At 73.9% G+C, this 57,671-nt stretch carries 48 protein-coding genes and 1 tRNA gene (1 of these 49 running past the window's edge); 17 read left to right on the forward strand and 32 right to left on the reverse strand.

Features of this window, described 5'->3' with window-relative positions:
• Positions 1-163: 163 nt before the first annotated feature.
• From LPA27_RS12125 to LPA27_RS12135, 3 genes are read right to left on the reverse strand one after another with little or no spacing between them, the layout of a single operon-like run.
• On the reverse strand, positions 164-1,072 hold the full coding sequence (locus tag LPA27_RS12125) for an aminoglycoside phosphotransferase family protein (protein ID WP_228942588.1): 909 nt from the start codon (positions 1,070-1,072) through the stop codon (positions 164-166).
• 11 nt (positions 1,073-1,083) lie between these two features.
• Positions 1,084-2,964, reverse strand: coding sequence for a translation elongation factor 4 (gene lepA / locus LPA27_RS12130; protein ID WP_056864187.1), 1,881 nt, complete (start codon positions 2,962-2,964; stop codon positions 1,084-1,086).
• 53 nt (positions 2,965-3,017) lie between these two features.
• Complete coding sequence (locus LPA27_RS12135) at positions 3,018-4,742, reverse strand: thiamine pyrophosphate-dependent enzyme (RefSeq protein ID WP_228942589.1); 1,725 nt, start codon at positions 4,740-4,742, stop codon at positions 3,018-3,020.
• An 87-nt stretch (positions 4,743-4,829) separates the two neighbouring features.
• On the opposite strand from LPA27_RS12135, the gene LPA27_RS12140 reads away from it, so the two are divergent.
• From LPA27_RS12140 to rpsT, 4 genes are all read left to right on the forward strand, one after another.
• A complete protein-coding gene (locus tag LPA27_RS12140; RefSeq protein WP_228942590.1) occupies positions 4,830-5,201 on the forward strand; it encodes a hypothetical protein in 372 nt (123 codons plus the stop codon).
• A 213-nt stretch (positions 5,202-5,414) separates the two neighbouring features.
• On the forward strand, positions 5,415-5,783 hold the full coding sequence (locus LPA27_RS12145; RefSeq protein ID WP_228942591.1) for a hypothetical protein: 369 nt from the start codon (positions 5,415-5,417) through the stop codon (positions 5,781-5,783).
• A 66-nt stretch (positions 5,784-5,849) separates the two neighbouring features.
• Entirely contained in the window at positions 5,850-6,857 is a 1,008-nt protein-coding gene (locus tag LPA27_RS12150) for a phosphotransferase (RefSeq protein WP_228942592.1), read from the forward strand.
• Between the two features lie 146 nt (positions 6,858-7,003).
• The gene (gene rpsT / locus LPA27_RS12155; RefSeq protein WP_056864184.1) at positions 7,004-7,264 is read left to right on the forward strand and encodes a 30S ribosomal protein S20; all 261 of its coding nucleotides are present in this window, start codon (positions 7,004-7,006) and stop codon (positions 7,262-7,264) included.
• A gap of 89 nt (positions 7,265-7,353) precedes the next feature.
• On the opposite strand, the gene holA is transcribed toward rpsT, so the two are convergent.
• The 6 genes from holA to LPA27_RS12185 form a co-directional block, all read right to left on the reverse strand.
• Positions 7,354-8,382: a DNA polymerase III subunit delta gene (holA, locus tag LPA27_RS12160; protein WP_056864183.1), complete on the reverse strand. Its 1,029-nt coding sequence runs from the start codon at positions 8,380-8,382 to the stop codon at positions 7,354-7,356.
• Between the two features lie 71 nt (positions 8,383-8,453).
• Positions 8,454-10,796, reverse strand: coding sequence for a ComEC/Rec2 family competence protein (locus LPA27_RS12165; RefSeq protein ID WP_228942593.1), 2,343 nt, complete (start codon positions 10,794-10,796; stop codon positions 8,454-8,456).
• A 1-nt stretch (position 10,797) separates the two neighbouring features.
• The gene (locus LPA27_RS12170; RefSeq protein ID WP_228942594.1) at positions 10,798-11,874 is read right to left on the reverse strand and encodes a ComEA family DNA-binding protein; all 1,077 of its coding nucleotides are present in this window, start codon (positions 11,872-11,874) and stop codon (positions 10,798-10,800) included.
• Between the two features lie 129 nt (positions 11,875-12,003).
• A complete protein-coding gene (locus tag LPA27_RS12175) occupies positions 12,004-12,876 on the reverse strand; it encodes a DegV family protein (protein ID WP_228942595.1) in 873 nt (290 codons plus the stop codon).
• Positions 12,877-12,880: 4 nt separating this feature from the next.
• Entirely contained in the window at positions 12,881-15,367 is a 2,487-nt protein-coding gene (gene leuS / locus LPA27_RS12180; protein WP_228942621.1) for a leucine--tRNA ligase, read from the reverse strand.
• Between the two features lie 175 nt (positions 15,368-15,542).
• Positions 15,543-16,448, reverse strand: a complete 906-nt coding sequence (locus LPA27_RS12185) for an alpha/beta hydrolase (protein WP_228942596.1) — start codon at positions 16,446-16,448, stop codon at positions 15,543-15,545.
• A gap of 48 nt (positions 16,449-16,496) precedes the next feature.
• On the opposite strand from LPA27_RS12185, the gene LPA27_RS12190 reads away from it, so the two are divergent.
• Positions 16,497-17,288 carry an SDR family NAD(P)-dependent oxidoreductase gene (locus LPA27_RS12190; RefSeq protein ID WP_228942597.1) on the forward strand — a complete coding sequence of 264 codons (792 nt, stop codon included), beginning with the start codon at positions 16,497-16,499 and terminating at the stop codon, positions 17,286-17,288.
• A 49-nt stretch (positions 17,289-17,337) separates the two neighbouring features.
• Here the strand turns inward: LPA27_RS12190 and LPA27_RS12195 are convergent, their stop codons facing one another.
• Both LPA27_RS12195 and LPA27_RS12200 read right to left on the reverse strand, forming a co-directional pair.
• Positions 17,338-19,533: a PhoX family protein gene (locus tag LPA27_RS12195; protein ID WP_228942598.1), complete on the reverse strand. Its 2,196-nt coding sequence runs from the start codon at positions 19,531-19,533 to the stop codon at positions 17,338-17,340.
• 74 nt (positions 19,534-19,607) lie between these two features.
• Positions 19,608-20,639, reverse strand: coding sequence for an AraC family transcriptional regulator (locus LPA27_RS12200; RefSeq protein ID WP_228942599.1), 1,032 nt, complete (start codon positions 20,637-20,639; stop codon positions 19,608-19,610).
• 57 nt (positions 20,640-20,696) lie between these two features.
• On the opposite strand from LPA27_RS12200, the gene LPA27_RS12205 reads away from it, so the two are divergent.
• Together LPA27_RS12205 and LPA27_RS12210 are read left to right on the forward strand one after the other, a co-directional pair.
• Entirely contained in the window at positions 20,697-22,202 is a 1,506-nt protein-coding gene (locus LPA27_RS12205) for a flavin-containing monooxygenase (RefSeq protein WP_228942600.1), read from the forward strand.
• Positions 22,199-22,846 carry an acetoacetate decarboxylase family protein gene (locus LPA27_RS12210; protein WP_228942601.1) on the forward strand — a complete coding sequence of 216 codons (648 nt, stop codon included), beginning with the start codon at positions 22,199-22,201 and terminating at the stop codon, positions 22,844-22,846. Before LPA27_RS12205 ends, LPA27_RS12210 begins: the two co-directional genes overlap by 4 nt.
• A gap of 16 nt (positions 22,847-22,862) precedes the next feature.
• On the opposite strand, the gene LPA27_RS12215 is transcribed toward LPA27_RS12210, so the two are convergent.
• The 13 genes from LPA27_RS12215 to LPA27_RS12275 all read right to left on the reverse strand — a co-directional run bounded on the left by LPA27_RS12215 (position 22,863) and on the right by LPA27_RS12275 (position 31,519).
• Positions 22,863-23,390: a Dps family protein gene (locus LPA27_RS12215; protein ID WP_056864174.1), complete on the reverse strand. Its 528-nt coding sequence runs from the start codon at positions 23,388-23,390 to the stop codon at positions 22,863-22,865.
• A 74-nt stretch (positions 23,391-23,464) separates the two neighbouring features.
• The gene (locus LPA27_RS12220) at positions 23,465-24,322 is read right to left on the reverse strand and encodes an FHA domain-containing protein (RefSeq protein WP_228942602.1); all 858 of its coding nucleotides are present in this window, start codon (positions 24,320-24,322) and stop codon (positions 23,465-23,467) included.
• Positions 24,323-24,325: 3 nt separating this feature from the next.
• Positions 24,326-24,601 carry a hypothetical protein gene (locus LPA27_RS12225; RefSeq protein ID WP_056864172.1) on the reverse strand — a complete coding sequence of 92 codons (276 nt, stop codon included), beginning with the start codon at positions 24,599-24,601 and terminating at the stop codon, positions 24,326-24,328.
• Positions 24,602-24,763: 162 nt separating this feature from the next.
• Positions 24,764-24,836, reverse strand: a tRNA-Ala gene (locus LPA27_RS12230).
• A gap of 116 nt (positions 24,837-24,952) precedes the next feature.
• Positions 24,953-25,585, reverse strand: coding sequence for a histidine phosphatase family protein (locus LPA27_RS12235; protein ID WP_228942603.1), 633 nt, complete (start codon positions 25,583-25,585; stop codon positions 24,953-24,955).
• Entirely contained in the window at positions 25,582-25,959 is a 378-nt protein-coding gene (gene rsfS / locus LPA27_RS12240) for a ribosome silencing factor (protein ID WP_056864171.1), read from the reverse strand. Before rsfS ends, LPA27_RS12235 begins: the two co-directional genes overlap by 4 nt.
• Entirely contained in the window at positions 25,956-26,636 is a 681-nt protein-coding gene (gene nadD, locus LPA27_RS12245; protein WP_056864170.1) for a nicotinate-nucleotide adenylyltransferase, read from the reverse strand. Before nadD ends, rsfS begins: the two co-directional genes overlap by 4 nt.
• A 19-nt stretch (positions 26,637-26,655) precedes the next feature.
• Complete coding sequence (locus tag LPA27_RS12250; RefSeq protein ID WP_156697867.1) at positions 26,656-26,820, reverse strand: hypothetical protein; 165 nt, start codon at positions 26,818-26,820, stop codon at positions 26,656-26,658.
• A 30-nt stretch (positions 26,821-26,850) separates the two neighbouring features.
• Entirely contained in the window at positions 26,851-28,179 is a 1,329-nt protein-coding gene (locus tag LPA27_RS12255; RefSeq protein WP_228942604.1) for a glutamate-5-semialdehyde dehydrogenase, read from the reverse strand.
• A 138-nt stretch (positions 28,180-28,317) separates the two neighbouring features.
• Complete coding sequence (locus tag LPA27_RS12260; protein WP_228942605.1) at positions 28,318-29,271, reverse strand: electron transfer flavoprotein subunit alpha/FixB family protein; 954 nt, start codon at positions 29,269-29,271, stop codon at positions 28,318-28,320.
• Positions 29,272-29,290: 19 nt separating this feature from the next.
• A complete protein-coding gene (locus tag LPA27_RS12265) occupies positions 29,291-30,088 on the reverse strand; it encodes an electron transfer flavoprotein subunit beta/FixA family protein (RefSeq protein ID WP_056864167.1) in 798 nt (265 codons plus the stop codon).
• Between the two features lie 150 nt (positions 30,089-30,238).
• The gene (locus LPA27_RS12270; RefSeq protein WP_228942606.1) at positions 30,239-30,661 is read right to left on the reverse strand and encodes a hypothetical protein; all 423 of its coding nucleotides are present in this window, start codon (positions 30,659-30,661) and stop codon (positions 30,239-30,241) included.
• Positions 30,662-30,739: 78 nt separating this feature from the next.
• A complete protein-coding gene (locus LPA27_RS12275; protein ID WP_228942607.1) occupies positions 30,740-31,519 on the reverse strand; it encodes an enoyl-CoA hydratase/isomerase family protein in 780 nt (259 codons plus the stop codon).
• A gap of 124 nt (positions 31,520-31,643) precedes the next feature.
• Between LPA27_RS12275 and glgX the strand changes: the two genes are divergently transcribed.
• A complete protein-coding gene (glgX, locus tag LPA27_RS12280; protein WP_056864165.1) occupies positions 31,644-33,839 on the forward strand; it encodes a glycogen debranching protein GlgX in 2,196 nt (731 codons plus the stop codon).
• Positions 33,840-33,866: 27 nt separating this feature from the next.
• On the opposite strand, the gene glgP is transcribed toward glgX, so the two are convergent.
• Complete coding sequence (gene glgP / locus LPA27_RS12285) at positions 33,867-36,455, reverse strand: alpha-glucan family phosphorylase (protein WP_228942608.1); 2,589 nt, start codon at positions 36,453-36,455, stop codon at positions 33,867-33,869.
• Positions 36,456-36,593: 138 nt separating this feature from the next.
• Here glgP and LPA27_RS12290 point away from each other — a divergent pair, with 138 nt between their 5' ends.
• The 7 genes from LPA27_RS12290 to LPA27_RS12320 all read left to right on the forward strand — a co-directional run bounded on the left by LPA27_RS12290 (position 36,594) and on the right by LPA27_RS12320 (position 49,851).
• Positions 36,594-40,019 carry a M36 family metallopeptidase gene (locus LPA27_RS12290; RefSeq protein WP_228942609.1) on the forward strand — a complete coding sequence of 1,142 codons (3,426 nt, stop codon included), beginning with the start codon at positions 36,594-36,596 and terminating at the stop codon, positions 40,017-40,019.
• 112 nt (positions 40,020-40,131) lie between these two features.
• A complete protein-coding gene (locus tag LPA27_RS12295; protein ID WP_267477210.1) occupies positions 40,132-42,132 on the forward strand; it encodes an alpha-1,4-glucan--maltose-1-phosphate maltosyltransferase in 2,001 nt (666 codons plus the stop codon).
• Entirely contained in the window at positions 42,129-43,970 is a 1,842-nt protein-coding gene (gene treS, locus LPA27_RS12300) for a maltose alpha-D-glucosyltransferase (protein WP_228942611.1), read from the forward strand. The genes LPA27_RS12295 and treS overlap by 4 nt, the downstream gene beginning before the upstream one ends.
• Positions 43,967-45,457, forward strand: coding sequence for a maltokinase N-terminal cap-like domain-containing protein (locus LPA27_RS12305; protein WP_228942612.1), 1,491 nt, complete (start codon positions 43,967-43,969; stop codon positions 45,455-45,457). The genes treS and LPA27_RS12305 overlap by 4 nt, the downstream gene beginning before the upstream one ends.
• A complete protein-coding gene (gene glgB / locus LPA27_RS12310) occupies positions 45,454-47,646 on the forward strand; it encodes a 1,4-alpha-glucan branching protein GlgB (RefSeq protein WP_228942613.1) in 2,193 nt (730 codons plus the stop codon). The genes LPA27_RS12305 and glgB overlap by 4 nt, the downstream gene beginning before the upstream one ends.
• A gap of 74 nt (positions 47,647-47,720) precedes the next feature.
• Positions 47,721-49,007, forward strand: coding sequence for an acetamidase/formamidase family protein (locus LPA27_RS12315; RefSeq protein WP_228942614.1), 1,287 nt, complete (start codon positions 47,721-47,723; stop codon positions 49,005-49,007).
• A 70-nt stretch (positions 49,008-49,077) separates the two neighbouring features.
• Positions 49,078-49,851 (forward strand): NUDIX hydrolase, encoded by a 774-nt coding sequence (locus LPA27_RS12320; RefSeq protein ID WP_228942615.1) that lies wholly within the window; start codon positions 49,078-49,080, stop codon positions 49,849-49,851.
• A gap of 68 nt (positions 49,852-49,919) precedes the next feature.
• On the opposite strand, the gene LPA27_RS12325 is transcribed toward LPA27_RS12320, so the two are convergent.
• From LPA27_RS12325 to LPA27_RS12355, 7 genes are all read right to left on the reverse strand, one after another.
• On the reverse strand, positions 49,920-50,870 hold the full coding sequence (locus LPA27_RS12325) for a hypothetical protein (protein WP_228942616.1): 951 nt from the start codon (positions 50,868-50,870) through the stop codon (positions 49,920-49,922).
• Between the two features lie 73 nt (positions 50,871-50,943).
• A complete protein-coding gene (locus tag LPA27_RS12330) occupies positions 50,944-51,699 on the reverse strand; it encodes an EI24 domain-containing protein (RefSeq protein ID WP_228942617.1) in 756 nt (251 codons plus the stop codon).
• A 14-nt stretch (positions 51,700-51,713) separates the two neighbouring features.
• Complete coding sequence (locus LPA27_RS12335; protein ID WP_056903857.1) at positions 51,714-52,685, reverse strand: co-chaperone YbbN; 972 nt, start codon at positions 52,683-52,685, stop codon at positions 51,714-51,716.
• Positions 52,686-52,711: 26 nt separating this feature from the next.
• Complete coding sequence (locus LPA27_RS12340; RefSeq protein WP_056864156.1) at positions 52,712-53,233, reverse strand: PH domain-containing protein; 522 nt, start codon at positions 53,231-53,233, stop codon at positions 52,712-52,714.
• Between the two features lie 3 nt (positions 53,234-53,236).
• The gene (locus LPA27_RS12345; RefSeq protein WP_156697866.1) at positions 53,237-53,401 is read right to left on the reverse strand and encodes a hypothetical protein; all 165 of its coding nucleotides are present in this window, start codon (positions 53,399-53,401) and stop codon (positions 53,237-53,239) included.
• Between the two features lie 101 nt (positions 53,402-53,502).
• On the reverse strand, positions 53,503-54,492 hold the full coding sequence (meaB, locus tag LPA27_RS12350; protein ID WP_416383244.1) for a methylmalonyl Co-A mutase-associated GTPase MeaB: 990 nt from the start codon (positions 54,490-54,492) through the stop codon (positions 53,503-53,505).
• The gene (locus tag LPA27_RS12355) at positions 54,489-55,703 is read right to left on the reverse strand and encodes an acetyl-CoA C-acetyltransferase (RefSeq protein ID WP_228942619.1); all 1,215 of its coding nucleotides are present in this window, start codon (positions 55,701-55,703) and stop codon (positions 54,489-54,491) included. The genes meaB and LPA27_RS12355 overlap by 4 nt, the downstream gene beginning before the upstream one ends.
• Before the next feature lie 161 nt (positions 55,704-55,864).
• On the opposite strand from LPA27_RS12355, the gene mce reads away from it, so the two are divergent.
• Complete coding sequence (gene mce, locus LPA27_RS12360) at positions 55,865-56,338, forward strand: methylmalonyl-CoA epimerase (RefSeq protein WP_056903856.1); 474 nt, start codon at positions 55,865-55,867, stop codon at positions 56,336-56,338.
• Between the two features lie 194 nt (positions 56,339-56,532).
• Positions 56,533-57,671 carry the 5' portion of a crotonyl-CoA carboxylase/reductase gene (gene ccrA, locus LPA27_RS12365; RefSeq protein ID WP_228942620.1) on the forward strand. 199 nt of this gene lie beyond the right edge of the window, so only the first 1,139 of its 1,338 coding nucleotides appear in the window; its start codon is at positions 56,533-56,535; its stop codon lies beyond the right edge, outside the window.

Raw genomic sequence — 57,671 nt, forward strand, 5'->3', positions numbered from 1 at the left:
CCGCGTCGCCAGCTCCGCGCGCAGCGCCGCGGCCCGCGCCCCGACGTCACCCGCCGGGCCCGCTCCCGCGTCGCCCGCGTCGCCCGCTGCGTCCTGCGACTGGTCCTGATCGGTCACCGTCGTCCCCCTTTGCGCTGGTGTCCTGCCCCGAGGGTAACCCGGCTCAGCCCTGCACGGCCTTGGCGATCGTGATGCAGCGGGTCAGCCACTCGGCGTCGGGCGCTCCCGACTCCACCGACCGCAGGGCGTGGTGCAGCATGCGCACGACGACCCAGTCGCGGGCACGGTCCTCGTCGAGGCCGGCGGTGTCGATGGTGGTGTGGAAGCGGCGGCGCACCGCGTCGCGCACGTCGCCGGAGGCCAGGACCTCCTCCCAGCGGTTCCACAGCAGCGGCGCCACCTCGTAGTGCGGGTCGCCGCTGACCGGCTTCGGGTCGATCGCCAGCCACTCCGGCCCGTCGGAGCGCGAGGTGGCCAGCACGTTGGCGTAGTGGAGGTCGGTGTGGATCGTCGTGCCGGCGGCCGCGTCGTCGCCCAGCAGGTCGCGGCCCAGCGCCACCGCCTGCTCCACCAGGCGGTGCGGCACCCCGGCGTCGCGCGGCAGCCCGGCCAGCCGCTCGCTCCAGGGCTCGACGTACGACGCGAGGGTGCGCAGCTGCGGCGGGGCCGGCGTGTGGAGTGCGGCGTAGAGCCCGCCGACGACCTCGCAGGCCTCGACGTCCCAGGCCTCGGTGAGGTCGCGGTCCTCCAGGCGCTCCAGCAGCAGCGCGCGACGGTGCGGGTCGGCCCGTAGCAGCCGCACGCTCGCGCGCCCGCCCCAGCGCTGGAGCACCAGCGCCTCGTGCTCGGACTCCTCGTCGGGGAAGGCGAGCTTGAGCACCGCCGGCGCCCCGCGGTCGGTGCGCACCGGCAGCACCCACGAGCAGTGCCCGGCGCGGGACTCGCCGTCGGCGGCGAGCTCCCACGCACCGGCCAGCTCCTCGACGAGCCGCGGCAGCCGCTCGACGAAGGCCGCCCAGTCGGGCCCACGCGAGGCGAAGGCCGTGACCTCGGCGGGCAGCCGTGGCCTCACCGGGCCCGCACCTACTTCTTGCCGGTCTTCTCGCCGGCGACGGTCGGGCCGTTGGACAGCGCGGCGATGAACGCCTCCTGGGGGACCTCGACGCGGCCGACCATCTTCATCCGCTTCTTGCCCTCCTTCTGCTTCTCCAGCAGCTTGCGCTTGCGGGTGATGTCGCCGCCGTAGCACTTGGCCAGGACGTCCTTGCGGATGGCGCGGATGTTCTCCCGCGCGATCACCCGGGCGCCGATGGCGGCCTGGATCGGCACCTCGAACTGCTGACGCGGGATGAGGTCCTTGAGCTTGCCGGCCAGCATGACGCCGTAGGAGTAGGCCGCCTCGCGGTGGACGATGGCGGAGAAGGCGTCGACCGGCTCCCCCTGGAGCAGGATGTCGACCTTCACCAGGTCGGCGGCCTGCTCGCCCGAGCGCTCGTAGTTGAGCGAGGCGTAGCCCTTGGTCTTGGACTTGAGGTGGTCGAAGAAGTCGAAGGCGATCTCGCCCATCGGCAGCGTGTAGCGCATCTCGACACGGTCCTCGGAGAGGTAGTCCATGCCCTTGAGCGTGCCGCGCTTGGTCTGGCACAGCTCCATGATCGTGCCGATGTAGTCCGAGGGGCTGAGGATCGTGGCGTTGACCACCGGCTCGCGGACCTCGGCGATCTTGCCCTCGGGGTACTCGCTGGGGTTGGTCACCGTCAGCTCGGTGCCGTCCTCCATGACGACCTCGTAGACCACGTTCGGGGCGGTGGAGATGAGGTCGAGGTTGAACTCGCGCTCGAGGCGGTCGCGGGTGATCTCCATGTGCAGCAGGCCCAGGAAGCCCAGGCGGAAGCCGAAGCCGAGCGCGCCGGAGGTCTCCGGCTCGTAGGTCAGGGCCGCGTCGTTGAGCTGGAGCTTCTCGAGCGCCTCGCGCAGGTCGCCGAACTGGTCGCCGTCGATGGGGTAGAGACCGGCGTAGACCATCGGGTTGGGGTGCTTGTAGCCGCCCAGGGCCTGGGTCGCGCCGTGGTGCTGGGTGGTGACGGTGTCACCGACGCGCGACTGGCGCACGTCCTTCACCCCGGTGATGAGGTAGCCCACCTCGCCGACGCCGATCTTGTCGGCCTTGACCTGCTCGGGGCTGATCACGCCGAGCTCGAGCAGCTCGTGGGTGGCGCCGGTCGACATCATCTTGATCCGGTCGCGGTGGCTGAGCTCGCCGTCGATGACGCGGACGTAGGTGACCACGCCGCGGTAGGTGTCGTAGACGGAGTCGAAGATGAGCGCCCGCGCGGGCTTGTCGGCCTCGCCCACGGGAGGCGGGGTCTGCTTGACGATCTCGTTGAGCAGGTCGGCCACGCCGACGCCGGTCTTGGCGCTGACCCGCAGCACGTCGGAGGGGTCGCAGCCGACCAGCCCGGCGAGCTCCGCGGCGTACTTCTCGGGGTTGGCGCTGGGCAGGTCGATCTTGTTGAGCACCGGGATGATGTGCAGGTCGGCGCCCATGGCGAGGTAGAGGTTGGCCAGCGTCTGCGCCTCGATGCCCTGGGCCGCGTCGACCAGCAGGACCGCGGCCTCGCAGGCCTCCAGGGAGCGCGAGACCTCGTAGGTGAAGTCGACGTGGCCCGGCGTGTCGATCATGTTGAGCACGTAGTCGCCGGCCTCGGCGCCCTGCTCGTTGGCCGCCGGCACCGTCCACGGCATGCGCACGGCCTGGCTCTTGATCGTGATGCCGCGCTCGCGCTCGATGTCCATGCGGTCGAGGTACTGCGCCCGGGCGGCGCGCTCGTCGACCACGCCGGTCAGCTGCAGCATCCGGTCGGCCAGCGTCGACTTGCCGTGGTCGATGTGCGCGATGATGCAGAAGTTGCGGATGATCGCGGGCGCGGTCTGGCCGGGCTGCGGCAGAGGGGTGGGTGCCATGGTGCGCCCATTGTCCCCAACGCCGCCACAGGCGCGAAACCCGTGCCGCGAGGTCACTCCGGAGCGGCGACGAACTCCTTGGTCTTGGCCAGCGCGAAGCCCCAGCCCTGCGCGACGGTGGGCGTCGGCGGCACGGCCACCTCGTCGGGGTTGGTGACCACGTCGAGGAGCACGGGCCCGGGGTGGGCCAGCGCCTCGCGCACGGCCTCGTCGACGTCGTGGGGGTCGGTGACCCGCACCCCGTGCAGGCCCACGGCCCGCGCCACCGCGGCGAAGTCGGGGTTGTGCAGGACGGTGCCGAACTCGGGCAGCCCCGCCTGCTCCATCTCCAGCTTGACCATGCCCAGGCGACCGTTGTCGAAGACCACCAGCTTGACCGGCAGGTCGCGGGAGACGGCGGTGAGGAGGTCGCCCATCAGCATCGACAGGCCGCCGTCACCGCAGAAGGCCACCACCTGGCGGCCCCGGTCGAGGCCCTGGGCACCCAGGGCCTGCGGCATGGCGTTGGCCATCGAGCCGAGGTTGTAGCTGCCGAGCAGCCGGCGCGTGCCCGACATGCGCACGAAGCGCGCGAGCCAGGTGGTGGCCATGCCGGTGTCGGTGGTGAAGACGGCGTCGCTCGCGGCGTGGCGGTCCACGGCCGCGGCCAGCAGCTCGGGGCGGATCAGCGCGTCGGGGTTGTCGACGCGGCGGCGCAGCAGGCCGCGCGGTCGTCGGTCGTGGTCGGGGTCGGTGAGGCGCTGCTGCCGCTCGCGCCAGGCGTCGTACGACGAGCGCGCCGACTCCAGGTGCGACCGGTCGGGCTTGGCCGACAGCCGGGCGAGCAGGCCCTCGACGGCGAGACGGGCGTCGCCGACCACGGCGTGCTGCACCGGGATCCGCCGGCCGATCCGGGCGCCGTCGAGGTCGACCTGCACGACCGTCTTCCCCTCGGGCAGGAAGCCGGTGTAGGGGAAGTCGGTGCCGAGGAGCACCAGCACGTCGCAGCCGGAGAAGGCCACCTCGGAGGCGTGGTTGCCCAGCAGGCCCGACTGGCCGACCTCGTAGGGGTTGTCCTCCTCGAGCCCCTCCTTGGCCTTGAGCGAGAGCACCATCGGCGCGCAGAGCCGCTCGGCCAGCCGCAGCACCTCCGCGCGGGCGTGCCGGGCACCGGCGCCCACCAGCAGGGTCACCGCGGAGGCCGACTCGAGGGCGGTGGCGGCCTCGGCGAGGGCGTCGGGGTCCGGCGTGGCGACCGCCGGGCGGGCCACCAGGCGCGGCACCGGCGTGCCGGAGGGCAGGTCGAGCTCGCCGACGTCGCCGGGCAGGGTGAGCACGGCCACGCCGCGGTGCTGGAGGGCAGCGTTGCCGGCCCGCTCGATGAGCCCGGGCAGCTGCTCGGTGCTGGTGACGGTCTCGCAGAAGACCGAGACGTCGGCGAAGAGGGTGTCGTTGTCGACCTCCTGGAAGAAGTCGCTGCCCATGTCGCCGCGCGGCACCTGCCCGCAGATGGCCAGCACCGGGGCGCCGGACTTCTTGGCGTCGTAGAGCCCGTTGAGCAGGTGGATCGCCCCCGGGCCCACCGTGCCCATGCAGACGCCGAGCCGCCCGGTGAGCTGCGCCTGGGCCCCGGCGGCGAAGGCCGCGACCTCCTCGTGGCGCACCCCCATCCACTCCAGGCGCTCCTCGCGCCGGATCGCGTCGGTGACAGGGTTGAGCGCGTCGCCGACCACGCCCCAGACCTGGGTGACGCCGTGGTCGGCGAGGGACTCCACGAGCAGCTCTGCGACGGTGGTCATGGCCCCACCCTCCGCTCGCGGCACGACGCCCGGCTCCCCTCGCGGGGTGGGTCGCCGCCGACGGGCCCGGTGGCCGAGGATGGCCGTGTGCACCCCACGACGATCCCCCACGGCCGCACGGCGCGGCGCGTCGAGTGGTCCTTCCTGCCCCCGGCGCTGCGCGCCCAGGTCGAGCGGCGCCTCGGCTCCCCCGTGGTCGAGGCCCGCTCCCAGCGCGCCGGCTTCACCCCCGGCATGGCCTCGGTGCTGGTGTGCGCCGACGGCAGCCGCCACTTCGTCAAGGCGGCCTCGGTCAAGGCCCAGCGGCCCTTCGCCGAGGCCTACCGCGCGGAGGCCCGCACGCTGGCCGCCCTGCCCGCGGCCACCCCCGCGCCGCGGCTGCGGTGGGTCCACGACGACGGCGACTGGGTGGTGCTGGCCATCGAGCACGTGGAGGCGCGCGCGCCCCGCCGGCCGTGACCCCCCGCCGACCTCGACGCCGCGCTGGCGGCCCTGGCCCGCGCCGCCCAGACGCTGACCGCGGCCCCGGACGGCCCGGCCGTCGTCGCGGGCGCCGCCGACTTCGCCACCGAGTTCGCCGGCTTCCCGGCGTACTGGGACAGCCTGCGGCGCAGCCTGCCCGACCTGCGCCACCGCGAGGAGGCCGCGCTCCTGGCCGGGCGCTTCCGCGAGGTGACCGCCGGCAGCACCCTGGTGCACACCGACGTGCGCGACGACAACCTGCTGGTGCGCCCCGACGGCAGCGTCCTGGTCTGCGACTGGAACTGGCCGGCGCTGGGAGCGCCGTGGATCGACTCCCTGCTGCTGCTCATCGGCCCCCGCGGCGACGGACTCGACGTGGAGGCCGTGCTCGCCACCCACCCGACCTTCGCCGGCGTCGCCCCCGAGGCCGTCGACATCGTGCTCGCCCTGGTCACCGGCTACTTCCTCAAGTCCGCCGGCGACCCCGTGCCCGCGACCTCCCCCCACCTGCGCGAGGCGCAGTGGTGGCAGGGCGACGTGTGCTGGCACTGGCTCAGCGAGCGGCGCGGGTGGGAGTGAGCCCCGTGACCGGACCCGTGACCGGACCCGTGACCAGTCCCGCGGTGGGGCCGAGGTGAGCCCGCGGTGAGCCCGCGCGCCGTGGGCAGCCGACGGTCGTGGCTCGACGTGCCCGGGCGCGTGCGTGGCTGGGTGGCCGACGTCCTCGGCTCGCCGGTGGTGGCGCACGCCGACCAGGTCGGCGGCATGTCGCCGGGGTGTGCGGCCCGGGTGGTCTGCGCCTCGGGCCGCCGGGCCTTCGTCAAGGCGGTCGGGGCCGAGCTCAACCCCCACACCCCGACCCTCTTCCGGCGTGAGCGCGACGCCCTCGGGCTGCTGGGCTCCAGCCCGCTGTGGGCCGACCTCCTGGCCTCCTACGACGAGGCCGAGGACGCCGAGCGTGCCGGGGACGGCGGCTGGGTGGCCCTCGTGCTCGAGGACGTCGAGGGGCGCCACCCCGACCTCGAGGACGACGCCGAGGCCGCCGCCCTGCTCGAGGCCACCGACCGGCTCGTCGCCACCATGGCCGAGCGGGTCGTCGACCTGCCGGTGCCCGGCCCACCCCTGCCCTGGGAGCCCGCGCTCTACGCGCCCGGACCCCACGACCTGGGCCGGGTGATGGCCGAGTGGGCGCAGTCCGTGGAGCGCCTCGACGAGCTCCCGGCCCGCGCCGTGCCCTCGTGGGTCCGCCGCGAGCGCGACGCGCTGGCCGGGCTGCTGGCCCGCGTGCGCCGCGAGCCGGTCGACCACGTCGTGCACTTCGACATCCGCGACGACAACCTGCTCGTGCGCCCCGACGGCGGCGTGGTCTTCCTCGACTGGGGCGCCTTCGGCGTCGGGCCGGCCTGGACCGACCCGCTGCTGGCCCGGCTCGAGCGGGTCGACCGGGCGTGGTTCGACGACTCCCTGGCCTCCTCCCCCGCCCTGGTCCGCGCCGGTGACGACGTCGTGACGGGGGTGCTGGCCGGCCTCGGGACCCACCTGGCCCTGCGGGCCCACACCGCCCGGGACGTCGGCCTGCCGGGGCTGGCGGACTTCCGGCGCCGGGAGTCGGCCCGATTCCTCGACGGCGCGGCGCGGCGCCTGGGCGTGTGACCCGCGGTGCGGGTGGTGCGATTTGGGGGCCCAGGAGCGCCGCTGTTAATCTTGCTCGTCGCGTGTCTGGCCGCAGCCTGCGCCGACCGCACCGCAGACCTGCAGCACCAGACCACCACACGTCGACTCGAAGCGAAGGCACATCCGTGGCGAACATCAAGTCCCAGATCAAGCGCAACAAGCAGAACGAGAAGGCGCACGAGCGCAACAAGGCGGTCAAGACCGGCCTGAAGACCGCCGTCCGCAAGTTCCGCTCCGCCGCCGACGCCGGCGACAAGGACACCGCCGTCACCGCCGGCCGCGACGCTGCGCGCATGCTCGACAAGGCCGCCTCCAAGGGCGTCATCCACAAGAACCAGGCGGCGAACCGCAAGTCGGCCATCGCCAAGAAGACCGCCTCTCTCTGAGTCGGTCCACCACGAAGGCGCCACCCCGGTCGGGGTGGCGCCTTCGTCGTTCTCCGGCCCAGCTGCGCGGCCCGACCGCGTGGTCCCGCTCAGCGCTGCGTGCGCAGGCCGGTGATCGTCAGCACCAGCCGCTCCAGCGTGTACGACGGGTCGCTGGCGGCGCCCTTGATGTCGGCGTCGGCGCGCGCGACCGCCCGGATCGCGCGGGCCAGACCGTCGTCGTCCCACCCGCGCAGCTGGTCGCGCAGGGTGCGCAGCTTCCACGGGGGCACACCGACCTCGCGCGCGAGGTCGGCCTCGCCGCGACCTCGTGCCGAGCGCAGCCGGGCCAGGCCGCGGGCGCTGCCGGCGAAGGCGGAGGTCACCAGCACCGAGGCCACGCCGTTGTCGAGGGCCCAGCGCAGCTCCTCGAGCGCGGCACGGGTGTGGCCGGAGAAGGCTGCGTCGGCGACGGCGAAGGACTTGGCCTCGGCGCGGCCGCCGAAGTACTGCTTGACCTTCTCGACGGTGAGGTTCTCGCCCAGGAAGTCGTTGGTGAGCTGGTGGGCCGCGGCGGCCAGCGAGCGGAGGTCCTGGCCGACGGCCTGCACCAGCACCGAGGCCGCCTCCTGGTCGATGCGCGCCCCGTGGGAGCGCACCTCGGCGGCCACGAACGAGGGGTACTCCGAGGCGCGCAGCTCGGCCGACTTGACCTCGGTCACCGCGGGCAGCTTGCGCAGCTTGGCCAGCACGCCCGACCCCTTCGCGCCGCCACCGTGCACGAGCACGAGCGCGACGTCCTCGACCGGGTCGGCGGCGTAGGCCAGCAGGCCGGCCACCGACTCCTCCGGGAGGTGCTCCAGCGCCCGCACCACGACGCAGCGCGTGCTGGAGAACAACGAGGCGGCCGACATCTCCCCCAGGGTGGCGAGGGTGAGGTCGGCGGCGGGCGAGTCGGCCAGCTCGGCCTCGGGGTCGTGGGCCCTGACCGCGGCGCGCACGGCGACGACCGTGCGCTCGCCGAGGAACTCCTCCTTGCCGGTGACCAGGGTGACCCGCCCCAGGACGTCGGCGGCGCTCGGCCCCCGACCCCCGGCGGGTCGGGCGGCGGAGCGGGTCGAGGACGATGCGGCGGCCATGGTGGGACGAGCCTGCCACAGCCCGGGGACACCGCGTGCGGGCGCATGGGCCGACCGCGTGCGCGCGGGGCTCAGCGGTCGCCGGCGCCGCCCGGCTCCGCCGTCGAGGCCGGGCCGAGCGGGTCGTGGGTGAGGGTGCCGAGAGCGCCGTCGGGGTCGACGACGACGGCCAGGTCGCCGCTGAGGTCGGTGCGCAGCACCCGCGCACCGGTGCGCTCCAGGTCGGAGACGACCTGCGGCGAGGGGTGGCCGTAGGTGTTGTCCTGCCCCACCGAGACCAGGACCAGGCGGGCCGCCAGCGACTCCAGGAAGGCCTCGTCCTGGTGGGCGCTGCCGTGGTGGGGCAGCTTGAGCACGTCGGCGCGCAGGCCCGGCAGGGCCGCGGCGAGCACCGCCTGGCCCGTGGGCTCGAGGTCGCCGGTGAGCAGCATCCTGACCCCGCGCACCTCGACGAGCAGCACGACGCTCGCGTCGTTGGCGGCGCTGGCCCCGGAGGGCACCGGCGGGGCCGGCACCGGTGGCCACAGCACCTGCAGCGTGGCCTCGCCCACCCGCGACGTCGCGCCGTGGGCCACGGTCGACACCGCGACGCCGTGCTCCGCGGCGACCTCCTGCACGTGCTGCACCCCGCCGGGCGGGTCCGGCACGGAGGTCACCTCGACGCGGTCGACGCGCCGGCCCTCGAGCACGCCGGCGAGACCGTCGACGTGGTCGGCGTGGAAGTGCGTGAGCACGACCAGCGGCACCTGCTCGACCCCCAGGTCGGTCAGGCAGCGGTCGACCGCCGCGGCGTCGGGGCCGGCGTCGACCACCACCGCGGCCCCCGGGCCGGTGCGCAGCACCAGCGCGTCGCCCTGGCCCACGTCGCAGGCCACCAGCACCCAGCCCGGCGGGGGCCACCCGGGCGTCGGGAGCCGCACCAGCGCGACGAGGACCACCACGCCGACCGCGACCGGGCCCAGCGCCCGGCTGCGCAGCACGCGGGGCGCCAGCAGCGCCAGGGCGGCGCAGGCGAGGACGAGCACCACCAGCGCCAGCGGGCCGGTGCCCCAGGCGACGGCCGCCGTGGGGAGGTCGGCGCCGCGACGGGCGACCAGCACGATCCAGGCCACGCACCACGCGGCCAGGGTGCCGATCACCGTGGCCAACCCCGGCCAGACCAGCCCGACCAGCCCGGCCACGAGGCCGAGCACCGTCGCCGGGCCGACGACAGGGGCCACCAGCAGGTTGGCCACCACCGCGACCAGGCTGACCTGGCCGGAGACGGCGGCCACCAGCGGCGTGCAGGCCAGCTGGGCCGCGGCCGGCACCGCCACCGCCTCGGCCACCCACCGGGGCAGCCAGCGCCGCAGCGCGTCGCGCCAGGTCGGGGCCAGCACCAGGATGCCGGCCGTCGCGAGCACCGACAGCGCGAACCCCACCGTGGTCGCGAGCCCGGGCGAGACGAGCAGCAGCGCGGTGACCGCCACGCCCAGGGCCCGGAACCCGCGCTGGCGGCCGTTGCGGCCCAGGCCCAGCAGCCCCACCGCCCCCATCGCGGCCGCGCGCACGACGCTGGGCTCGGTGCGCGCGAGCAGGACGAAGCCGACGATGCCGAGGGCGCCGACGACCACCAGCCAGCGCCCGCGCACCCCGACCCAGCGCGCCAGGAGGAGCACGAACCCCACGACGAGCGTGAGGTTGGTGCCGGACACCGCGGTCAGGTGGGTCAGCCCGGCGGTGCGGAAGTCCTCGGCGACCCCGGGGTCGAGGCCGGCGTCGTCGCCCACGACCAGCGCGGGCACGAGCACCCGCTGGGCCGCGGGACGGTGCTCGACCGCCGCCCGCAGCGAGGCCCGTACGCCGGCAGCGCCGCGCCACCACACGTCGGGGCCCTCGAGGGTGGCCACCGCGTCGGCGCCGACCAGCAGCGCCGCGACCTCGTCGCCGCCGCGGGAGTCGGAGGGCGCCAGCCGCCCGCTGGTGCTCACCCGCGCACCGAGCGGCACCGCGGCCCAGTCGGTGCCGCCGAGCACCACCACGGGCGCGGAGAGCCGCCACGCCCGACCACGCCCGACCACGCGCTCGACGTCGAGGCGCACGACCACCTGCTCCTCGAAGGCGCCCTGCACCGGGCGCGGGTCGCTGACCACCGTGCCCTCCAGGTCGACCACCGCACGCTCAGCGGCGAGGTCGGCCACCGGCCCGTCGCGCACGACCGCGGCCCGCAGCACCGCGACGACCCCGACGGCGACCAGGACGCTGAGCAGCGCCGCCACGAGCGCACGGGTGCCGGGGCGGCGACGGGCCAGCGCGGCTCCGCCGACGAGGGCCGCGGCGAGCACGAGCACCGCCCAGCCGACCGTGAGGAGCGTGCCGGCGAGGGCACCGGCCCACGCCGCGAGCCCCACCAGGGCCATCCGGGGGTCGCGCACCTCAGAGGGTCACGTGCGGGGCGATCTGGGCCAGCGTGGCGTCGCCGATGCCGTCGACCTCGAGCAGCTCCTGCACCGAGGTGAAGCCGCCGTGCTCCTGGCGCCAGGCGAGGATGGCCTGCGCCGTCACCGGCCCGACCTCGGGCAGGGCCTCCAGCTCGGCCTGGGTGGCGGTGTTGAGGCTCACCGTGGCCACGGGCGCACCCGCCTCGGGCCCGGGGACCGCGCCGGGGGCCACCGCCGGCGCGGGTGCGGCCACAGGCGCGCCCCCCACGACCACCTGCTCCCCGTCGACGAGCACACGGGCCAGGTTGAGCCCCGCCAGGTCGACCCCGGGGCGGGCCCCGCCCGCGGCCTCGAGGGCGTCGACCACCCGCGAGCCCGCCTCGAGCACCGCGATGCCGGGTCGGCGCACCTTGCCGGTGACGTCCACGGTAACCGTGGCGGCCTCCCCCGACACCTCTCCCGACGCCTCCCCCGACGCCTCCGCCCCGACCCCGCCGGTCGGGGCGGCGCCGAACGCCTCGGGCGCGGTCGGGACCAGCGGAGTGGGCGCCGCCCCGGGCCCGGCCGCGGCGGCGGGCGCCGCCTCCACGACCGGGTCGGACCGCACCACCCACCAGCACGTGAGCGCCAGCGCCGCCGCCACCATCAGCGCGAGGGCGGCCACGTGGCCCGGCTGCAGCGGGACCGCGGGCAGCCGCGCGGCCCAGGACCGCCCCACCCCGACCCCCGAGCGCCTCGCAGCGTGTCGTCCCGGCACCGGCACGACCACCGCACCGTCCACCGCAGCGTCCACATCAGCGGCCGCAGGAGGGGCCGCAGGAGGGGCCGCAGGAGGGGCCGCAGCACCGTCCGCAGGAGGGGCCGCCCCGGGCCACCGCCCCGGGCCGGGCTCCCGGTCCTCCGTCGGCGCCGGCACCAGCCGCAGCGGTGGCTGCTCCCCGGCGACCCGGGTGTGCCCGTCCCACCACGGCTGCTCCCCGCCGGCGGCACGCGCGGCGTCGAGCTCGGCGGTCAGCAGGGCCAGCCGACGGGCGACGGCCTCCTGGTGCTCGGGGCGGGGTCGGGTGCGCATGCCGGCACGCTACGAAGCCACCGCGGCCCGTCGCGGCGACCGGAGGCCGACTGTGGACCGGCGTGCTCCCCCGGCGCCCTGTGCACGACAGGTGGGCCCCCCTCGACCGGCCGCGGGCGCGTGCGGACCTCAGCGGGGCGCGACGCAGACCGCGATCATGCCGGGCCCGACGTGGGCCCCGAGCACGGCGCCGAGCTCGCCGCAGGAGATCTCCTCGCCGGCCAGCTCGACGTCGAGCCGTCCGGCGAGCCGCTCCACCAGCTGGGCGGCGCGCTCGGGGTTGGCCAGGTGGGCCACCGAGACCTCCACGGGTCCGCCGGCCGCCGTGGCCGCCTGCACCGCGAGCTCCTCGAGGCGACCCAGCGCGCGGCCGGAGGTCCGCACGCGCTCGAGCGGCGCCACCCGGCCCTCGGCGATCTGGAGCAGCGGCTTGACCGCGAGCGCGCCGCCGAAGAGTGCGGCGGCGGTGCCGATGCGCCCGCCGCGGCGCAGGTACTCCAGCGTGTCGACGTAGAACAGCGAGGTGGTGGCGCGGCCGCGCTCGCGGGCGGCCGCGGCGGCCGTCGCGGCGTCGGCCCCGCCGGCCACGGCACGGGCGGCGGCCAGGGCGGCGTAACCGGTGCCGATGCCGACCTGCTCGGTGTCGACCACCTCCACCGGCACCGACGCCCGGCGCGCGGCCAGCTGGGCCGACTCCACCGTGCCGCTCATCTGACCCGACAGGTGCACCGACACGATCGCGTCCGCCCCGCCGCGCGCGGCCCGCTCGTAGGTCTCGAGCAGCAGCTCGGGCGAGGGGCGCGAGGTCGACACCGGCGTCCACTCCCGCAGCGCCGCCGCGACCAGGGCCGGGGTCGCCTCGCCCTCGGCCTCACCCTCGTCGTAGGCGCTGGCGCCGATCACCACCTGCAGCGGCACCACGACGATCCCGAGCCCGGCCGCCAGCTCCCCGGGGAGGCTGGCGGTCGAGTCGGTGACGACGACGACGCGACCGGCGGGCACGCGCTCAGACCACGATGTTGACGAGCTTCGGGGCCCGCACCACGACCTTGCGCACCTCGCGCCCGTCGAGGGCACGCTGCACGTCGGCGTCGGCCAGGGCCAGCGCCTCCAAGGCCTCGCCGTCGATGCCGGGGTCGACCTCCAGGCGGGCCTTGACCTTGCCCTGCACCTGCACGATCGCGGTGACCGACTGCTCCACCAGCAGCGCGGGGTCGACCGCGGGCCAGGCGACCTGGGCGACGGTGGGCTCGTGGCCCAGCCGCTCCCACATCTCCTCCGCGACGTACGGCGTGACCAGCGACAGCAGCTGCGCGACCGTCTCGACGGCCTCGCGCACCGCCGGGTCGGCCGGGCCGCAGCCGGTGTCGACGGCCTTGCGCGTGGCGTTGACCAGCTCCATCACGCGGGCCACCATCACGTTGAAGCGGTGGCCCTCGACCAGCTCGGCGGCGTCGCGGATCGTGCGGTGGGTCTGCGAGCGCAGCGTCGCGTCGCCGCCCGCGGGGTCGGTGCCCGGCGCGGAGGTGACGTCGCCGCTGAGGCGCCAGGCCCGCTGGAGGAACTTCTGCGAGCCCGACGGGGACACGTCGGCCCAGTCGATGTTGTCCTCGGGCGGGCTGGCGAAGACCAGCGTCAGGCGCACCGCGTCGACGCCGAAGGCGTCGAGCTGCTCGCCGAGGTTGACGCCGTTGCCCAGCGACTTGCTCATCTTGCGGCCCTGGTTGACCACGACGCCCTGGCCCAGCAGCGCCTCGAAGGGCTCGACGAAGTCGAGCATGCCCATGTCGTGCAGGACCTTGGTGAAGAAGCGGGCGTAGAGCAGGTGCAGCACGGCGTGCTCCAGGCCGCCGACGTACTGGTCGACCGCCCCCCACTCGCGCAGCTTCTCGGGGTCGAAGGGCCCCTTGGTGTAGCCCGGCGAGGTGAAGCGCAGGAAGTACCAGGAGGAGTCGACGAAGGTGTCCATCGTGTCGCTGTCGCGCTTCGCCGCGCCGCCGCAGGTCGGGCAGGCGACGTCGACCCACTCGCTGGCCGCGGCCAGCGGGGAGACGCCCCGGGGCTTGAGGTCGGCGCCCTTGAGCTCGGGCAGCTCGACGGGCAGCTGGTCCTCCGGCACGGGCACCTCGCCGCAGGAGGGGCAGTGGATGATCGGGATCGGGCAGCCCCAGAAGCGCTGCCGGCTCAGCAGCCAGTCGCGCAGGCGGTAGTTGACCGTGCCGGTGCCGGTGCCGCGCTCCTCCAGCAGCTCGATGGCGCGGCCGATGCCGGCGGCCTTGTCGGTGAGGCCGTCGAGCTCGCCGGAGGACACGTAGGCCCCGTCGCCGCTGGTGGCGACGCCGCTCTCGGCGGGGTCGGGCTCGCCGGTGTCGACCACGCGGCGCACAGGCAGGTCGAAGGCGCGGGCGAAGTCGAGGTCGCGCTGGTCGTGGGCGGGCACGGCCATGATGGCGCCGGTGCCGTAGTCGGCGAGCACGTAGTCCGACGCCCACACCGGCAGCCGCTCGCCGGTCAGCGGGTTGGTCGCGGTGACCCCGAGGTCGACGCCGCTCTTGGGCCGGTCGGTGGCCAGCCGCTCGATGTCGGAGGCCCTGCGGATCTCCTCCAGGTAGGCCTCGTAGGCCGGCCGCTGCGCGTCGCTGACCAGCTCGGCGGCCAGGTCGGCGTCGGCGGCGACCACCATGAAGGTCGCGCCGAAGAGGGTGTCGGGGCGGGTGGTGTAGACGGTGACCGGCTGCTCGCGGCCCTCGACGGCGAAGTCGACGTGGGCGCCCTCGGAGCGGCCGATCCAGTTGCGCTGGGCGGTGACGACGCGGTTCGGCCAGCGGTCGGCCACCTGGTCGAGGTCGGTCAGCAGCCGCTCGGCGTACTCGGTGGTCTTGAAGTACCACTGCGTCAGGTCACGCTTGGTGACCACCGCGCCGCAGCGCTCGCAGGCGCCGTCGACGACCTGCTCGTTGGCCAGCACCGTCTGGTCGTTGGGGCACCAGTTGACCGGGCTCTTGCGGCGGTAGGCCAGGCCACGCTCGCGGAACTTCAGGAACAGCCACTGCGTCCAGCGGTAGTACTCCGGGTCGGAGGTGTGCAGCCGGCGCGACCAGTCGAAGGCCAGGCCGTAGCGGCGCATCGAGGCGGCCTGGGTCTCGATGTTGGCGTAGGTGTAGGTCGCCGGGTGCTCGTCGTTGCGGATCGCGGCGTTCTCGGCCGGCAGGCCGAAGGAGTCCCAGCCCATCGGGTCGAGCACCTCGAAGCCGCGCATGCGCCAGTAGCGCGCGATGACGTCGTGCAGCGCGAACACCTCGGCGTGGCCCATGTGCAGGTCGCCGCTGGGGTAGGGGAACATCGTGAGCGCGTAGCGCTTCTCGCGCGGGGAGTCGTCGTCGGCCCGGAAGGGGTCGAGCTCCTCCCAGACCCGCTGCCACTTCTCCTCGGTCGCCACGACGTCGTACGTCGCCGCCTCGGTCTCGGCGTGCGTGGTGCGGTCCTGCGTCATCGTGGTCTCCTGGTGCTGGCCCTGAAGGCCGGGCCGGTGCTGGTGCTGGTCCTGGTGCTGGAGCTGGCGGTGTCGCCACATGAAAAAACCCCTCGCAGGGAGGGGTGGCCGCGCGATCGGTGGAAGATCAGCGCGGCTGGCCGAGAAGCAGGGCCGACGTGGTCATGGCTTCATCCTAGCGCCCCACGACGGAGCCGAGGAACTCCACCTGGGCGGCCACGGAGCGCTCGAAGGGCTCGCCGAGGTAGATGTCGAAGTGCCCCACGTCGAGGCGCTCCACGACCACCCGGCCCCGGGCCCGCTCGGCCACGCGCTCGACCGCCGCCGGGGGCGCGATGGTGTCGTCGGCGGCCACGAGCAGGAAGAGCGGCATCCGCAGCCGGCGGGCGCGCGCGACGGGCCGGTTGGTCGCGATCGGGAGGATGGCGCGCGCCGGCGTGTCGTTGCGGAAGCCGGGTCCGGCGATCGCGGCGTAGCCGTCGACGCCATCGTGGGAGGTGATCGCGGCCAGTGACCCGGGCTCGCCCACGACCGCGATGCGGTGGTCGGGACGGCCCAGCGCGTGGCCGGCCGCGTCGCGCAGGGCGTGGCCGGTCAGGCGCAGCAGCTGGCGCGGGCCGGCGTAGCGCAGGATCTCGCGCACCGCCGCCAGCCCGTCCATGGCGGCGCCCTGGGAGACGACCGCCGCGATCCGGGGGTCGTCGGCGGCCACGGCGACGACGTGCCCACCGGAGTAGGAGCTGCCCCACAGCACCACCCGCTCGGGGTCGAGGCCGGGCAGGCCGCGCACGTGCGCCACGACCGCGGCGTAGTCCTCGCGGTGGCGACGGTGGTCCACCAGCGTGCGCGGCTCCCCCGCCGAGGCACCGAAGCCGCGGTAGTCGAAGAGCACCACGTCGGCGCCGGCCGCGGCGAAGCGCTCGGCGTAGGGCATCAGGCCCGAGTCGCGGGTGCAGCCGAAGCCGTGGGCCATGACGACGACCGGTCGCCCGGCCGGCCCGGCCCAGGCCTCGGTGGTGGCCGGGACGTGCCAGGCCGCGAGGGACGTGCCGTGGCTGGGGATCGTGAGGTCGTGGCGCACTCTCGGACCCTAGGCCACCGACGGCCCCGGTGTGCCTACGATCACGCCATGACCGACCCCACCACGACCGACCGCCCGCGCACCGTCTCCGACATGTTCCGCCTCGACGGCAGGGTCGCCGTCGTGACCGGCGCCTCGAGCGGCCTCGGGGTCGCCTTCGCCGAGGCCCTGGCCCAGGCCGGCGCCGACGTCGTGATCGGCGCCCGGCGGGTGGACCGCCTCGAGGAGACCGCCGCCCTGGTGCGCGCCGCGGGCCGCACGGCGCTGCCGGTGGCCACCGACGTGGCCGACCCCGCGTCGTGCGACCGGCTCGTGGCGCTGGCCATGGAGGAGTTCGGCCACGTCGACGTCCTGGTCAACAACGCCGGGATCGGCACCGCCGTGCCCGCCACGCGCGAGACGCCCGAGCAGTTCCGCGGCGTCATCGACGTCAACCTCAACGGCTGCTACTGGATGGCCCAGGCCTGCGGGCGGGTGATGGGCCACGGCTCGTCGATCATCAACATCTCCTCGGTGCTCGGCCTCACCACCGCGGGTCTCCCCCAGGCCGCCTACGCCGCGTCCAAGGCCGGCCTCATCGGCCTCACGCGCGACCTGGCCCAGCAGTGGACCGGACGCAAGGGCATCCGGGTCAACGCCATCGCCCCGGGCTTCTTCGCCTCCGAGATGACCGAGCAGTACCCCGAGGGCTACCTCGAGTCGATGCAGCAGCGCATCCCGGCCGGACGCAAGGGCGACCCCGCCGAGCTGGCCGCCACGGTGGTCTGGCTGGCCTCGCCGGCCGGCGGCTACGTCACCGGCCAGACCCTCGCGGTCGACGGCGGCCTCACCATCACGTGAGCGCCCCGCGCCCGCCCGGTGCCGCTCCGGACGGGCGCGAGGAGCGCCGTCAGGCCCGGCGGAAGGCGACGACCACCGACGGGCGCGGGAAGTCGTCGGTGTGGGGCCAGGTGCTCTGCGGGGCCTCGAAGGTGGCCGTGTCGGCCTCGCCAGGGTGCTGCACGGCGAAGAACAGCGACCGGTTGCGGTCGGTCACCAGCGGCCCGCAGGCCTCCGCGCCGCGCGGCACGGTGACGAACTGCTCGACCTTGCCGCGGTCGGGTCCCGAGGTCGGCACGCGGAAGACGCCGTCGTTGGAGCCGAGCACGTTGCCGTCGGTGGAGATCCACAGCGAGCCGTCGTCGGAGAAGGTGACGTTGTCGGGGCAGCTGATCGGGCTGACCTGCGACTTGTCGAAGCCGGCGAAGTAGGTCTCCTGCGCCGCGGGGTCGCCGCAGACCAGCATGAGGTCCCAGGTGAAGGTCGTGCCCGCGTGGCCGCCCCTGCCCGGCGTCATCTCCAGCACGTAGCCGTTGCGGTTGCCCGAGGCCTGCGTCAGCGGGGCGCCCAGCGAGGCACGGACCATCGAGGAGCCGACCGGGTTGGGCTCGTCGGTGGGCAGCGCGGCGGTGCCGCGGTTGGAGTTGTTGGTCAGCGCGGCGTAGACCTTGCCGTTGACCAGGTTGGGCTCGACGTCCTCGGGGCGGTCCATCCGGGTCGGGGCGACCTTGTCGGCGGCCAGGCGGGTGAAGAGCAGCACGTCGGCCACCGACATGCCCTCGACGAAGGACTCGGTGTCGCTGCACAGCGGGATCCACTCGCCCGTGCCGTCGGAGACGCCGTCCTCGGCGCCGTCGCCGGTGAGGCGCGCGACGTAGAGGGTGCCGGCGCTGAGCAGGCGCAGGTTGCGGCGCTTGGCCCGCTCGGAGCCCGCGTCGTCGAAGGTGCCGGCGGAGACGAACTTGTAGAGGTAGTCACCGCGCTCGTCGTCGCCCATGTAGGCCACGGCGCGACCGTTCTCGGCGATGACGACGTTGGCGCCCTCGTGCTTGAAGCGGCCCAGCATCGTGTGCTTGCGCGGGGCGCTGTCGGGGTCGAAGGGGTCGACCTCGACGATCCAGCCGAAACGGTGCGGCTCGTGCGGCTCGGCGCTGAGGTCGAAGCGCGGGTCCACCGTGTTCCAGCCCTTGCCCTTGCCGCTGATGCCGTAGCGGGCGTACTGCTCGGTGTAGCGCTCGTCGAGGCCGTCGGGGGCGTCGAAGTACTGGTTGAAGTTCTCCTCCCCCGAGAGCACCGTGCCCCACGGCGTCGTGCCGCCGGCACAGTTGTTGAGGGTGCCGAGCACCTTCGTGCCGGTCGGGTCGGCGCTGGTGCGCAGCCGCTCGTCGCCGGCGGCGGGCCCGTCGACGACGAAGGTGGTGTCGATGTGGAGGCGGCGGTTGTAGCGCGCCCGCCGCAGGTCGCTGACCGGCAGCCAGTCGCCGTCGACCTTGGCGCGCTTGATCTGCACCACCGACATGCCGTGGCTGGCCATGGCGATGGCCTTGACCTGGTCGGCGGTGTAGACGCCGGTCGGGAACATGAGGTTCTCGTCGGTGTACTCGTGGTTGACGACCAGGAGCGCCTGGTCGAAGTCGCGGGCCAGGTAGCCGTACTGCGTGCCGCCCTTGCCGCCCTTGCCCTTGCCCTTGGCGGGCAGCGGGAGCACGCCGACGTAGTCGCAGTTGTAGCCGAACTGGGTCTTGGCGGCCTCGGGGGTCTGGGCGTAGGCGTCGAAGCGCGGCGCGCCGGCCACGACCCGGTCGCCCCAGCTGATCACCACGGAGTGGTCGAAGCCGCGGGGCACGGTCACGGCGTCGCGCTTGTTGGGCCCGACCGGCGAGAACGCCGCGCGGGCCAGGTCGCCGCTCATCGGCTTGGCCGACGGCGCGGCGGGCGCGGCGGGGGCGGCCGCCGCCGCGCCGCCGAGGGCGCCGGCGGTGAGGCCGCCGAGCACGAGCGCGCCGGAGGTGGTCGCCGCGCCCTTGAGCACGGAGCGGCGGGCGACGGCCTTGACGATCTCGTCCTGCACGTGGCCGTGGCCGGTCTGGTTGGGCTCGGGGTGGTCGCAGGCCAGGCCGCAGCGGAAGAAGCACGTGGCGTAGCTGCGCGAGCCGTGGCGGGTGCCGGAGGGCACGGGCACGAGCGGCAGGCTGCGGCGCGCGGTCGGCGCGTCCGCGACGGTGGGGCTGATCGGGCTGACCGGGGTGGTGGGGGTGGTCGTCATCGGGATGGGCTCTCCATGATCGATCGTCGTGGTGGCCCGCGGTGTCCGCGGGCAACGGCCGCACCCTAGGAAGGTCAGGTGGTGCGGGAGGGGGCCTGCAGGTGGGGTCGCGGTGACCTCTGGGTGAACGCAGGGTGCTCCCGGCGCGCGCTCGACGGGGGTCCGCCGGTCCAGCGGCGGTGCGCGTGGGTGAGGGCCGCGGTCTCGGCGTAGCCCAGCCGCCGCGCCACCTCGGCCACCGGCAGCCCGGCGCCCAGCAGCTCGGCGGCCAGCGGTGCCCGCACCTCCTCCAGCAGCTCGCGGTACGTCGTGCCCGCGGCTCCCAGCCGGCGCCGCAGCGTGCGCTCGCTGAGCCCGAGGGCCGAGGCGACCTCGGGCATCGGCGCTGCGGCCGCGAGGCGCTGGGCGATGAGCACGCGCACCTCCTGGGCCACGCCGGTGCGCTCGCGCCGGCGGGCGACGGCCTGCAGGCACAGCTGCTCGGCGAGCCGGTCGACCTGCGCGGCGGCGCGACCGGTGGGCCGCGGCAGCGGACGGGCGAGCTCGGCCGCGTCGACCTCGAGGCGGGCCCGGTCGGCGCCGAGGCTCAGCCGGGCGCCCACGCCCCCGGGCACCAGCGAGGCCAGGACGGTGTCGACGGCGGTGGCGTCGCGGGCGAGGAGGAACGCGCGCACGTCGGCCGGGAGCCCCGACCCGTCGAGGTCGACCACCAGCCGGCCGTCGACGAGGCCGGCGCGAGGGATCGCGAAGGCGTGGCTGAGGTCGATGTAGCGCAGCGCCACCTCGACCGCGTCACGCACGGTGCGGCTGGCGAGCAGGGCCAGCCCGAGCACCCCGAAGGTGCTCGCGTCGTAGGACGCCCCCACCTCGGCCCCCGACCCCGGGCGGTGCCGCTGGAGCGTGCGCACGACCCGCAGCTCCTGCGCGGCGGTCACCACTGCCCCCGGCGCCTCGAGGTCGCCGACCGCCAGGCCGGTGCCGGCCAGCGCGGCCTCGGGGGCCAGCCCGGCGCGGCACGCGTGCCGCACGAGCAGCGCGACCCCGAGGGCCGAGCGCGGGAAGTCCCAGTCGGCGGCCGCGGGGGCGGGCAGGTTGTCCGGAATCATCAAGCCGATCCTGCCCGACCGCTCCCCCGGCGGCAACCAGCGTCCTAGCGTCGGGGCATGGTCACCCCCACGCCCGCGCAGGGCCCCCGTGCCCCCCGTGCCCCCCGTGCCCCCCGTGTCCTCGTGGTCGGAGCCGGCTTCGGAGGCCTCGGCGTCGTGCGCGCCCTGCGCGAGCGGGGTCTCAACGACGTCACGGTGCTCGAGCGGGCCGAGGCGGCCGGCGGCGTCTGGCGCGACAACACCTACCCCGGGGCCGCCTGCGACGTGCCCTCGCCGCTCTACTCCTGGTCCTGGGCGGTGAAGACCGACTGGCAGCACCGCTACGGCACCCAGCCGGAGATCCTCGCCTACCTGCGCGAGACCGCGGCCCGGGAGGGGCTGCTCGACCACGTGGAGACCGGACGCACCGTGACCTCGCTGCGCTGGTCGGAGGACACGCGGAGCTGGGCCGTGGCGACGGCCGAGGGCGCGACGTACGAGGCCGACGTGGTGGTGACCGCCACCGGTCAGCTCTCCGAGCCGGTCGTGCCCGACCTGCCGGGCGCCGACTCCTTCGCGGGCCCGTCCTTCCACTCCGCGCAGTGGCGCCACGACGTCGACCTCACCGGCAAGCGCGTGGCCGTGGTCGGAACCGGCGCCAGCGCGATCCAGTTCGTGCCGGGCATCGTGGACCGGGTCGGCGCGCTGACGGTCTTCCAGCGCTCCGCGCCCTACGTCGTGCCCAAGCCCGACCAGGAGTGGGGCGAGCGGCACCACCGCGTCTTCGACCGGGTGCCGGCCCTGATGGGCGCCGAGCGGCGCTCGTGGTTCTGGCTCACCGAGCGGCTCAACGCCGCCCTCGTCGGGGAGTCGCCGCTGACGCCGGCCATCAACCGCGGCCTGCGGGCGGTCTGGCGGCTGCACCTGCGCCGCCAGGTGCGCGACGCCGCACTGCGGGCCCGGCTCGTGCCGGACTACCCGATCGGGTGCAAGCGGCTGCTCTTCAGCAACGACTGGTACCCCGCGCTCGACCGCGACCACGTCGAGGTGGTCGACACCGCCGTGGCCGGCGTCGAGCCGACCGGCGTGCGCACCGCCGACGGCGTGCTCCACGAGGTCGACGTCGTGATCTGGGGCACCGGCTTCGCCGCGACCCGCTTCCTCGACGGCGTCGAGGTCGTGGGCCCGGGCGGCCGGACCCTCGCCGAACAGTGGCGCGGTGGCGCGCGCGCCCACCTCGGCGTGGGCGTGGCGGGCTTCCCCAACCTGTTCTGCGTCTACGGGCCCAACACCAACCTGGGGGGCAGCTCGATCATCACCATGATGGAGGCGCAGGCCGGGTGGATCGCCCAGGTCGCCCGCGGCATCGCCGACGGCCGCGCCCGCGGGGTCGCCCCGCGCGCGGAGGTCTACGACGCCTACGACGAGGAGATGCAGACCCGGCTGGCGCGCAGCGCCTGGGCCGGCTGCTCGAGCTGGTACGTCGAGGGCGGCCGGATCAGCACCAACTGGCCCGGGCGGGTGCAGGAGTACCAGGAGCGCACCGCCCGCGTCGACTGGTCGCAGCTGGAGGACGTGTCGTGAGCGCGGCCGAGCCGGCCGGCGCCTACCCGCCCGAGCCGTGGGACCTCACCGGCACGGGCCGGCTCACTGCCTGGGCGGTGCCCGTCGGCGACCTGCCCGCACTGCCGGCGGGCGTGCGGCCGGTGGTGCTGCGCGGCCGCGCACTCGCGGCGACCGCCTTCGTGCGCTACGACGAGCGGGGCCTGATGGCCTACGACGAGCTGCTCGCCGCCGTGGTGGTGCGCCACGGCCGGGGGCTGGCGCTGTCGATCACCGACATCTGGGTGGACAGCGAGGTCTCGCGGGCCGGCGGCCGTGGCCTGTGGGGCATCCCCAAGGAGCTGGCCACCTTCTCCTCCCCCGCGCCCGACCGGATCGGCGCGCGCACCGACGACGGGCCGCTGGCCTCGGTCGGGACCGCACCCCGACGGCTTCCGGGGCTGCGACTGCCGCTGCCCCTGCGCTCCCACGTCGTGCAGACCCGCGACGGCGTCACCGTGGCCAGCCCGATCCGGGCCACCGGGCGGGTGCGCCCCGCCCGGGCCCGGTGGACCGTCGAGCCCGAGGGTGCGCTGGCCTGGCTGCGCGGCGCCTCGCCGGTCACCAGCGCGGTGGCCGAGGACTTCGCGATGCGCTTCGGCGCCGCTCCGGTCCCCCGGCGCTAGCCGCTCCCGAGCCCGCTCAGCCGTGCAGCGGGCGCGGCAGGCTGCGACCGGCGACGCGGTTCTCGGCGTCGATCATCCAGGCCAGCTGCTCGAGGCGCTCGATGACGGTGTGGAGGATGTCGGCGGTGGTGGGGTCCTCCGCGTCGACCTCGTCGTGGATGCGGCGCGCGGTGCCGGTGGTGGCGTAGATCGCGCCGGTGATGAGGTCGACGGTGTCGGCAGTGTTGACCTCGCCCGCGGGGAACTGCGGCAGGCTCGTCTGGGCGGCGACCGTCGCCGAGCGCCCGTCGGGGGTGATGTAGATGGCGCGCATGCGCTCGGCGACGGTGTCGGAGAACTCGCGGGCGGCGTCGACGACCTCGTCGAGGGCCAGGTGCAGGTCGCGGAAGTTCAGGCCGACGACGTTCCAGTGGGCCTGCTTGCCCTGCACGTGCAGGTCGATGAGGTCGACGCTCATCTGCTGCAGGTGGGCCGCCAGCCGCTCGGAGGCGGTGAAGGGGGGGCGGGCGACGTGGGTGGTCTCGCTGTGCAGGACGTCGGTCATGGGTGGTTCCTCTCCTCGGTGGTGTCCCCACTCAAGCAGGTTCTCTGGAATGGTTCCAGAAAGGTGAGGCTGACCTAAACGGCCGGCCGGTCGTCGGGGGGCTGCGGTCGCTGGCGCCCCAGCTCCCCGCCGATGCGCCCGTAGTAGGGCCGTCCGTGGTCGGCGTGCTCCTCGCGGTAGTAGGCCAGGTGGTGCGGCCCGAGGTCGACACGGGCGCCGCTGCGCAGCACCGACCCGAGCACGCGCGCGCCGTGGACCCGCACGTCGCCCTCGACCGCGCGCACGACGTACTCGTCCTCCTCGTCGTGCTCGACCCGGGCGTGCAGCGGCGCCAGGCCGCGCAGCACGACGTCGCAGCCGGGGTCGGAGCCGATGGTGACGCCGTCGCCGAGCCAGAAGATCGGCTGGCGCTCGCCACCCCAGACGTCCTCGCGCACCAGCACCAGGCGTGCCGAGCCGCCGCGGGCCGGGTCGTGGGTGCCCGTGACCCGCCGGCGCGAGCGCCGGGCGAAGGTCGGGGCGATCGGCCACATCGTGGCCGGCGGCAGCAGGGAGGCGCTCGGCAGCACCCCGGGGGCCCGTCGGGCACGGGCGCGGGCCGAGGTCACCGCGCCCCGCAGCCCGCCCAGGCGGATGCGGGCCGAGCCGGTGGCCCGGCGCTGCCACCACGGGGCCCTGACGGCGCCGAGGCACACCAGGAGCCGCCCCTCGTGGACCACGCGGACGACGACGCCGCGCGAGGCGAGGGCCTCCGCGAAGGCGCGCACGGCCGGGGCGTCGGCGGAGCCCGCGAACACGGCAGGGTCGCTGACCTCCATCGTCAGCCGGCTGTCGTGGCCCCGCAGGTGCAGCACGACGTCGTCCTCGCCGCCGGGGTCACCGTCACCGCGCTGCAGCCTGACCTCGAGGTCGGCCGCGACCCGCACGGCCACGGCTCAGCGCTCCCCGGCGGCGGAGGGGACGGCGGAGTCGGTCGTGGTGATGGTCAGGGTGCCGTGGACCTTCCAGGTCGCGCGGGGGGCGTTGGAGCCGGTGTCGCGCGGCACCTCCACGGCCATGTCCTCGAAGCGGTAGTGGATGGCCGCCTGCCGGCCGGTGAGGAAGTCCCACATGCTGCGCCCGAGGTCGGTCCAGTCGACGACCTCGCCGCGCTCGCCGTCGAGCGACTGGCTGCTGACGGGTCGGGGTCCGTCGGGGTGGATGGTGGTCATGACGCCTCCTGAGGGATGAACCTCAACACGATGTCGAGGTATATCTCCACAGAGTGATCCACTTCACCCGGGTCGACAAGGCGTCACCCCGCGCAGTCACCCACGAGGGGGAGAAATGACGAACGAGGCGGACCCCGGTGGGATCCGCCTCGTTCGTGTCGGTGGAGCTGAGGGGACTCGAACCCCTGACCCTCTGCATGCCATGCAGATGCGCTACCAGCTGCGCCACAGCCCCGCCGTCTCGAGCCGGGTTCCCCCGCCTCGGCGACGTCCGGAATACTAGCCACACGTCTTCCCGGATGTGAAATCCGGGTGTCGCCCGCGCGTCGCGCGGGCGCGGTGGTCGACGCGTCAGGCGCCCTGACCTGCGGCGACGCGGTTGTAGGCGTCGAGCGAGAGGCCACCGGCCGGGTGCTCCACGACCTCGACCCAGCCGCAGTTGCCCAGACCCCGCAGCGTGCGGAACTGCCCCGCGGGCCAGCCGAGCACCGCGCCGACGGCGACGCGTGCGGCCGCCCCGTGGGTCACGGCCACCCCGCACTCCCCCGGCGCCAGGGCGGCCAGCAGGTCCCCGAGCGCGGCGCGCATGCGCTCACCCACCTCATGGGTCGGCTCGGCGCCCGGGGCGGCGTCGTAGTGACCGAGCCGGAACAGCGCGAACTCCTCGGCGTCGGCCGCGGCGTACTCGTCGTGGGTCAGTCCCTGGCGCTCGCCGAGGTGGAACTCGCGCAGCCGCTCGTCGTAGGACGGCTCGAGACCGGTCGCGGCGGCGACGTAGGACGCCGTCTGGCGCGCCCGGAGCAGGTCGGAGCTCCACAGCAGGCTCGGACGCAGCCGGGCGACCTCGGGAGCGGCCGCGCGGGCCTCCTGGTGGCCCACCTCGTCGAGCTCGACGTCCACGTGGCCCTGCACCCGGCGGGCGTGGTTCCACGCGGTGCGCCCGTGGCGCAGCAGCACCAGCCGCCGCGGGGCGGCGGGGCTCAACGCTGGGGGGAGGTGACGTCGGCCGGCAGCGCGATCGCGGGGCAGTCGCGCCAGAGCCGCTCGAGGGCGTAGAAGTCGCGCTCCTCCTCGTGCTGCACGTGCACGACGACCTCGCCGTAGTCGATGAGGACCCAGCGGCCGTCGCGCTCGCCCTCGCGGCGGATCGGCTTGGCGCCGATCTCGCGCAGGGCGTCCTCGACCGCGTCGACGATGGCCTTGACCTGCCGGTCGTTGGTGGCCGAGGCGATGACGAAGGCGTCGGTGATGGCCAGCTGCTCGCTGACGTCGAAGGCGACGATCTTCTGGGCGAGCTTGTCGGAGGCGGCGCGCGCGGCGGCGTGCACGAGCTCGAGGGCGTGGTCGGTGGCGGTCATGGGGCTCCGGACAGGTCGTGGGTGAGGTCGGGCTCGGGGTGGTCGGCGGTGCGCCGCGGGGTCTGCTGGGGGTAGAGGTCGTGCTTGGCGACGTACTGCACGACCCCGTCGGGCACGAGGTACCAGACCGGCTCGCCCCGCCGCTTGCGGTCGCGGCAGTCGCTGGAGGAGATCGCCAGGGCGGGGATCTCCACCATCGTCACGCGGTCGGCCGGGATGGCGGCCAGCGTCTGGGCGTCCATCTCGTAGCCCGGCCGCGTGCACCCGACGAACTGCGCCAGGGAGAAGAGCTCCTCGGCGTCGCGCCAGGTGAAGATGTCGGCCAGCGCGTCGGCGCCGGTGATGAAGTAGAGGTCGGCGTCGGGGTGGCTGGCCCGCAGGTCGCGCAGCGTGTCGATCGTGTACGTCGGCCCGTCGCGGTCGATGTCGACGCGGCTGACGTTGAAGCGCGGGTTGGCCGCCGTGGCGATGACCGTCATCAGGTAGCGGTCCTCGGCCGGCGAGACGTCGCGGTCGGACTTCTGCCACGGGTCGCCGGTGGGCACGAAGAGGACCTCGTCGAGGTCGAACCAGGCCTGGACCTCCGAGGCCGCCACGAGGTGCCCGTGGTGTATCGGGTCGAACGTGCCGCCCATGACGCCGACGCGGCGCCGCCGCCCTCCGGGACGGGCGGTCATCGGGACAGCCTCATGCTGCTCAGCTGTGCTCGCGCCCGGCGCCGAAGGCGGCCAGCGCGAAGGCGAGACCCAGCAGGATGCCGAGGGTCAGCACGCCGATGCCCCAGGAGAGCAGGTGGTTGATCTCGTGCTCCTCCTCGGAGGCGACGAGGACGAGGTTCTGCACGAGCTGAGCGGCGGTCATGCCCCACAGCCTACCGGTCGGGCTCCGGGCTCAGCGCACGTGGCCGTCACCGGTGACGACGTACTTGGTCGAGGTCATCTCCGGCAGCCCCATGGGCCCGCGTGCGTGGAGCTTCTGGGTGCTGATGCCGATCTCGGCGCCGAAGCCGAGCTCCCCGCCGTCGGTGAAGCGGGTGGAGGCGTTGACGAGCACGGCCGCGGAGTCGACGGCGGCCACGAAGCGGCGCGCCGCGCCCTGGTCCTCGGTGACGATGGCCTCGCTGTGGCCGCTGGACCACCGACGCACGTGGTCGACCGCCTCCTCCACCGAGCCGACCACGGCCGCGGAGATGTCGAGGGAGAGGTACTCCGCGGCGTGGTCCTCGTCGGTGGCGGGCACGACGCCGTCGAGGCGCGCCACCACCGGGTCGCCGTGCACGGTGACCCCGGCGTCCTGCAGGGCGCGCACGACCCGCGGCAGGAAGGTGTCGACCAGCGAGGCGTGCACCAGCAGCGACTCGGCGGCGTTGCAGACGCTGGGCCGGTGGGTCTTGGCGTTGAGCACGATCGCGAGGGCCTTGTCGAGGTCGGCCGCGGCGTCGACGTAGACGTGGCAGTTGCCGACGCCGGTCTCGATGACCGGCACGGTCGAGCCCTCCACCACGGCGGCGATGAGACCGGCCCCGCCGCGCGGGATCAGCACGTCGACGTGGCCGCGGGCCCGCATCAGGGCCGTGACCGACCCGCGGGTCTCCCCCGGCACCTGCTGGACGACGTCGGGGTCGATCTCGCCGCCTCCGGCGCGAGCGACCGCGTCGCGCAGCACCTCGACGAGCGCGGTGTTGCTGGCCCGGGCGCTCGAGCTGCCGCGCAGCAGCACGGCGTTGCCCGACTTCAGGCAGATGCCCGCGGCGTCGGCGGTGACGTTGGGGCGCGCCTCGTAGATCATGCCGACGACCCCGAACGGCACCCGGAGCTGGCGCAGCTCGAGCCCGTTGGCCAGCGTGCCGCCCCGCACGACCTCCCCCACCGGGTCGGGGAGCGCGGCCACGTCGCGCAGGCCCTGGGCCATGCCTGCGACCCGCTCCGGGGTGAGCCGCAGCCGGTCGACGATGCCCGGCGGCGTGCCCGCGGCCTCGGCGCGCGCCACGTCGGTGGCGTTGGCCGCCAGCACCTCCGCGGCGCGCGCGAGCAGATCGTCGGCCATCGCGTGCAGCACGGCGTCCTTGCGGGCTCGGGTGGCCAGGGCGAGCGCGTGGCTCGCGGCGCGCGCCCGCCGCGCCACCTCGTGGACCTGCTCGACCGTCCGCTCGTCAGCCCCGTCGACCCCGCCGACCCCGCCGTCCCCGTCGACCCCGCCGACCTCGTGACCCGTGCTCATGGCGCGAGGGTAGTGCCCGGAGCGTGCCGGCGCCCGTCGCGACCGGTCGCTCTCGCGGGCCGGACGCACGCCAGGGGCGGCCCCCGGGCGGGGGCCGCCCCTGGCGGTGTCGTGCGGGCCGGCTGACGCGGGTCGGGCTCAGCCCTTGCGCTGGTTGATCTCCTCGGTCGCGGCGGGGAGCACCGCGTGCAGGTCGCCCACGACGCCGAAGTCGACGAGCTCGAAGATCGGCGCCTCCTCGTCCTTGTTGACCGCCACGATGGTCTTGGAGGTCTGCATCCCCGCGCGGTGCTGGATCGCACCGGAGATGCCGTTGGCGACGTAGAGCTGCGGCGAGACCGTCTTGCCGGTCTGGCCCACCTGGAAGCTGTGGGGCATCCAGCCGGAGTCCACCGCGGCGCGCGAGGCGCCGACGGCCGCGCCGAGGGCGTCGGCCAGGCCCTCGATGGGGGCGAAGTCGCCGCCGGTGCCACGACCGCCGGAGACCACGATCGCGGCCTCGGTCAGCTCGGGGCGACCGGTGGCCTGGCGCGGCTGGGCGGCCACGATCTGGGCCTTCTTGGCCGCGTCGGAGACGGTGGCGGCGAACTGCTCGACCTCACCGGCGCCCGCGGTCTCCTCGGGGGTGGCGGAGTTGGGCTTGACCGTGATGATCGGGGTGCCCTTGGTGACCTTCGCCTTGACGGTGTAGTTGCCGGCGAAGACGCTCTGCGTGGTCACGCCGCCGTCCTCGACGTCGACGGCGTCGGTGATCAGCCCGGAGCCGGTCTTGATGGCCAGGCGACCGGCCACCTCCTTGCCCTCGTAGCCCGAGACCAGCAGCACCGCGGCGGGCGAGGTCTTCTCGACCAGCTGCTGCAGCGCCTCGGCCTTGGGAGCCACCAGGTAGCCCTTGATCTCGGCGTCGTCGACGACGTAGATCTTGTCGGCACCGAAGGCCGTGAGCTTCTCGGCGGCCGCGGCGGAGGCGTCGGCGCCGCCGAAGAACACCGCGGAGGGCGAGCCGAGGCGCTTCGCCAGCGCGATCAGCTCGAAGGTCGGCTTGCGGATAGCGCCGTCGACGTGGTCGACGACGACCAGGACCTCAGTCATGGGTGTGTGCTCCTCGTCCTCAGATGAACTTCTTGGAGGCGAGGAAGCCCGTGAGCGCCGTGGCGCCCGAGCCCTCCTCGTCGGTCACGATCTCGCCGGCGGTGCGCGGCGGGCGGGCCGTGGTGTCCTCGACCTCGCTCCAGGCGACCGACAGGCCGACCTCGCCGGCGTCGACGCCGATGTCGGACAGCGACCAGGTCTCCATCGGCTTCTTCTTCGCCGCCATGATCCCCTTGAAGGAGGGGTAGCGGGCCTCGCCGGTCTGGTCGGTGACCGACAGCACGAGGGGGAAGGTGGCCCCGATGACCTCGGTGGCGGTGTCGGAGTCGCGCTTGACGCGGATCTGGTCGCCCTGGGTCTCGATGACCGAGGCGAAGGTCACCTGGGGCAGGTCGAGACGCTCGGCGAGCATCGCCGGGATCACGCTGCCCGAGGCGTCGGTCGAGGCCATGCCGCACATGACCAGGTCGACGGCCTGCTCCGAGCCGGCCTTCTCGATGGCCTTGGCCAGCACCAGCGAGGTGGCGATGTAGTCGGAGCCGGCGATGGCCTCGTCGGTGACGTGGATGCCCTTGTCGGCACCCATCTGCAGCGCCTTGCGCACGGCGTCGACGGCCTTGTCGGGGCCGACGCAGAGGGCGGTGACGGTGGTGTCGTCGCCGGCCTTCTCCTTGAGCTGGAGCGCCTGCTCGACGGCGTACTCGTCGAGCTCGCTGAGCAGCCCGTCGACGCCCACGCGGTCCACGGTGTTGTCCGACTCGAACTGCCGGTCGGCAGTGGCGTCGGGCACGTACTTCACACAGACAATGATGTTCATGGCAGATGGCCTGGACGGCCCCTCCTGTGCACTCGATGTGACCTCGAGGTTACCGCCGAGTCACTTCCGGCGGTACACGCCTCACTGGTTGGCTATCTCACATGCCTGACAGCGTCGCTGTCAGGGTCCTGCGTCGCTCTGCGGCCCTGCTCAGGGGCGGATGACGCGCTCGAGGACGCGGCCCACCACGAGGTAGGCGACCGCCCCGAGGCCCCAGTTGACCAGGGCGTTCTTGGTGCCGGCGTTCTGTCCGTCGAACTTCATGATGCCGTCCTCGCGGGAGAAGACCCCCAGGTCGACGGCGTCGGCGGTCTCCTTCACGAAGGACACCAGCCCGTTGTCGGGGTTGGCGTCGACCGCGATGAGCAGCGCACCCACCGCCAGCGCGAGGGCGCAGAGCACGAAGACCGCCCACACCACCTGGGCCAGGCGCAGCCGGACGGCGGCGACCGCGGCGCCGCGGTCGCGTCGCGGTGCACGCGCCGGGCTCTCGGCCGCGGCCGTCCCCTCCTGCGCCGCGGTCTCGCCCCGCTTGCCCCGTCGGTTGCCCAGTCGGTCGGCCAGTCGTGCCACGGGTGACTCCTTCGTCGGTCGGATCCTCGGGGAAGGATGGCACACCGCCCCCGACGGGGCCCGAGGGTCTCAGCGGGCTCAGCGGCCCTCGAAGACCGCCTTGCCCGGGCCCTGCTCCACGAAGGAGGTCATGCCGATCTCGCGGTCGCGGGTGGCGAAGAGCGCCGCGAACTGCTGGCGCTCGATCTCCAGGCCGGTCTCGAGGTCGGTCTCCAGGCCGCGGTCCACGCACTCCTTGGCCGCGCGCACGGCGTACGCCGCGGCCGTGCTGAACTGGCGCGCCCAGGCCACGGCCTCCTCGTAGACCGACGCGGCGGGGTAGAGCCGGTCGACCAGGCCGATGGCCAGCGCCTCCTCGGCCCCCACGAAGCGCCCGGTGAAGATGATGTCCTTGGCGCGGCTCGGGCCGACCAGGCGGCTGAGCCGCTGGGTGCCGCCGGCGCCGGGGATGATGCCGAGCAGCACCTCGGGCTGGCCGAGCACGGCGTCGTCGGCGGCGAAGCGGACGTCGGCGGCCAGGGCCAGCTCGCAGCCCCCGCCGAGGGCGTAGCCGGTCACGGCGGCGACGACGGGCTTGGGGATGCGGGCCACCGCGGTGACCGCCGACTGCAGGGGGCCCGACCGCTTGACCATGTCGACGTGCGACATGTCGGCCATCTCCTTGACGTCGTTGCCGGCGGCGAAGACCCGCTCGCCGCCGTAGACGACGACGGCGCGCACGTCGTCGCGGTCGGTGGCCTCGGCGGCCGCGGCGCGGATCTCCTCCTGCACCTGCACGCTGATGGCGTTCATCTTCGGCCGGTCGAGCCGGATGGTGCCGACGCCGTCGGCGACCTCCAGCCGCACGAGCTCACCCATCGTCGTCCTCTTTCCCTGTCGTCGTCCTGCGGTCGGTGCTGTGGTCGGTGCTGTGGTCGGTGCTGGGCCCGGGTTTGGGCGGTAGTCCTCCGGCATGCTGCCACCATCGGCGATGATGCATGCCGTGACACCGACCAAGTGGACCCACCTCGGCCAGACCTCGCCGGTCTGGCCCGGCCGCAACTGGCCCCTCGGCGCGACCTGGAGCCAGGAGTCGACCAACTTCGCGGTCTACGCCCCGGCGGCGACCGAGGCGTGGGTCTGCATCTTCGAGGACGGCCCCGAGGGCCCCGACGGACCCGGGCCCGACGTGGAGACCCGCTACCCGCTCACCGAGCGGTCGCTGGGCATCTTCCACGGCGCCCTGCCCGCCCTGCCGCGCGGCACCCGCTACGGCTACCGCGTCGACGGCCCGTGGGACCCCGAGCGCGGCATGCGGTTCAACCCCGCCAAGCTCCTGCTCGACCCCTACGGCCTGGCGGTCTCGGGCGACTACACCCCCGACGCCGCGACCTTCGGCTACGTCCGCGGCGCACCGTCGGAGCAGGACCACGAGGACTCCGCGCCCCACGTGCCGCGCAGCGTCGTCGTCGACACCTCCTTCGACTGGGAGGGCGACACGCCCATGCGGCGCCGCTGGCGCGACACGGTGATCTACGAGGCCCACGTCAAGGGCATGACGCAGCTGCACCCCCGGGTCCCCGAGTGGCTGCGCGGCACCTACGCCGGCCTGGCCAACCCCGCGGTCATCGACTACCTCAAGGACCTCGGGGTCACGGCCGTCGAGCTGCTGCCCATCCACGAGTTCGTCTCCGAGCCCGGCCTGACCGAGCGCGGCGCGTCGAACTACTGGGGCTACAACTCCATCGGCTACTTCGCCCCCCACCACGCCTACGCCGCCACGGGTGACCGCGGCGAGCAGGTGGTGGAGTTCAAGAAGATGGTCAAGGCCTTCCACCAGGCCGGCCTGGAGGTCATCCTCGACGTCGTCTACAACCACACCGCCGAGGCGGGGCCGCTCGGACCCACGCTGTCCTTCCGCGGCCTCGACGACCGCGGCTTCTACAAGCGGGTCAAGCCCACCGTGGACGACAAGACCGGGGCGTCGACCTTCGTCGACACCTACTGGGACGTCACCGGCTGCGGCAACACGGTCAACACCGACGACCCGCAGGCGCTGCGGCTCATCCTCGACTCGCTGCGCTACTGGGTCACCGAGATGCACGTCGACGGCTTCCGCTTCGACCTGATGTCGGCACTGACCCGCACCGGCTACGACATCGACATGCGCTGCGCGCTGCTCACCGCCATCGGCCAGGACCCGGTCCTGCGCCACGTGAAGCTCATCGCCGAGGCGTGGGACGCCTCGATGGACGGCTACCTCGTGGGCCGGATGCCCCCGCCGTGGGTGGAGTGGAACGACCAGTACCGCGACACCATCCGCGACTTCTGGCGGGGGCAGTCCTCGGGCATCCACCGGGTCGCGACCCGGCTCGCCGGCTCCTCCGACCTCTACGCCGACGACGGCCGCTCGGCCTACAACTCGGTCAACTTCGTCACCGCCCACGACGGCTTCACGATGCGCGACGTCGTGTCCTACGACCACAAGCACAACGAGGCCAACGGCGAGGACAACCGCGACGGCACCGACAACAACCGCTCCTGGAACCACGGCGTCGAGGGCGACACCGACGACGCCGAGGTGCTCGAGCTGCGCCGGCGTCAGGCCGCCAACATGATGGCCACGCTCTGCCTGTCCAACGGCGTCCCGATGATCACCGCCGGCGACGAGCGCGGGCGCACCCAGCGCGGCAACAACAACGCCTACTGCCAGGACAACGAGCTGTCGTGGATCGACTGGTCCGACGACGACGCCTGGCTCGACGTCCTGCGCGTCACGAAGGCCGCGCTCCGGCTGCGTCGCGACCACGCCGCGCTGCGCCAGCGGCACTGGTTCGAGGGGCGACCCACCATCCGCGGCGGTCCGAAGGACCTCGCGTGGATCCACCCGACGGGCCGGGAGATGACCGACGCCGACTGGCACGACCACGGTCTGAAGACGGTCGCCCTCTTCCTCTCGGGCGCGCCGCTGCGCTCCCCCGGCCCGCGCGGGCAGCAGCAGTTCGACAGCTCGTTCATGATCTGGCTCAACTCCAGCTCGCGACCGAGCCGCATCGAGCTGCCGGTCAACGACTGGGTGCGCGCCGGGGAGGTCGTGGTGAGCACCGACGTCGAGCTGCCGGTCGGCACCGCGGTCAAGGCCGGCGACGGGTTGGTGCTGGGCAGCCGCTCGGTGCTGGTGCTCCAGCAGACCGAGTAGCCGCCGCGGCCCGGACGCACCCGGGGGTCAGGGCAGGGCCACCACGCCCAGCTCGGCGACCGAGGCCAGCAGCGGGTGCCGCGGCACGACCCGGGCGGTGTAGCCGAAGGGCCCGGAGTGGTCGAGCACGACCTCGCCGTCGAAGCGGTGGCGGCCCCCCTCGTAGGTCTCGCCGACGGCGAGGTCGACGGTGACGGTGTCGACCAGCTCGTCCTCGCCGGTGGCGCGGCCGTGCACCAGCTGCACGGTGACGTCGTCGGGCGCCAGGTCGCCGAGGGCCACGAAGGCCCGCACGCTCAGCACCGCGCCCACCTCGGGGGCGTCGCCGACCCCGCTGGACTCCACGTGCTCGACGCGCACGCCCGGCCACGCCGCGCGGACCCGTGCCTTCCAGGTCGCGAGCTCCCGGGCCCCCGACTCATCGGCGCCCAGCGCCCGGGAGGTGGCCGCGGCCGGGGCGTAGAGGGTGCGCACGTAGTCGCGCACCATGCGCGTCGCGAGCACCTTCGGCCCGAGCGACTTCAGCGTGTGGCGCAGCATCTCGACCCACCGGGTCGGCACGCCGGCGGCGTCGACGTCGTAGAAGCGGGGCGCGACCTCGTTCTCCAGCAGCGTGTAGAGCGCGTCGGCCTCGAGGTCGTCGCGGCGCTCGGTGTCCTCCACGCCGTCGGCCGAGGGGATGGCCCAGCCGTTCTCCCCGTCGTACCACTCGTCCCACCACCCGTCGAGGACGGAGAGGTTGAGCCCGCCGTTGAGCGCGGCCTTCATCCCCGAGGTGCCGCACGCCTCGTAGGGCCGCAGGGGGTTGTTGAGCCAGACGTCGCAGCCGGGGTAGAGCGGCTGGGCCATGGCGATGTCGTAGTCGGGCAGGAAGACGATGCGGTGCCGCACCGCGGGGTCGTCGGCGAAGCGCACCAGCTCCTGGATCAGCCGCTTGCCGCCGTCGTCGGCGGGGTGCGACTTGCCCGCGATCACCAGCTGCACCGGGCGGTCGGGGTCGAGCAGGAGCCGCGTGAGGCGGGCCGGGTCGCGCAGCATCAGCGTGAGTCGCTTGTACGACGGCACCCTGCGGGCGAAGCCCACCGTCAGCACGTCGGGGTCCAGCGCGGAGTCCACCCAGCCGAGCTCGGCGCGCGAGGCGCCCCGGTGCTCCCAGGAGGCGGCCAGTCGCCGGCGCGCCTCGTGCACCAGCCGCTCGCGCAGCTGCCGCTTGACCGCCCACATCCGCTCCGCCGGCACGGTGTCGACCGCCGCCCAGAAGGCCTCGGTGTCGTCGCCGTCGGGGTCGGCGCCCTCGCCGGCCGCCAGCTCGAGGATCTCCCGGGCCACCCAGGTCGGGGCGTGCACGCCGTTGGTGATCGACCCGATCGGCACCTCCGCCTCGTCGAAGGCCGGCCACAGACCGTGGAACATGCCGCGGCTGACCTCGCCGTGCAGCAGCGAGACGCCGTTGGCGCGCTGGGCCAGGCGGAAGCCCATGACGGCCATGTTGAAGACGCCGGCGTCGCCGCCGGGGTAGTCCTCGGCGCCCAGGGCGAGGACGCGCTCCACCGGCACCCCGGGGGTCGGACCGGCGTCGGAGAAGTACTGCTCGACCAGGGTGCGCGAGAAGCGGTCGATGCCGGCCGGCACCGGCGTGTGGGTGGTGAAGACCGTGGAGGCGCGGCCGATCTCGAGCGCGGTGTCGAAGTCCAGCCCCGGTCCGGCGGGGTCGGCGGTGAGCTCGCGGATGCGCTCCAGGCCCAGGAAGCCGGCGTGGCCCTCGTTGGTGTGGAAGACCTCGGGAGCGGGGTGGCCGGTGATGCGGGCGAAGGCGCGCAGGGCGCGCACACCGCCGACGCCCAGCAGCAGCTCCTGGCGCAGGCGGTGCTCGCTGGTCCCGCCGTAGAGGCGGTCGGTGACGTCGACGTAGTGCTCGGGGTTGCCCTCGACGTCGGTGTCGAGCATGAGGAGCGGCACCCGTCCGACGGAGGCCACCCAGATCCGGGCGAGCAGCTCGGGTCCGTCGGGCATGGCCAGGCTGATGAGCGCGCGCTCCCCCGAGGGCTCGCGCAGCAGGGAGATCGGCAGCTCGTCGGGATCGAGCACCGGGTAGGTCTCCTGCTGCCACCCCTCGCGCGACAGCGCCTGGGTGAAGTACCCGTGGCGGTAGAGCAGGCCGACGCCCACCACCGGCACACCGAGGTCACTGGCGGCCTTGAGGTGGTCGCCGGCCAGGATGCCGAGGCCCCCGGAGTACTGCGGCAGCACCGAGGTGATCCCGAACTCCGGGGAGAAGTAGGCGACCGCGCGCGGACCCTCCAGCGAGCCGCTCGCGGTGGCCCGCTGGTACCACCGCTGCGAGCCGAGGTAGGCCGCGAGGTCGGCACGGGCCTCCTCCAGTCGGGCCAGGAAGGCCTCGTCGCCGGCCAGCGCGTCGAGGCGGGCCCGCGAGACCGCACCGAGCAGGCGGACCGGGTCGCGACCGCTGGACTCCCACAGGGCGGGGTCGACTGCGGCGAACACGTCCTGCGTCGGCGGGTGCCAGCACCAGCGCAGGTTGCCCGCGAGCTCGCCGAGCGCAGCGAGGGACTCGGGCAGCACGGGACGGACGGTGAACCGGCGGATGGCGCGCATCCCGGCAAGGTAGCGGCTGGACTTGATCGTTCCAAGAGGCGCCGTCGAGGTGGGACCGCCCGGCGGCGCCGTGTCACGTTCGTGTTTCGTGGCGTGCCCGCGCATAACGTCGGGCCCGCACCCGCCGTTGTGCTGGCCATGACACCTCCCGCCAGGCGCCGTCGCACCACGGCCGCCCTCGCCCTGCTGACCGCGGCCGTGCTGCCCGGACTCACGCAGCTGCCGGCCGTGGCCGGCACCTCCCCGGTCGCGGCCACGGCCGACGCGGCCCTGCACCCCGACGACGTGGTCACCCTCGGCGACCCGGTCGCCGGGCTGGCCGACCTCGACGTGCGCGACGCGGTCGCGCCCCTGGCCTCGCAGCGCGCCGCCGTCGCCGCGCTCGGCGACGTGGACCTGCGGTGGAACGCCTCCGGCACGCCCTCCTCGATCCTGCCCGCCGACGGCGTCCTCGGCCCCGACGCCGGCACCCCCGTGCAGACCGCCCGCGCCTGGCTGGCCGACCACGCGGGCCTCTTCGGGCTGCGCGCCGCCGACCTGGCCGGCCTGGTGCTGGTCAACGACCAGGCGATGCCCGACACCGCGGCCCGCGCCGTGCTCCTGCGCCAGGACTTCGGCGGGCTGGCCCCCGCCCGGGGCGGCCTGGTCACCGTCGGCGTCGCCGCCGACGGCACCGTCGCCTACGTCTCCTCCTCCCTCGCGCGCACCACCGCCGCGCCCCCGGCGGCCTCGCTCAGCCCGCTCGAGGGCTGGGTGGCCGCCACCCGCGACGTGCGCCCCACCTTCGACACCGGACTCGTCGACGACGTCGTCGACTCCGTCTCCGGCGGCTGGACCCGGCTGCAGGTGCCGGGCTTCGCCCAGGAGCAGCAGGTGCGCCTGCGTGCCCTCCCGATGCCCGACGGCTCCGTGCGCCCCGTTCTCGAGGCCAACGTCGTCGACACCGAGGCGGGCGACGCCTTCGCCTACACCTCCCTGGTCGACGCCGTCACCGGCGACGTCCTCGTGCGGCAGAACCAGGTCGAGAACGCGATGTACGACGACGTCTTCACCGGCTCCGTCACCGCCACCGCGTGCGGGCCGATGCACACCTTCGAGCTCGGCGACGACCTCACCCGCTCCATCAACGCCGTCGGCATCGCCGCGCCCACCGACGACATCACCGTCAAGCTCTTCGGCCCCGACGGCGAGCTGCTGCTGGCCCAGGACCTGCTGACCAGCCCCGAGGTGCTCAGCTACACCGCCGACGAGATCCCCGCGGGCGTCTACTCGGTGCAGGTGTGCCCCTTCGACGCGGCCTCCGTCGTCGTCGGCCAGTACGCCCTCACCGTGACCACCAGCGACCAGGCCGCGCCCGCGACCGGCGGCGGCCTCCCCGACCCGCGCTGGCGCTACTTCACCGCCAACCCCGCCATGACCAGCCTGGGCGAGGCCACGCCGGGCAACTCCGTCATCGGCTGCTGGGTCCAGGGCGCCGGCTGCACCACGCCGACCGGCCCCTTCCGCAACCCGGCGTCGGTCGGACCGTGGGACACCGTCGGCGGCACCGTGCCGACGCTGACCACGGTCGGCAACAACGCCAACACCCACGAGGCCTGGGCCAGCCCCCTGACCCCGGGCGGCTTCTTCCAGGCGCCGGTCTCCCCCACCCGTGACTACACCACGGAGTTCACCGACGCCTGGAACAACTCCCGGTGCGACCCCGCCCAGCTCGTGCCGGGCGGCAACGACATCGACGCCTCGGTGGGCAACCTGTTCGTCTCGCACAACCGCATGCACGACTACTCCTACTACCTCGGCTTCACCGAGGAGAACTACAACCTCCAGCTCGACAACCACGGCCGCGGCGGCGTCGGCGGCGACCAGGAGATCGGCAACGCCCAGGCCGGCGCCCTCACGGGCGCGACGTATCTCACCGGCCTCGGGCGCGACAACGCCAACCAGATCGCCCTGCAGGACGGCATCCCCGGCATCACCAACCAGTACCTCTTCCAGCCCATCGCCGGGGCCTTCTACGCCCCCTGCACCGACGGCGGGCTCGACATGGGCATCGTCGGCCACGAGTACACCCACGCCATCAGCAACCGGATGGTCGCCGGGCCCGACGAGGGCCTGACCTCCGAGCAGGGCGGCGCGATGGGCGAGTCGTGGAGCGACCTGGTGGCCGCGGAGTACCAGTTCAGCCACGGCTACGACAACGGCGGCAACATCTGGGCCGTCGGCGTCTACGCCACCGGCAACACGTCGGTGGCCATCCGCGACTACTCCATCGACAAGAACCCGCTGAACTACTCCGACTACGGCTTCGACACCACCGGCGCCGAGGTCCACGCCGACGGCGAGATCTGGAACGGCACCCAGTGGTCGGTGCGCCAGGCGCTCGTGCGCACGTGGAACGACCGCTTCCCCTACGCCGACCAGCGGCTCCAGCTGCGCTGCGCCCAGGGCGACCAGACCGTGTCGCCGCTGCCGGCCAACCTGTGCCCGGGCAACCGCCGCTGGGTCCAGCTGATGTTCGACTCCTTCCTGCTCCAGCAGGGCGCCACCTCCATGCTCGACGCCCGCGACGCGATGCTGGCCGCCGACCGGATGCGCTTCGGGGGCAAGAACCAGACGGTCATGTGGAAGGCCTTCGCCCAGCGCGGCATGGGCAAGGGCGCCTCCGTGCCCGACGCCGACTCCGAGGCCACCGTGCCCAGCTTCGCCTCGCCGAAGCAGCGGAACGGCACCGTGCGCTTCACCGGCGCCGCTCCCGACACCGAGGTCTACGTCGGCCACTACGAGGCCCGCGCCACCCCGGTGGCCGACCTGTCGCGGTCGACCCGGAGGCTGCGGGAGACGGCCGCCTTCGTGCCGGGCCGCTACGAGATGCTCGCGGTCTCGGAGAAGCAGGGCTTCCGCCGCTTCACGATGACGGTGCGTCCCGGTGCCCGGACCGTGCGGATCGGCGGGGCCACCAACCTCGCCGCGAAGGCCTCCGGGGCCACGGTCCTCGCCGCCACCGAGGGCTCGCGCAACGCCGCCTTCCTCATCGACGGCACCGAGGCCACCAACTGGGGCGGCGTGACCACGGAGAACGTCGACGTCTCCCGCCCCTCGGTGTCGGTGGACCTCGCCGGCGGCAGGCACACGATCCGTCGGGTCCAGGTCAGCGCCCTGCTGACCCCCGCCCCGGCCGACCCGGACGCGCTGCCGCTGGCCGTCGACGAGGACCCCGACTCCGGCTCCCGCTTCACCGCGCTGCGGAAGTTCGCGATCGAGGTGTGCACCTCGGGCTGCTCGGGCCCGCGGGCCACCTGGAAGCGGGTCTTCGTGTCGCGGGCCGACGCCTTCCCGGGCAGGCGCCCCCGCCCGGTCGCGCCCGACCAGACCATGCGCAGCTTCCGCATCGGGGCGGTCAAGGCCTCGGCCGTGCGCCTGGTGACCCTGGAGAACCAGTGCACCGGCTTCGCCGGCTACGCCGGTGAGTCCGACGCCGACCCGCTCAACGACACCGACTGCGCCACGGCCTCCGACCGCGGCACGATCGTGCACGCCGCGGAGCTGCAGGTCTTCACCCGCTGAGTCGCGCGGGCCCGGGCCCGCCGCCGTACGTCGACACCCCTGCGGTCACCCGCAGGGGTGTCGACGCGTCTCCTGCCTTGCAACGCCGCGGGCAGGCCGGTTGGGTGGGCGCATGGTCGGACGCATCCCAGTCATGAACGTCATGCCCCTCGTCGACCTCGGTCGGCTCCCCGCGAAGGCCACCGTGGGCGAGCCGATGCCGGTGTCGGCCACGGTCTTCCGCGAGGGCCACGACAAGCTCGGCGCCGAGGTGGTGCTGGTCGGCCCCGACGGGGAGCGCCGCGCCCCCGTGCGCATGGCCAAGCACCCCACGACGCCCGACCACTACGAAGCGTGGGTGACCCCCGACGCCGGTGGGGCCTGGTCCTTCGAGGTGCACGCCTGGTCCGACCCGATCGCCACCTGGCAGCACGCCGCGGGCCTCAAGGTGCCCGCCGGCGTCGACGTCGACCTGATGTTCACCGAGGGCCGCCTGCTGCTCGAGCAGGTGCGCGAGCAGCTGGCCGCCGACGACCGTCGGGGCGCCGAGTTGGTGGCGGCCGGGCTCGCCGCCGCGGTGGACGAGCAGCGTCCCGTCGAGGCGCGCCTGGCCGCCCTCCAGGACCCCGCCCTCGAGGCGGTCCTGCTGGCCCACCCCGTGCGCGAGCTGGTCACCGTCGAGGGCCCCTTCCCGCTCTACGCCGACCGCCCCCGGGCGCTCTTCGGCAGCTGGTACGAGTTCTTCCCGCGCTCGGAGGGCGCGACCCGCGACGAGACCACGGGCGCGGTCACCAGCGGCACGTTCCGCACGGCGGCGAAGCGGCTCGACGCGGTCGCGGCCATGGGCTTCGACGTGCTCTACCTGCCCCCGATCCACCCCATCGGCGAGGTCAACCGCAAGGGACCCAACAACACCCTGACCCCCGGCCCCGACGACCCGGGCTCGCCGTGGGCGATCGGGTCCAAGGACGGCGGCCACGACGCGGTCCACCCCGACCTCGGCACGCTCGAGGACTTCGACGCCTTCGTGGCCCGCGCGCGCGAGCTCGACATCGAGGTCGCCCTCGACCTCGCGCTCCAGGCGGCGCCCGACCACCCGTGGGTGACCACCAACCCCGAGTTCTTCACCACCCGCGCCGACGGCACCATCGCCTACGCCGAGAACCCGCCGAAGAAGTACCAGGACATCTACCCGGTCAACTTCGACAACGACCCCCGCGGCATCTGCCGCGAGGTGCTGCGGGTGGTGCGGCACTGGATGGCCCACGGCGTGCGGATCTTCCGGGTCGACAACCCCCACACCAAGCCGGTGGCCTTCTGGGAGTGGCTGCTCAAGGAGGTGCGCCGCACCGATCCCGACGTGCTCTTCCTGGCCGAGGCCTTCACCCGCCCGGCGATGATGCGCGGGCTGGGCGCCGTCGGCTTCCACCAGTCCTACACCTACTTCACCTGGCGCACCGCCAAGTGGGAGATCGAGGACTACCTGCGCGAGCTGTCCTCGGAGACCGACCACATGATGCGGCCGAACTTCTTCGTCAACACCCCCGACATCCTCCACGGCTTCCTGCAGTACGGCGGCCCCGCCGCGTTCAAGATCCGCGCCGCGCTGGCGGCCACCGGCTCCCCCACGTGGGGGGTCTACGCCGGCTACGAGCTCTACGAGCACGTCGCGGTGCGCCCCGGCAGCGAGGAGTACCTCGACTCGGAGAAGTACCAGATCCGCATCCGCGACTGGGAGGGCGCCGAGGCCGAGGGCCGCACGCTCGCGCCGTACCTCACGCGGCTCAACGAGATCCGGCGCGCCCACCCCGCGCTCCAGCAGCTGCGCAACGTGGTGATCCACGCCAGCGACGACGAGAACGTGCTCGTCTACAGCAAGCAGCTGCCCCCGGGCAGTGCCGTCGGGGCCGGTCGCGACGACACGGTGCTCGTCGTGCTCAACCTCGACCCCCACGCCACCCGCGAGACCACCGTCCACCTCGACCTGCCCGCGATGGGCATGGAGTGGGGCGACTCCTTCCTCGTCACCGACGAGATCTCCGGCGAGGCCTGGACCTGGAGCCAGCACAACTACGTGCGCCTCGACCCCCACCACGAGCCCGCCCACGTCTTCTCCGTCAGGAGGACCGCATGAGCACCAGCCCCGATACCCGCACCGAGACCCGCACCGACCCGGTCGAGGACCAGCACGACGGCCCCGGCCCGGCGCCCGAGGGTCCGCCGCTGGGCGCCGACCCCGTCGAGGACGGCCACACCAGCTCCGGCGTCGACGCCGGGGAGGCGGCGTACTCCACGCCCGACTGGTTCAAGACCGCCGTGTTCTACGAGGTGCTGGTCCGCTCCTTCCGCGACTCCAACGGCGACGGCACCGGCGACTTCCGCGGCCTGGTCGAGAAGCTCGACTACCTCGAGTGGCTGGGCGTCGACTGCCTGTGGATCCCGCCGTTCTTCCCCAGCCCGCTGCGCGACGGCGGCTACGACGTCGCCGACTACACCGGCGTGCTGCCCCAGATCGGCTCGATCGAGGACTTCCGCTACTTCCTGGAGCAGGCCCACGAGCGCGGCATCCGCGTCATCATCGACTTCGTCATGAACCACACCAGCGACCAGCACCCGTGGTTCCAGGCCAGCCGCTCCGACCCCGACGGCCCCTACGGCGACTTCTACGTCTGGTCCGACACCGACGAGCTCTACTCCGACGCCCGCATCATCTTCGTCGACACCGAGCCCTCGAACTGGACCTGGGACCCCGTGCGCCAGCAGTACTTCTGGCACCGCTTCTTCTCCCACCAGCCCGACCTCAACTTCGACAACCCCGAGGTCCACGAGGCGATGATCGAGGCCATGTCGTTCTGGCTCGACATGGGTCTCGACGGCTTCCGGCTCGACGCCGTGCCCTACCTCTACGAGCGCCCCGGCACCGACGGCGAGAACCTCCCCGAGACCCACGACTTCCTGCGCACCGTCAGGTCCTACGTCGACGAGCACTACCCCGGTCGCGTGCTGCTGTGCGAGGCCAACCAGTGGCCCAACGACGTGGTGGAGTACTTCGGCGACTTCGAGTCCGGCGGCGACGAGTGCCACATGGCCTTCCACTTCCCGGTGATGCCGCGCATCTTCATGGCGGTGCGCCGCGAGTCGCGCTTCCCGATCTCGGAGATCCTCGAGCAGACCCCGGCGATCCCCCACAACTGCCAGTGGGGCATCTTCCTGCGCAACCACGACGAGCTGACCCTGGAGATGGTCACCGACGAGGACCGCGACTACATGTGGTCGGAGTACGCCAAGGACCCCCGCATGAAGGCCAACATCGGCATCCGCCGACGGCTGGCGCCGCTGCTGGAGAACGACACCAACCAGATCGAGCTCTTCAACGCGCTCCTCCTCTCGCTGCCCGGCAGCCCGGTGCTCTACTACGGCGACGAGATCGGCATGGGCGACAACATCTGGCTCGGCGACCGCGACGGCGTGCGCACCCCGATGCAGTGGACCTCCGACCGCAACGCCGGCTTCTCCTCGGCCAACCCCGGTCGCCTGGACCTGCCGGTGGTGCAGGACGCGATCTACGGCTACGAGTCGGTCAACGTCGAGGCGCAGCTGGAGAACTCCTCCTCGCTGCTGCACTGGACGCGCCGCATGATCCACGCGCGCCGCAACCACCCGGCCTTCGGCCTCGGCGACTTCCACGACCTCGGCGGCTCCAACTCCACGGTGCTCTCCTACGTGCGCACCCACGTCGCCGACGACGGCACCGAGGACACCATCCTCTGCGTCAACAACCTCTCCCGCTTCCCGCAGCCGGTCGAGCTCGACCTGCGCCGCTACGAGGGCTGCCGGCCCGTGGAGCTGCTGGGCGGGGTCTCCTTCCCCGAGATCGGCGAGCTGCCCTACCTGCTGACCCTGGCCGGCTACGGGTTCTACTGGTTCCGCCTGACACCGAGCGACAAGCCGCACGAGGGACAGCTGCTGTGAGCGACCCGACGACACCCCCGACGACACCCCCGACCACTCCCCCGACCCACCTGGACCCCCAGGTCTTCGTCGACTACCTGGGCCGCACCCGCTGGTTCGCCGGCAAGGGGCGCCCGTTCACGGTCAGCGCGATCCGCCGCATCGGGATCCTGCCCGGCCAGGTGGAGGGCCCGCCCACCGTGGCGGTGCACCTGGTCGAGCTGACCTACTCCGACGTCGCCGCCGACGCGCCCGACGCCGTAGAGCTCTACCAGGTGCCGCTGGCCTTCTACACCGACCCCGAGCCCCGCCTCGACCACGCCTTCATCGGCTGGTGGGAGGAGCCGGGCCTGGGCTGGGTCCACGCCTACGACGCGCTCCACGACCGTCGCGCCATGGCGGGCTGGCTGCGCTCCTTCCACCAGGCCGCCTCGCGCCCCGGCGGCAACATGACCGACGAGCGCAGCACCATGGCCTTCCACCGGCTGCCCGGCCACGAGCTCGACACCGACGTGCACTCCACGCTCTTCTCCGGTGAGCAGTCGAACTCCTCGGTGGCCTACGGCGAGGACTCGCTGATGAAGGTCTTCCGCAAGGTGACCGTGGGCGTCAACCCCGACATCCAGGTGCACGAGGTCCTCACCCGCTCCGACAGCGACAAGGTGGCCTCCCTCTACGGCTGGCTGGACTGGATGGACGAGACCGCCGACGGCGGCACGGGCGCGGTGGTGCAGCTGGCGATGCTGCAGCAGTTCCTCCGCACCGCCAGCGACGGCTGGGACCTCGCCCTCTCCAGCGTGCGCAACCTCTTCGCCGACCCCGAGCTGCACGCCCACGAGGTCGGTGGCGACTTCGCCGGCGAGGCCACCCGGCTCGGCGAGGCCCTGCGCGAGATCCACGCCCTGCTGGCCGAGCAGTTCCCGACGCGGGTGCTGGGCGCCGAGGAGACCGCCGGGATCGGTGCGGCCATGACCGCGCGGCTCGAGGCGGCCACCGCGGTGCAGCCGAGCCTCGCGGCCCACGCCGCGGGCCTGCGGGCCGCCTACGACCGCGTCGCCTCGCTCGGCGAGGTGGAGGTGCAGCGCGTGCACGGCGACCTGCACCTGGGCCAGACCCTGCGCACCGCCAAGGGCTGGAAGATCGTCGACTTCGAGGGCGAGCCGGCCAAGCCCCTGCACGAGCGGTTGCTGCCCGACTCCCCCTGGCGCGACGTCGCCGGCATGCTGCGCTCCTTCGACTACGCCCCGCGCGTGGTCGAGCGCCAGCTGCTGGAGGAGGACCCCTCCGGCGCCGAGCAGCGCAGCGTGCGCGCCGCCGAGTGGGCCCACCGCAGCCGCAACCACTTCCTCACCGCCTACAGCGGTGGTGACATGAGCGAGGCCGAGCACGTGCTGCTCGCCGCCTACCTCGCCGACAAGGCGGTCTACGAGACCGTCTACGAGACCCGCAACCGTCCGGCCTGGGTGGACATCCCGCTCGCGGCCGTGGCTGAGATCGGAGCGGCATGACCCCGCAGAGCCAGCACCCCGTCCCCGTCCCCACCGAGGAGCTCGACCTGCTCGTCTCGGGGCAGCACGGCGACCCGCACGCGGTGCTCGGTGCCCACCCGGGCCCCGGCGGCGTGACGGTGCGCGCGCTGAGGCCGCTCGCCTCCAGCGTCACCGTGCGCGGCACCTGGGGCGAGACCGCGCTGACCCACGAGCACGAGGGCGTCTGGGTCGGCGTGCTCCCCGTCGAGGAGGTGCCCGACTACCGGCTGCTGGTCGCCTACGACGGCGAGCCGCACGAGGCCGACGACCCCTACCGCTTCCTGCCCACCGTGCGCGAGATGGACCTCCACCTCATCAACGAGGGCCGTCACGAGCTGCTGTGGACCGTGCTCGGCGCCCACGTGCGCCACTACGAGGGCGGGGTGTCCGGCACGTCGTTCGCGGTCTGGGCGCCCGCGGCGCGTGGCGTGCGGCTGATCTCGGAGGTCAACGGCTGGGACGGCCGCCAGCACCCGATGCGCCAGCTCGGCTCGTCGGGGGTCTGGGAGCTCTTCGTCCCGGGCGTCGGCAGCGGCACGGCGTACAAGTTCGCGATCCTCACCGCCGAGGGCCGCTGGCTGGAGAAGGCCGACCCGATGGCGGCGTGGGCCGAGGTGCCCGCCGCGACCGCGTCCAAGGTCTACGAGTCGACCCACACCTGGGCCGACCAGGAGTGGATGGAGGCGCGGGCCGCCAAGCAGCCGGTCGCCGAGGCGATGACCGTCTACGAGATGCACCTGGCGTCGTGGAAGAAGCACCACGACGGCTCGATGTGGGACTACGACGCGCTGGCCGACGACCTGGTCGGCTACCTCGCCGACCTCGCCTTCACCCACGTCGAGCTGATGCCGGTGATGCAGCACCCCTTCGGCGGCTCGTGGGGCTACCACGTCACCTCCTACTTCGCCCCCGACTCCCGCTTCGGCGACCCCGACGGCTTCCGCCGCCTCGTCGACCGGCTGCACCAGGCCGGCATCGGCGTCATCCTCGACTGGGTGCCCGGCCACTTCGCCACCGACGAGTGGGCGCTGGCCCGCTTCGACGGCACCCCGCTCTACGAGGACCCCAACCCCCAGCGCGGCTGGCACAAGGAGTGGGGCTCCCACATCTTCAACTTCGGGCGGCCGGAGGTGCGCAACTTCCTCTACGCCAACGCGATCTACTGGCTCGAGGAGTTCCACGCCGACGGGCTGCGCGTCGACGGCGTCGCCTCGATGCTCTACCTCGACTACTCCCGCGAGGAGGGCGAGTGGACCCCCAACGTCCACGGCGGGCGGGAGAACCTCGAGGCCGTGCAGTTCCTGCAGGAGATGAACGCCACCGCCTACAAGCGGGTGCCCGGGATCGTGACCATCGCCGAGGAGTCGACCTCCTGGCCCGGCGTGACCCGCCCGACCTCCGCCGACGGCCTGGGCTTCGGCTTCAAGTGGAACATGGGCTGGATGCACGACTCGCTCGACTACGTCGCCCACGAGCCGGTGCACCGCGCCCACCACCACGGCGAGATGACCTTCTCCCTGGTCTACGCCTGGTCGGAGAACTACGTGCTCCCGATCAGCCACGACGAGGTCGTGCACGGCAAGGGGTCCCTGCTGCGCAAGATGCCCGGCGACCGCTGGCAGCAGCTGGCCAACCTGCGCGCCTACCTCGGCTTCATGTGGGCCCACCCCGGCAAGCAGCTGCTGTTCATGGGCGCCGAGATGGGTCAGGAGTCGGAGTGGGCGGAGTCGCGCGAGCTCGACTGGTGGCTGCTGGACCACCCCGAGCACCGCGGCGTGCACTCCCTGGTGCGCGACCTCAACCGCACCTACGTCGACACCCCGGCGCTGTGGGCGCTCGACCACGACCCGACCGGCTTCCGCTGGATCGACGCCAACGACGCCGGTCGCAACACGTTCTCCTTCGTGCGCCACGGCGGCGAGGGCGCGGCCGACCTGGTCTGCGTGACGAACTTCTCCGCGATCCCCCACCACGACTACCGGCTCGGGCTGCCCGAGGCCGGTGAGTGGGAGGAGGTGCTCAACACCGACTCCAGCGGCTACACCGGCTCCGGCGTCGGCAACCTCGGCTCGGTCGTCGCCGTGCCGGGCGAGCACGTCGGTCAGCCGGCCCACGCCGACGTCGTGGTGCCGCCGCTCGCGACCGTCTGGCTGCGCCGCCGGACCTGACCCCGAGCCGAGGTGTTACCCGCCCGTGACGCCCCGACACGGGCGGGTAACACGCACCTGGTGGGTTGTGGGTCATGACCACCTCGGGAACCCCTGACCAGCTGTCCTCCCTCGCCCGACGGGCCCTCCTGCGCGGGGCGGCCGCGGGCGCTGTCGGCGCCGGGGCCCTCGGCGCGACCGGCGCCCCGGCGGGTGCCTCGCCCGGACGTCGGGCGCCGGCGGGCGGACCCCACGGGCCGGTCCGCGTGCTGCAGCCCGGCACCGGTCCGACCCGCGGTCGCTACGTGCGGGCGCGCGCCGAGGAGGTGCTGTGGGGCCGGCTGCCCAACCGGCTCAGCGAGCCCGTCGCCGTGGTCTCCTCCGGCGACGTGGTCACCCTCGACACCCTCTCCCACGAGGGCCTGCTCGAGGACCAGGGCCAGGACCCCCGCGAGTACTTCGGCTCCTTCGGCGTGCCCGAGCGTCACGTGCTGCGCGACGCCGTCGAGGTGGCCGCCCACACCCCGCACGACGGCCCCGGACCCCACGTCGTCACCGGGCCCGTCGCGGTGCGCGGCGCCGAGCCGGGCGACGTCCTGCGCGTCGACGTGCTCGACCTGCCCCTGCGGGTGCCCTACGGCGTGGTCTCCAACCGCCACGGCAAGGGCGCGCTGCCCGGCGAGTACCCCGAGCGGTTCGTGGGCGACCCGGCGCACGCGGCGTACGTCAACGAGGGCGGGAACATCAGCGTCTTCACCGAGGTCGTGAGGTCTCGCGGCGGGCTGCGGGGTCGCCTGCCAGGCGACGTGCCCGTGGGCTTCGACCTGCACCCGTTCCTGGGGATGATGGGCGTCGCCCGCGACACGACCGCCCTGGTCGACTCGGTGCCGCCGACCTACGCCGGCGGCAACATCGACATCAACGACCTCACCGTCGGCTCCACGCTCTACCTGCCCGTGCAGGTCGCCGGGGCGATGTTCTTCGCCGGCGACCCGCACATGGCGCAGGGGGACGGCGAGGTCGCCCTGACCGCGATGGAGGGCTCGCTGCGTCCCACCCTGCGCCTGAGCGTGGTCAAGCGCGGCAGCCGCGGCGCGCCCGCCCAGGCCTTCGAGCAGCCCTTCGCCGAGAACCGTGACTTCTGGATCCCCATCGGCCTCAGCGACCCCGACGGTCCCGAGGGCGGCGGCAACGCCACCAGCCTCGACCTGGCCATGAAGGACGCCGTGCGGCAGGCGCTGGCGTTCCTGGTCGAGGAGCGCGGCATGGCCGGTCCGGTGGCCTACGCCTACCTCTCGGCGGCCGCCGACTTCCAGTGCTCGCAGGTCGTGGACCGCACCACCGGCATCCACGCGCTCATCCGCAAGGCCGACTTCGCCTGACCGCGACCGACCGGCGGCGACACCCGCGGCTGGGCGGTCGCTCCTCCCGGGGCCTGACTAGGCTGGCCCGGTGAGCCAGGAACCGACCGTCCAGCCGAGCGTCGCGACCGTCGCCGAGGGCGTGGCCCGGATCAGCTGGGAGCCCGGCGAGAACGTCGACGTCGTGCGCCGCGAGGTCGCCGCCGCCCTGGTCGACCACCCGCGGGTGGAGGCCCTGGTGGACCCCGACGACGAGGGCGGCCAGCGTCTGGCCACCTGGTCGGGCATGCGCCGCGAGGGCGTGATGCGCGGGGTGACCCTCGACGGCGGGCCCGTGGACCGCGTCGTCTACGCCCGCCTGGCCACCGACACCCCGGTGCACGAGCCGGCCGGCTTCCGCGAGCTGCTCAACTCCTTCCTGCCGCGCAAGCGCGCCATCAGCCAGATGCTGGTGCGCGACGAGGAGGGGCGCGTGCTGCTGTGCCGCCTCACCTACAAGCAGGACTGGGACCTGCCCGGCGGGGTCGTCGAGGTCGGCGAGGCGCCCCGCGAGGCCGTCACCCGCGAGGTCGAGGAGGAGCTCGCGCTGCAGATCCCCGCCGGCGACCTGCTGCTGACCGACTGGCTGCCCCCGTGGAGCGGGTGGGACGACGCGCTCTGCCTGGTCTACGACGGCGGCGTCCACCCCGCCTCGATCACCGCCTCGATCGTCGAGCAGGCCCGCGAGATCCGCTCCGCGCAGTTCTGCACCCCCGCGGAGGTCCGCGAGCACTGCGCCGACTTCACCGCGCGCCGCGTCGAGGCCGCCCTGGCCCGTGTCGCCGACCCCACCGGCGCCCCGGCGTACACCGAGAGCGGCCGCTGAGGGCGGACGAGCCGCTCAGGCACCGACCGCTCGTGGATCCCACGCACCAGGTGTGTGCGATCCACGAGTCAACGCGGCGGCGCCTCGCCCGGCGGGCACCGCGGGCACCGTCGTGACGCGCCGGACCAACCAGCGCGGCGCAGCAGCGCGGCCAGGTGGCCCGCCGTACGACACGGTGCTGCGGTCACCTGACCCCAGGTGAGCCGCACCGTGCTCCGCCCGGAGACCAGTGCCTCGAGGTCGCGCTGGTGGTCGGCGTCCCAGGCGGCACGGTCGGCGTGGAACGCCCGACCGTCGAGCTCGACCACCACGCCGAGCCCCAGGTACTCCACGTCACGCACGGTGGCGACCTCGCCCGCACCGGCACGAACCTGGCGTGCGCCCGTCGGGAGGCCGTGGGGCCGCTCCACCCGCTCCCAGAACGCACGCTCGAGGGTGGAGCAGGCGCCCGCGGTCAGGTCGTCCAGCATCGCCTCGATGACCCCGCGACCGCGCATCCTTCCCCGGGCGTCGAGCGCCGCCCTGACGCGTTCCGGGGTGGTCTGCCGGTCGTGACAGGCCGCGGCCAGCACGCCGAAGTGGCGGGCGGGGTCCTCCCCGGCGATCACGTCGATCACCGCGTGCTCGCGCCGGACCCGCGGCGGAGTCGCCTGCCAGAGCACGCGACCCTCCAGGTCCGCCGTGCGGTGCACCACGACACCGGCCAACGGCCTGACCGTGCGGCGGTGGTCGACCGCGATCTGGATCGGGGCGTCGGCCGGCGGTCCGGGCAGCGCCGACTCGCGCGCCAGGGCGGCCGGCCACCGTGCGTGCACCGCACACCACGCCCGTTGCCGCCAGGTGGGCAGCCCGGTGTGCGCCACGAACGCACCGGGGTGCACGGCCACGAGCTCACGTCGCCGGACCAGGCGGGCGATGTCGTGGTCGGCACCGCCGAGAGCCAGGATCTGCCGGCGCGAGACCATGCGGTCCTGCACGCGGTCGAGCAGGTGGTCGAGCTCGTCCCGGTCCAGAGGCATGCCCCATGGTCGCCGAGGCGGACGACCGTCGCGAGCACGCTGCGCCTGGGCTGTGGACGAGCTGCGGCCTTCCTCAGCCGCCCACCGGGCGGGCGGCAGCGGCGTCGAGGGCGTCGCGGGCCAGGCAGGTGGAGGCGACCACCGCGGCCGGCATGACGACCACGGCGCCCAGGGGCACCAGGAAGCACAGCTGGGTGGCGGTGCCGAGGCCGAGCAGCGCGGCGCGGTGCTCGCGCAGCAGCGCCCGCCGCCCGTGCCGGTCGATGCCGCGGGCCTCCAGGGGCCGCGAGACCAGCTCGGCGGCCAGCAGCCGCCCGGAGACCACGACCCCGAGCACGGCGCCGACCACGGCGCCCACCACGGGCAGCAGGCCGATCAGCAGCACCAGCAGGCCGGTCACCAGGCCCAGCCCCACGAGCACGCCCGCATCGCGCGCGGAGCGCCAGAAGCCCAGCCCGTCTCCGGGAGCCTCGCCCCCGAGCATGGTCTCGGTCTCCCGCCAGATCCGCTCGTAGAAGGGGTCACCGACCGCCAGCGTGAGGCCGGTGAAGGTCAGCGAGGCGACCAGCAGGAAGCCCAGCACCACCAGCACCCCGAGCCCGACGCGCAGCGCGACCCGGGCGACGTCGGCCCAGCCGTCGGCGAAGGGCGTGGCCCACCCCACGAGGTCGTCGACGGTGAGCAGCAGCCCCACCAGCGCGGCGACCACCACGACGAGCACGATCAGCGCCGGCACCATGCCGAGGGCCATCAGCCCGGGCCGGCGCCGCCACATGGCGAAGCCGCGGCCGAGGTAGGCCACGCCCTGCCCGAAGCCCAGCGGGGTCACCGGCTCCTCACCCCTCAGAAGAGGGCGTTGGCGAGGCCCTGGCGCCCGCGCAGCACGCGCGGGTCGTCGTTGCCCACGGCCGCGAAGAGCCCGAGGAGGTGCTCGCGCGCGGCGGTGCGCTCGTCGCCCGTCGTACGCCGCACCAGCTCGACCAGCCGCGCGAAGGCCTCGTCGACCTGTCCCAGCACCAGGTCGAGGTCGGCGACGAGGGTCTGGGCGTCGACGTCGTCGGGGCGCGCGTCGGCGTCGGCGCGCACGGCGGCCTCGTCGACGCCCTGGGTGCGCTGGAGGACCGTGGCCATGGCCAGGCCGGCCGCGGCCTCGGCGTCGGCGGGGTTGGCCGAGACCAGCTTCTGGTACTCCGCGACCGCCCGGTCGACGTCGCCGGCGGCCAGGGCGTCCTGGGCGGGGGCGTAGCGGGGGTCGACGGCGGGCTCCTCCTCGCCCTCCGCGCCGGGCTCGGCCTGGGCACCGCGGGGCTGGTGGCGACCGGTCATGCCCTGGGCGGTGAGCTGCTGCACGACCTGGGTGAGCGCGGTGCGCAGCTCCTCGAGCGGCAGCACGTCCTGGAAGAGCGGCGCGGGGCGGCCGTCGAGCACGGCCACGACCAGCGGGATCGAGGGGATCTGCATGGCCTGGGCGATGCCGGGGGCGGCGTCGATGTCGACGAGGCCGGCGAGGAAGCGGCCCTCGAACTCCGCCGAGAGCGTCGCGAGGTCGTCGGCCAACTGGCCGCTCTCGGGCATGCGGGTGCGGGAGTAGAAGACGAGCAGCACCGGCGCGGTCATCGACTGCTCGACGACGGCCTGGAAGCTCTCCTCGGTCACCTCCACGGCGTAGGACGAGCCGCCCGCGCCCCCCGCGGCCGGGCCCCCGGCACCGCCCGGGGCCCCGGGGGCGGCCGGTGCGGCGGGCGCCGCGGGCGCGGGCCGCTTGAGGGCCGAGAGGTCGATGGCACCGGGGCGGGAGAACGGCTGCTGCGTCATGGGGCCAATCCTAGGGAAGGCCGGTCTCAGTTGACGCGCGGGCCGCGCAGGCCGGAGCGCTGCACGACGCGCTGGATCGCGAGGTCGCGCTCGTCGGGGCGACCGACGTACCTCACGTCGCGCAGGCCCTGCTCCTGGGCCGCCGACTCGAAGACGAAGTGGCCGAAGCCGAGGAGCCGCCCGTGCAGCGGCTTGACCACGGTGATGTCGAGGATGCGGCTCAGCGGCATGGTGGCGAGGTTGCTCGAGAGCACCCCGTGGACGCGGAAGACGCGCATGTTGGTGATGACGAAGCGGTCGCGGTGCTCGCGCAGCACTCCCCACCCGGCCCGCAGCAGCAGCACGAAGGCCCCCACGAGCAGCACCCAGGCGGCACCCATCGGCACGAAGGCCGCCCCGACGAGCACCACGAGACCGAGCACCCCCTCGAGCACCGGGCGCACGTAGGCCGTCCAGTGGTGCAGCACCTCGTCGACGATGACCTCGCCCTCGTCGCGCAGGAGGTGCTTGTGGATCTGGGGGTCGCCCCAGCTGCGGAGCAGACCCACGGCTCAGCCCAGCTCGCCGACGAACCTGATGAGCGCGGAGAAGAAGTCGCCGGTCCACGCCGCGATCTGCCCCCCGGCGCCGCCGGCGGCGTCGGCCAGCCCGCGCGGGTCGGTGAACATCCAGAAGCCCAGGAACACCACGACCAGGGCGATGACCACCTTCTTCATCGTCGACCAACCTGTCTGTTCTCGAGCGGTGAGCGGCGGACGTCAGCGGCTCGGCGCCGCGCGTCCACAGGACGGCACATGCCTACCAGCAGCCACACCCGTCACGGAGCAGGCGCGCCGAGCAGCCGGTCGGCCGCGGCGTAGGGATCGCTCTCCCCCGCGGCGACGGCCTCGGCGAGGGCGTCGAGCTCCGAGCGTCCGTCGACGTCGCCCCAGCTGCGGCGCAGCGCGGTGACGGCGATCGCGACGACCTCCTCGCGCGCCCGACGCGTACGTCGACGCCGCAGCTCGCCGGTCTCGTGCAGCCAGGCGTGGTGGCGGTCGAGCTCGGCGACGACCTCGTCGACGCCGTCGCCGCTGGACGCGACGGTGGCGACCACCGGGGGCCGCCAGGCGCCGGCGGGGCGGTCGGCCATCGACAGCATGCCCCGCAGGTCGCGGCGCACCTGGTCGGCGCCGTCGCGGTCGGCCTTGTTCACGACGTAGACGTCACCGATCTCGAGGATCCCGGCCTTGGCGGCCTGGATGCCGTCGCCCATGCCGGGGGCCAGCAGCACCAGCGTGGTGTCGGCGCGCGCCGCGACCTCGACCTCGCTCTGGCCGACGCCCACGGTCTCGACGAGCACCACGTCGCACCCGGCGGCGTCGAGCACCCGGATCGCCTGCGGAGTGCTCCAGGCCAGACCGCCGAGGTGGCCGCGGGCGGCCATGGAGCGGATGTAGACGCCCGGGTCGGAGGCGTGGTCCGACATCCGGATCCGGTCTCCGAGCAGCGCACCGCCGGAGAACGGCGAGCTGGGGTCGACCGCGAGCACGCCGACCCGCTTGCCCGCGGCGCGCAGCCGCGTGACCAGCGCGTTGGTGGAGGTCGACTTGCCGACCCCGGGCGAGCCGGTCAGCCCCACGACCTGGGCGCGGCCGGTGTGCGGGGCCAGCGCCGCCATCACCTCGCGCAGCGCGGGCGACTCGTCCTCGACCATCGAGATCAGCCGGGCCACCGCCCGAGGCTGACCCTCGCGGGCGGCCGCGACCAGGTCGGGGACCGACGCCGCGCGGCGCCGACCCCCGGGTCGCGGGGCGTCGGGGCTCAGCTGCTCGGGACGCGCACGATCAGGGCGTCGCCCTGGCCGCCGCCGCCGCAGAGCGCGGCCGCGCCGGTGCCGCCGCCGCGCCGCTTGAGCTCGAGGGCGAGGTGCAGCACCACGCGTGCCCCCGACATGCCCACCGGGTGGCCGAGCGCGATCGCCCCGCCGTTGACGTTGACCTTCTCGTCGGGCAGGCCCAGGGCGCGCGCCGAGGAGATGCCGACCGCGGCGAAGGCCTCGTTGAACTCCACGAGGTCGAGGTCGGTGGGCTCGATGCCCTCCTTGCGACAGGCCAGGGCGGTGGCGTTGGCCGGCTGGAGCTGCAGGGTGGAGTCGGGGCCCGCGACCATGCCGTGGGCGCCGATCTCGCAGAGGTAGTCCAGCCCGAGCTCCTCGGCCTTCGCCTTGCTCATCACCACGACCGCGCAGGCGCCGTCGGAGATCTGCGAGGCCGAGCCCGCCGTGACGGTGCCCGTCATGGAGAAGGCGGGACGCAGGCGCCCGAGGGACTCGGCGGTGGTCTCGCCGCGCACGCCCTCGTCGGCGGAGACGACCACCGGGTCGCCCTTGCGCTGAGGGATCGAGACGGGCACGACCTCCTCGTCGAAGACGCCGTTCTTCCAGGCCGCGGCGGCCTTCTGGTGCGACAGCGCGGAGAACTCGTCCTGCTCCTCGCGGGTGAGGTTCTCGTCGGCGGCGTTGCGCTCCTCGGTGAGCAGACCCATCGCCTGGGAGGTGAACTGGTCGAAGAGGGCGTCGTAGGCCATCGAGTCGACGAGCTTGACGTCGCCGAACTTGATGCCCTCGCGCGACTTGGGCAGGAAGTGGGGGGCGTTGGTCATCGACTCCATGCCGCCGGCCACCACCACGTCGGCCTCGCCGGCGCGGACCATCTGGTCGGCCATCGCGATGGCGTTGAGACCGGAGAGGCAGACCTTGTTGATGGTGATCGAGGGCAGGCTCATGGGCAGCCCCGCGGCCACACCGGCGGTGCGGGCGGGGTTCTGGCCCGCGCCGGCCTGGATGACCTGGCCCATGATGAGGTAGTCGACCTGGTCTCCGGAGACGCCGGCCTTCTCGAGGGCGCCCTTGATCGCGACCCCGCCGAGGTCGGCGGCGCTCAGGTCCTTCAGCCCTCCCAGGAGACGGCCGATCGGGGTGCGGGCTCCCGCGACGATGACGGTCGGCGAGCTCGACGGGGCGGCGTGGTCGGACATGGGTTCCTCCAGCGGGTCGGTGCTCGGACCGGCGGAGACGGGCCCGATGCGAGCAAGATACCGACGAGTCACATCGGGGGCGAGGGTGTCCGAGTCCCCACCTCGTGAGGCGCGCGTCACAAGCGGTCGCGGCGCGCGGCGCGGCGTACGACCATGACGCCATGAGCCAGACCCAGGACAGCGGCGCCAGCCCGCTCGGCATCCCCGACCACCTCTTCACCGCCATCGACCACGTCGGCATGGCCGTGCCCGACCTCGACGAGGCCATCGCGTTCTACCGCGACACCTTCGGCATGCGCCTGGCCCACGAGGAGACCAACGCCGAGCAGGGCGTGCGCGAGGCCATGATGGCCGTGGGCGACTCCGGGTCGTGCGTGCAGCTGCTCGCGCCGCTCGACGAGACCTCCACCATCGCCAAGTACCTCGACCGCTCCGGCCCGGGCTGCCAGCAGGTCGCCTACCGCGTCACCGACGTCGAGGCCGTCAGCGCGGTCCTGCGTGAGCGGGGCCTGCGGATGCTCTACGACGAGCCGCGCCGCGGCACCTCCGACTCCCGCATCAACTTCGTGCACCCCAAGGACGCCGGCGGCGTGCTCGTCGAGCTGGTGGAGCCGGCCGCGCGCCCGGCGCACTGACCGCACCGCACCGCACTGCTCGGCGGGCGCCACCAACCGCCCGCCCACCTCGGCCCGCCACCCTGAGCGGGGCTGAGACCTCCAACACATCGGTCGCCTGACCGGTTACCGGACAGTAATGTTCGCCAGACGTCGGCCCGCCCTCGGGTCCGACGCCGTCACCCGCACCTCCCCGACCCCGCACAGGAGCCGACGTGCAGAACATCCTCGACGCCGTCCTCGCCGGCGACACCGCCAGCGAAGACTTCGCCCACCTGCCCCTGCCCGAGTCCTACCGCGCCGTGACGGTGCACAAGGACGAGCAGGACATGTTCGAGGGCGTCGCCAGCCGCGACAAGGACCCGCGCAAGTCCCTGCACGTCGACGACGTGCCCTTCCCCGAGCTCGGCCCCGGCGAGGCGCTGGTGGCCGTGATGGCCTCGGCGATCAACTACAACACCGTGTGGACCTCGATCTTCGAGCCGGTCTCGACCTTCGGCTTCCTCGAGCGCTACGGCAAGATCTCGCCGCTGACCAAGCGTCACGACCTGCCGTACCACATCGTCGGCTCCGACCTGGCCGGCGTCGTGCTCGCCACCGGTCCCGGCGTGAACTCCTGGAAGCCCGGCGCCGAGGTGGTCGCGCACTGCCTGTCGGTGGAGCTGGAGAGCCCCGACGGCCACAACGACACGATGCTCGACCCCGAGCAGCGGATCTGGGGCTTCGAGACCAACTTCGGCGGCCTGGCCGAGGTCGCGCTGGTGAAGTCCAACCAGCTCATGCCCAAGCCGGCCCACCTGACCTGGGAGGAGGCCGCCTCCCCCGGCCTGGTCAACTCCACCGCCTACCGCCAGCTGGTCTCGCGCAACGGCGCGGGCATGAAGCAGGGCGACAACGTCCTCATCTGGGGCGCCTCGGGCGGCCTGGGCGGCTTCGCGACGCAGTACGCCCTCAACGGTGGCGCCACGCCGATCTGCGTGGTCTCCAACGAGGAGAAGGCCGACATCTGCCGCGCCATGGGCGCCGAGCACATCATCAACCGCTCCGAGGAGAACTGGAAGTTCTGGAAGGACGAGCACACCCAGGACCAGAAGGAGTGGCGTCGCCTCGGGGCGAGGATCCGTGAGCTCACCGGCGGCGAGGACGTCGACATCGTCTTCGAGCACCCCGGCCGCGAGACCTTCGGCGCCAGCGTCTACGCCGCGCGCAAGGGCGGCACGATCGTCACCTGCGCCTCCACCAGCGGCTACATGCACCAGTACGACAACCGCTACCTGTGGATGAACCTCAAGAGCATCGTCGGCTCGCACTTCGCCAACTACCGCGAGTCGTGGGAGGCCAACCGCCTCATCGC

It is taken from the genome of Nocardioides sp. Leaf374 (genome assembly GCF_916862475.1).
Lineage (GTDB): Bacteria > Actinomycetota > Actinomycetes > Propionibacteriales > Nocardioidaceae > Nocardioides > Nocardioides kribbensis.

What these genes read in the sequence shown, in the direction of transcription:
- LPA27_RS12195 (WP_228942598.1), bottom strand. Translation starts at nt 19,533, where the DNA reads ATGACGACCACCCCCACCACCCCGGTCAGCCCGATCAGCCCCACCGTC.
- mce (WP_056903856.1), top strand. Translation starts at nt 55,865, where the DNA reads ATGAGCCAGACCCAGGACAGCGGCGCCAGCCCGCTCGGCATCCCCGAC.
- LPA27_RS12345 (WP_156697866.1), bottom strand. Translation starts at nt 53,401, where the DNA reads ATGAAGAAGGTGGTCATCGCCCTGGTCGTGGTGTTCCTGGGCTTCTGG.
- LPA27_RS12275 (WP_228942607.1), bottom strand. Translation starts at nt 31,519, where the DNA reads ATGGGTGAGCTCGTGCGGCTGGAGGTCGCCGACGGCGTCGGCACCATC.
- glgP (WP_228942608.1), bottom strand. Translation starts at nt 36,455, where the DNA reads ATGCGCGCCATCCGCCGGTTCACCGTCCGTCCCGTGCTGCCCGAGTCC.
- LPA27_RS12325 (WP_228942616.1), bottom strand. Translation starts at nt 50,870, where the DNA reads ATGCCTCTGGACCGGGACGAGCTCGACCACCTGCTCGACCGCGTGCAG.
- glgB (WP_228942613.1), top strand. Translation starts at nt 45,454, where the DNA reads ATGACCCCGCAGAGCCAGCACCCCGTCCCCGTCCCCACCGAGGAGCTC.
- LPA27_RS12260 (WP_228942605.1), bottom strand. Translation starts at nt 29,271, where the DNA reads ATGACTGAGGTCCTGGTCGTCGTCGACCACGTCGACGGCGCTATCCGC.
- treS (WP_228942611.1), top strand. Translation starts at nt 42,129, where the DNA reads ATGAGCACCAGCCCCGATACCCGCACCGAGACCCGCACCGACCCGGTC.
- LPA27_RS12315 (WP_228942614.1), top strand. Translation starts at nt 47,721, where the DNA reads ATGACCACCTCGGGAACCCCTGACCAGCTGTCCTCCCTCGCCCGACGG.
- LPA27_RS12215 (WP_056864174.1), bottom strand. Translation starts at nt 23,390, where the DNA reads ATGACCGACGTCCTGCACAGCGAGACCACCCACGTCGCCCGCCCCCCC.
- nadD (WP_056864170.1), bottom strand. Translation starts at nt 26,636, where the DNA reads ATGACCGCCCGTCCCGGAGGGCGGCGGCGCCGCGTCGGCGTCATGGGC.
- LPA27_RS12355 (WP_228942619.1), bottom strand. Translation starts at nt 55,703, where the DNA reads ATGTCCGACCACGCCGCCCCGTCGAGCTCGCCGACCGTCATCGTCGCG.
- LPA27_RS12295 (WP_267477210.1), top strand. Translation starts at nt 40,132, where the DNA reads ATGGTCGGACGCATCCCAGTCATGAACGTCATGCCCCTCGTCGACCTC.
- LPA27_RS12205 (WP_228942600.1), top strand. Translation starts at nt 20,697, where the DNA reads ATGGTCACCCCCACGCCCGCGCAGGGCCCCCGTGCCCCCCGTGCCCCC.
- LPA27_RS12135 (WP_228942589.1), bottom strand. Translation starts at nt 4,742, where the DNA reads ATGACCACCGTCGCAGAGCTGCTCGTGGAGTCCCTCGCCGACCACGGC.
- LPA27_RS12335 (WP_056903857.1), bottom strand. Translation starts at nt 52,685, where the DNA reads ATGACGCAGCAGCCGTTCTCCCGCCCCGGTGCCATCGACCTCTCGGCC.
- LPA27_RS12170 (WP_228942594.1), bottom strand. Translation starts at nt 11,874, where the DNA reads ATGCGCACCCGACCCCGCCCCGAGCACCAGGAGGCCGTCGCCCGTCGG.
- lepA (WP_056864187.1), bottom strand. Translation starts at nt 2,964, where the DNA reads ATGGCACCCACCCCTCTGCCGCAGCCCGGCCAGACCGCGCCCGCGATC.
- LPA27_RS12225 (WP_056864172.1), bottom strand. Translation starts at nt 24,601, where the DNA reads ATGACCACCATCCACCCCGACGGACCCCGACCCGTCAGCAGCCAGTCG.
- LPA27_RS12255 (WP_228942604.1), bottom strand. Translation starts at nt 28,179, where the DNA reads ATGAGCACGGGTCACGAGGTCGGCGGGGTCGACGGGGACGGCGGGGTC.
- holA (WP_056864183.1), bottom strand. Translation starts at nt 8,382, where the DNA reads ATGGCCGCCGCATCGTCCTCGACCCGCTCCGCCGCCCGACCCGCCGGG.
- LPA27_RS12290 (WP_228942609.1), top strand. Translation starts at nt 36,594, where the DNA reads ATGACACCTCCCGCCAGGCGCCGTCGCACCACGGCCGCCCTCGCCCTG.
- leuS (WP_228942621.1), bottom strand. Translation starts at nt 15,367, where the DNA reads ATGACGCAGGACCGCACCACGCACGCCGAGACCGAGGCGGCGACGTAC.
- LPA27_RS12200 (WP_228942599.1), bottom strand. Translation starts at nt 20,639, where the DNA reads ATGATTCCGGACAACCTGCCCGCCCCCGCGGCCGCCGACTGGGACTTC.
- LPA27_RS12265 (WP_056864167.1), bottom strand. Translation starts at nt 30,088, where the DNA reads ATGAACATCATTGTCTGTGTGAAGTACGTGCCCGACGCCACTGCCGAC.
- LPA27_RS12190 (WP_228942597.1), top strand. Translation starts at nt 16,497, where the DNA reads ATGACCGACCCCACCACGACCGACCGCCCGCGCACCGTCTCCGACATG.
- rsfS (WP_056864171.1), bottom strand. Translation starts at nt 25,959, where the DNA reads ATGACCGCCACCGACCACGCCCTCGAGCTCGTGCACGCCGCCGCGCGC.
- LPA27_RS12250 (WP_156697867.1), bottom strand. Translation starts at nt 26,820, where the DNA reads ATGACCGCCGCTCAGCTCGTGCAGAACCTCGTCCTCGTCGCCTCCGAG.